Source organism: Acidovorax sp. GW821-FHT10A04 (assembly GCF_059415825.1).
In genome coordinates this window covers 510997-566913 of the sequence record NZ_JBWKNZ010000001.1, presented here as the reverse complement: position 1 = coordinate 566913, position 55917 = coordinate 510997, and the positions used below count along the sequence as shown (strand labels likewise).

51 protein-coding genes (1 of these 51 only partly in view) are annotated in these 55917 nt (G+C 67.3%); 22 read left to right on the top strand and 29 right to left on the bottom strand.

Annotated elements, in window-relative coordinates; all coding sequences use genetic code 11:
• The 4 genes in view from AC07PF_RS02575 to AC07PF_RS02560 are tightly spaced (at most 4 nt apart) and all read right to left on the bottom strand, a layout consistent with a single transcriptional unit that may run on beyond the window.
• Positions 1 to 513, bottom strand: the 5' portion of a protein-coding gene (locus AC07PF_RS02575; RefSeq protein WP_494610788.1) for an ABC transporter ATP-binding protein. 309 nt of this gene lie to the left of the window's left edge; the window shows 513 of its 822 coding nt (coding positions 1-513); the start codon lies at positions 511 to 513; the stop codon falls past the left edge of the window.
• Positions 510 to 1349 carry an ABC transporter ATP-binding protein gene (locus tag AC07PF_RS02570; RefSeq protein ID WP_007862162.1) on the bottom strand — a complete coding sequence of 280 codons (840 nt, stop codon included), beginning with the start codon at positions 1347 to 1349 and terminating at the stop codon, positions 510 to 512. Before AC07PF_RS02570 ends, AC07PF_RS02575 begins: the two co-directional genes overlap by 4 nt.
• The gene (locus tag AC07PF_RS02565; protein WP_494610787.1) at positions 1346 to 2422 is read right to left on the bottom strand and encodes a branched-chain amino acid ABC transporter permease; all 1077 of its coding nucleotides are present in this window, start codon (positions 2420 to 2422) and stop codon (positions 1346 to 1348) included. The genes AC07PF_RS02570 and AC07PF_RS02565 overlap by 4 nt, the downstream gene beginning before the upstream one ends.
• Positions 2423 to 2426: 4 nt before the next feature.
• Entirely contained in the window at positions 2427 to 3302 is an 876-nt protein-coding gene (locus AC07PF_RS02560) for a branched-chain amino acid ABC transporter permease (protein ID WP_108016380.1), read from the bottom strand.
• Positions 3303 to 3485: 183 nt separating this feature from the next.
• Between AC07PF_RS02560 and AC07PF_RS02555 the strand changes: the two genes are divergently transcribed.
• The 3 genes from AC07PF_RS02555 (at position 3486) to AC07PF_RS02545 (ending at position 5610) form a co-directional block, all read left to right on the top strand.
• Complete coding sequence (locus AC07PF_RS02555) at positions 3486 to 4283, top strand: crotonase/enoyl-CoA hydratase family protein (protein WP_494610786.1); 798 nt, start codon at positions 3486 to 3488, stop codon at positions 4281 to 4283.
• Between the two features lie 83 nt (positions 4284 to 4366).
• The gene (locus AC07PF_RS02550; RefSeq protein WP_007857305.1) at positions 4367 to 4852 is read left to right on the top strand and encodes a thioesterase family protein; all 486 of its coding nucleotides are present in this window, start codon (positions 4367 to 4369) and stop codon (positions 4850 to 4852) included.
• A gap of 176 nt (positions 4853 to 5028) precedes the next feature.
• A complete protein-coding gene (locus tag AC07PF_RS02545) occupies positions 5029 to 5610 on the top strand; it encodes a bactofilin family protein (RefSeq protein ID WP_494610785.1) in 582 nt (193 codons plus the stop codon).
• Positions 5611 to 5671: 61 nt separating this feature from the next.
• Here the strand turns inward: AC07PF_RS02545 and AC07PF_RS02540 are convergent, their stop codons facing one another.
• Positions 5672 to 6097: an acyl-CoA thioesterase gene (locus AC07PF_RS02540; RefSeq protein WP_007857307.1), complete on the bottom strand. Its 426-nt coding sequence runs from the start codon at positions 6095 to 6097 to the stop codon at positions 5672 to 5674.
• A 127-nt stretch (positions 6098 to 6224) separates the two neighbouring features.
• On the opposite strand from AC07PF_RS02540, the gene AC07PF_RS02535 reads away from it, so the two are divergent.
• Both AC07PF_RS02535 and AC07PF_RS02530 read left to right on the top strand, forming a co-directional pair.
• Positions 6225 to 8069 carry an ABCB family ABC transporter ATP-binding protein/permease gene (locus tag AC07PF_RS02535; RefSeq protein ID WP_007857308.1) on the top strand — a complete coding sequence of 615 codons (1845 nt, stop codon included), beginning with the start codon at positions 6225 to 6227 and terminating at the stop codon, positions 8067 to 8069.
• Positions 8070 to 8125: 56 nt separating this feature from the next.
• Positions 8126 to 9058, top strand: coding sequence for a 2-hydroxyacid dehydrogenase (locus AC07PF_RS02530; protein ID WP_494608577.1), 933 nt, complete (start codon positions 8126 to 8128; stop codon positions 9056 to 9058).
• A gap of 37 nt (positions 9059 to 9095) precedes the next feature.
• Here AC07PF_RS02530 and AC07PF_RS02525 read toward each other — a convergent pair whose 3' ends face one another.
• The 6 genes from AC07PF_RS02525 to AC07PF_RS02500 form a co-directional block, all read right to left on the bottom strand.
• On the bottom strand, positions 9096 to 10583 hold the full coding sequence (locus AC07PF_RS02525; RefSeq protein WP_494610784.1) for a TolC family protein: 1488 nt from the start codon (positions 10581 to 10583) through the stop codon (positions 9096 to 9098).
• Positions 10584 to 10633: 50 nt separating this feature from the next.
• The gene (locus AC07PF_RS02520; protein WP_494610783.1) at positions 10634 to 13804 is read right to left on the bottom strand and encodes an efflux RND transporter permease subunit; all 3171 of its coding nucleotides are present in this window, start codon (positions 13802 to 13804) and stop codon (positions 10634 to 10636) included.
• 61 nt (positions 13805 to 13865) lie between these two features.
• The gene (locus tag AC07PF_RS02515) at positions 13866 to 15164 is read right to left on the bottom strand and encodes an efflux RND transporter periplasmic adaptor subunit (RefSeq protein ID WP_494610781.1); all 1299 of its coding nucleotides are present in this window, start codon (positions 15162 to 15164) and stop codon (positions 13866 to 13868) included.
• Positions 15165 to 15406: 242 nt separating this feature from the next.
• On the bottom strand, positions 15407 to 16444 hold the full coding sequence (locus tag AC07PF_RS02510) for a DctP family TRAP transporter solute-binding subunit (protein WP_007857313.1): 1038 nt from the start codon (positions 16442 to 16444) through the stop codon (positions 15407 to 15409).
• A gap of 59 nt (positions 16445 to 16503) precedes the next feature.
• Complete coding sequence (locus AC07PF_RS02505) at positions 16504 to 17802, bottom strand: TRAP transporter large permease (RefSeq protein ID WP_007857314.1); 1299 nt, start codon at positions 17800 to 17802, stop codon at positions 16504 to 16506.
• The gene (locus tag AC07PF_RS02500) at positions 17799 to 18362 is read right to left on the bottom strand and encodes a TRAP transporter small permease (RefSeq protein WP_494610780.1); all 564 of its coding nucleotides are present in this window, start codon (positions 18360 to 18362) and stop codon (positions 17799 to 17801) included. Before AC07PF_RS02500 ends, AC07PF_RS02505 begins: the two co-directional genes overlap by 4 nt.
• A gap of 222 nt (positions 18363 to 18584) precedes the next feature.
• On the opposite strand from AC07PF_RS02500, the gene AC07PF_RS02495 reads away from it, so the two are divergent.
• The 9 genes from AC07PF_RS02495 to AC07PF_RS02455 all read left to right on the top strand — a co-directional run bounded on the left by AC07PF_RS02495 (position 18585) and on the right by AC07PF_RS02455 (position 27107).
• A complete protein-coding gene (locus AC07PF_RS02495) occupies positions 18585 to 19511 on the top strand; it encodes a LysR family transcriptional regulator (protein ID WP_007857316.1) in 927 nt (308 codons plus the stop codon).
• Positions 19512 to 19707: 196 nt separating this feature from the next.
• Complete coding sequence (locus AC07PF_RS02490) at positions 19708 to 20601, top strand: amino acid ABC transporter substrate-binding protein (RefSeq protein ID WP_494610779.1); 894 nt, start codon at positions 19708 to 19710, stop codon at positions 20599 to 20601.
• Between the two features lie 110 nt (positions 20602 to 20711).
• A complete protein-coding gene (locus tag AC07PF_RS02485) occupies positions 20712 to 21611 on the top strand; it encodes an amino acid ABC transporter substrate-binding protein (RefSeq protein ID WP_007857318.1) in 900 nt (299 codons plus the stop codon).
• A gap of 109 nt (positions 21612 to 21720) precedes the next feature.
• Positions 21721 to 22479: an amino acid ABC transporter permease gene (locus tag AC07PF_RS02480; RefSeq protein WP_007857319.1), complete on the top strand. Its 759-nt coding sequence runs from the start codon at positions 21721 to 21723 to the stop codon at positions 22477 to 22479.
• Between the two features lie 3 nt (positions 22480 to 22482).
• On the top strand, positions 22483 to 23148 hold the full coding sequence (locus AC07PF_RS02475) for an amino acid ABC transporter permease (RefSeq protein ID WP_007857320.1): 666 nt from the start codon (positions 22483 to 22485) through the stop codon (positions 23146 to 23148).
• Between the two features lie 30 nt (positions 23149 to 23178).
• Positions 23179 to 23916 carry an amino acid ABC transporter ATP-binding protein gene (locus AC07PF_RS02470; protein WP_007857321.1) on the top strand — a complete coding sequence of 246 codons (738 nt, stop codon included), beginning with the start codon at positions 23179 to 23181 and terminating at the stop codon, positions 23914 to 23916.
• A gap of 235 nt (positions 23917 to 24151) precedes the next feature.
• Positions 24152 to 25063: a hypothetical protein gene (locus AC07PF_RS02465; RefSeq protein ID WP_494610778.1), complete on the top strand. Its 912-nt coding sequence runs from the start codon at positions 24152 to 24154 to the stop codon at positions 25061 to 25063.
• Positions 25064 to 25144: 81 nt separating this feature from the next.
• On the top strand, positions 25145 to 26629 hold the full coding sequence (locus AC07PF_RS02460; RefSeq protein ID WP_494610777.1) for a hypothetical protein: 1485 nt from the start codon (positions 25145 to 25147) through the stop codon (positions 26627 to 26629).
• A 94-nt stretch (positions 26630 to 26723) separates the two neighbouring features.
• Positions 26724 to 27107: a hypothetical protein gene (locus AC07PF_RS02455; protein ID WP_494610776.1), complete on the top strand. Its 384-nt coding sequence runs from the start codon at positions 26724 to 26726 to the stop codon at positions 27105 to 27107.
• Positions 27108 to 27126: 19 nt separating this feature from the next.
• Here the strand turns inward: AC07PF_RS02455 and AC07PF_RS02450 are convergent, their stop codons facing one another.
• Positions 27127 to 28047, bottom strand: coding sequence for a MurR/RpiR family transcriptional regulator (locus AC07PF_RS02450; protein ID WP_494610775.1), 921 nt, complete (start codon positions 28045 to 28047; stop codon positions 27127 to 27129).
• Positions 28048 to 28148: 101 nt separating this feature from the next.
• Here AC07PF_RS02450 and AC07PF_RS02445 point away from each other — a divergent pair, with 101 nt between their 5' ends.
• The 5 genes from AC07PF_RS02445 to htpX all read left to right on the top strand — a co-directional run bounded on the left by AC07PF_RS02445 (position 28149) and on the right by htpX (position 33216).
• Positions 28149 to 29318: a M20 family metallopeptidase gene (locus tag AC07PF_RS02445; protein ID WP_494610774.1), complete on the top strand. Its 1170-nt coding sequence runs from the start codon at positions 28149 to 28151 to the stop codon at positions 29316 to 29318.
• A gap of 47 nt (positions 29319 to 29365) precedes the next feature.
• On the top strand, positions 29366 to 30355 hold the full coding sequence (locus AC07PF_RS02440; protein ID WP_035204905.1) for a Bug family tripartite tricarboxylate transporter substrate binding protein: 990 nt from the start codon (positions 29366 to 29368) through the stop codon (positions 30353 to 30355).
• A 47-nt stretch (positions 30356 to 30402) separates the two neighbouring features.
• Positions 30403 to 31449, top strand: a complete 1047-nt coding sequence (pyrC, locus tag AC07PF_RS02435) for a dihydroorotase (RefSeq protein ID WP_145694651.1) — start codon at positions 30403 to 30405, stop codon at positions 31447 to 31449.
• Positions 31434 to 32177, top strand: coding sequence for a DUF3025 domain-containing protein (locus AC07PF_RS02430; RefSeq protein ID WP_494610773.1), 744 nt, complete (start codon positions 31434 to 31436; stop codon positions 32175 to 32177). Before pyrC ends, AC07PF_RS02430 begins: the two co-directional genes overlap by 16 nt.
• Positions 32178 to 32340: 163 nt before the next feature.
• Entirely contained in the window at positions 32341 to 33216 is an 876-nt protein-coding gene (htpX, locus tag AC07PF_RS02425) for a protease HtpX (RefSeq protein WP_007857330.1), read from the top strand.
• A 95-nt stretch (positions 33217 to 33311) separates the two neighbouring features.
• On the opposite strand, the gene AC07PF_RS02420 is transcribed toward htpX, so the two are convergent.
• Together AC07PF_RS02420 and AC07PF_RS02415 are read right to left on the bottom strand one after the other, a co-directional pair.
• A complete protein-coding gene (locus tag AC07PF_RS02420; RefSeq protein ID WP_494610772.1) occupies positions 33312 to 34010 on the bottom strand; it encodes an SDR family oxidoreductase in 699 nt (232 codons plus the stop codon).
• A 52-nt stretch (positions 34011 to 34062) separates the two neighbouring features.
• Positions 34063 to 35196 (bottom strand): thiolase family protein, encoded by a 1134-nt coding sequence (locus tag AC07PF_RS02415; RefSeq protein ID WP_494610771.1) that lies wholly within the window; start codon positions 35194 to 35196, stop codon positions 34063 to 34065.
• Positions 35197 to 35287: 91 nt separating this feature from the next.
• Between AC07PF_RS02415 and AC07PF_RS02410 the strand changes: the two genes are divergently transcribed.
• Positions 35288 to 35869, top strand: a complete 582-nt coding sequence (locus AC07PF_RS02410; RefSeq protein WP_494610770.1) for a TetR/AcrR family transcriptional regulator — start codon at positions 35288 to 35290, stop codon at positions 35867 to 35869.
• Positions 35870 to 36014: 145 nt separating this feature from the next.
• Positions 36015 to 37586, top strand: coding sequence for a methyl-accepting chemotaxis protein (locus AC07PF_RS02405; protein WP_494610769.1), 1572 nt, complete (start codon positions 36015 to 36017; stop codon positions 37584 to 37586).
• Between the two features lie 14 nt (positions 37587 to 37600).
• Here AC07PF_RS02405 and AC07PF_RS02400 read toward each other — a convergent pair whose 3' ends face one another.
• On the bottom strand, positions 37601 to 38653 hold the full coding sequence (locus AC07PF_RS02400; protein ID WP_494610768.1) for a GlxA family transcriptional regulator: 1053 nt from the start codon (positions 38651 to 38653) through the stop codon (positions 37601 to 37603).
• A 107-nt stretch (positions 38654 to 38760) separates the two neighbouring features.
• On the opposite strand from AC07PF_RS02400, the gene AC07PF_RS02395 reads away from it, so the two are divergent.
• Positions 38761 to 40104: an amidohydrolase gene (locus tag AC07PF_RS02395; RefSeq protein ID WP_494610767.1), complete on the top strand. Its 1344-nt coding sequence runs from the start codon at positions 38761 to 38763 to the stop codon at positions 40102 to 40104.
• 9 nt (positions 40105 to 40113) lie between these two features.
• Here AC07PF_RS02395 and AC07PF_RS02390 read toward each other — a convergent pair whose 3' ends face one another.
• The 14 genes from AC07PF_RS02390 to AC07PF_RS02325 all read right to left on the bottom strand — a co-directional run bounded on the left by AC07PF_RS02390 (position 40114) and on the right by AC07PF_RS02325 (position 55200).
• Positions 40114 to 40650, bottom strand: a complete 537-nt coding sequence (locus tag AC07PF_RS02390; protein ID WP_494610766.1) for a VUT family protein — start codon at positions 40648 to 40650, stop codon at positions 40114 to 40116.
• Between the two features lie 11 nt (positions 40651 to 40661).
• Positions 40662 to 42392 carry an NAD(P)/FAD-dependent oxidoreductase gene (locus tag AC07PF_RS02385; RefSeq protein ID WP_494610765.1) on the bottom strand — a complete coding sequence of 577 codons (1731 nt, stop codon included), beginning with the start codon at positions 42390 to 42392 and terminating at the stop codon, positions 40662 to 40664.
• 78 nt (positions 42393 to 42470) lie between these two features.
• Positions 42471 to 43547, bottom strand: coding sequence for a J domain-containing protein (locus AC07PF_RS02380; RefSeq protein WP_494610764.1), 1077 nt, complete (start codon positions 43545 to 43547; stop codon positions 42471 to 42473).
• Between the two features lie 57 nt (positions 43548 to 43604).
• Positions 43605 to 44666, bottom strand: coding sequence for a lysylphosphatidylglycerol synthase transmembrane domain-containing protein (locus AC07PF_RS02375; RefSeq protein WP_494610763.1), 1062 nt, complete (start codon positions 44664 to 44666; stop codon positions 43605 to 43607).
• A gap of 10 nt (positions 44667 to 44676) precedes the next feature.
• Positions 44677 to 45924 (bottom strand): cardiolipin synthase ClsB, encoded by a 1248-nt coding sequence (clsB, locus tag AC07PF_RS02370; protein WP_145694640.1) that lies wholly within the window; start codon positions 45922 to 45924, stop codon positions 44677 to 44679.
• Positions 45921 to 46688 (bottom strand): endonuclease/exonuclease/phosphatase family protein, encoded by a 768-nt coding sequence (locus AC07PF_RS02365; RefSeq protein WP_186457762.1) that lies wholly within the window; start codon positions 46686 to 46688, stop codon positions 45921 to 45923. The genes clsB and AC07PF_RS02365 overlap by 4 nt, the downstream gene beginning before the upstream one ends.
• A gap of 159 nt (positions 46689 to 46847) precedes the next feature.
• On the bottom strand, positions 46848 to 47765 hold the full coding sequence (gene cysK / locus AC07PF_RS02360; RefSeq protein WP_007857343.1) for a cysteine synthase A: 918 nt from the start codon (positions 47763 to 47765) through the stop codon (positions 46848 to 46850).
• A gap of 86 nt (positions 47766 to 47851) precedes the next feature.
• Entirely contained in the window at positions 47852 to 48898 is a 1047-nt protein-coding gene (gene rtcA, locus AC07PF_RS02355; protein ID WP_494610762.1) for an RNA 3'-terminal phosphate cyclase, read from the bottom strand.
• Positions 48892 to 49749: a nucleotidyltransferase domain-containing protein gene (locus tag AC07PF_RS02350; RefSeq protein ID WP_494610761.1), complete on the bottom strand. Its 858-nt coding sequence runs from the start codon at positions 49747 to 49749 to the stop codon at positions 48892 to 48894. Before AC07PF_RS02350 ends, rtcA begins: the two co-directional genes overlap by 7 nt.
• 70 nt (positions 49750 to 49819) lie before the next feature.
• Positions 49820 to 51046: an RtcB family protein gene (locus tag AC07PF_RS02345; protein ID WP_494610760.1), complete on the bottom strand. Its 1227-nt coding sequence runs from the start codon at positions 51044 to 51046 to the stop codon at positions 49820 to 49822.
• Positions 51047 to 51108: 62 nt separating this feature from the next.
• On the bottom strand, positions 51109 to 52122 hold the full coding sequence (locus tag AC07PF_RS02340) for a hypothetical protein (RefSeq protein ID WP_494610759.1): 1014 nt from the start codon (positions 52120 to 52122) through the stop codon (positions 51109 to 51111).
• 59 nt (positions 52123 to 52181) lie between these two features.
• Positions 52182 to 52994, bottom strand: coding sequence for a hypothetical protein (locus AC07PF_RS02335; protein ID WP_494610758.1), 813 nt, complete (start codon positions 52992 to 52994; stop codon positions 52182 to 52184).
• Between the two features lie 34 nt (positions 52995 to 53028).
• Entirely contained in the window at positions 53029 to 53766 is a 738-nt protein-coding gene (locus AC07PF_RS02330) for a hypothetical protein (RefSeq protein WP_494610757.1), read from the bottom strand.
• Positions 53767 to 54060: 294 nt separating this feature from the next.
• Positions 54061 to 55200 (bottom strand): slipin family protein, encoded by a 1140-nt coding sequence (locus tag AC07PF_RS02325; protein ID WP_494610756.1) that lies wholly within the window; start codon positions 55198 to 55200, stop codon positions 54061 to 54063.
• Positions 55201 to 55917: the final 717 nt, after the last annotated feature.

Genomic DNA, 55917 nt, shown 5'->3' with positions numbered 1-55917 from the left:
GGCCATGAGGGCGCGCGAGATCGCCAGCATCTGCTGCTGGCCGCCCGAGAGCAGGCCCGCGTCTTGCGCGGCGCGTTCCTTGAGGATGGGAAAGTAGGCATACACCAGCTCCAGGTCGCGCGCCACCGCGTCGGCGTCGCTGCGCGTGTAGGCCCCCATGAGCAGGTTGTCGCGCACCGACAGCAGAGCGAACACCTCGCGCCCCTCGGGCACGTGCACCAGGCCCCGGCGCACGATGGCGGCCGGGTCGGCGGCCGTGATGTGGGCACCCTGGAACTCGATGGAGCCCCGGCGCGGGTCGATGATGCCCGAGATGGTCTTGAGGATGGTGGTCTTGCCCGCGCCGTTGCTGCCCAGCACGGCCGCGATCTCGCCACGCTGCACCTGCAGGCTCACGCCGCGGATGGCCTTGATGGGACCGTAGGCGCTTTCCACGTTCTGCAGCCGCAACTGCGGCGTGCCCTCTGCGGTGCTGCCGGGGCCGGATGGGCCGGGGAACGGAATGACGGTCATCGTGCCATCCTTGCCGGTGCGCTGCCCGTCGGGCGGCGCAGGTTGCTCACATCGTCGATGGTGCCCAGGTAGGCCTCGATCACGCCGGGGTGCGCCTGCACCTCGCGCGGCGTGCCCATGGCCACCACCTCGCCCTGGTTCATGGCCAGCACCCGGTCCGATACCTTGGACACCAGCGACATGTCGTGCTCCACCATCAGCACGGTGATGCCGAGCTCGTGCTGGATGTCCTGGATCCAGAAGGCCATGTCGTCGGTCTCCTCCACGTTCAGGCCCGAGGAGGGCTCGTCCAGCAGCAGCAGGCGCGGCTCGGTGCACAGCGCCCGGGCCAGCTCCACCACCTTGCGCACGCCATAGGGCAGGCCGGCCACCAGCGTGTCGCGGTAGTGCTGCAGGTCCAGGAAGTCGATGATCTCCTCGGCCTTCTCGCGCGCCCGCACTTCGGCATCGCGCACGCGGCGGGTGAAAAGCAGGTCGGCCCACAGCCCGGTCTCGCGGCGCGTGTGGCGGCCGATCAAGAGGTTGTGCAGCACGCTCGCGTGCTCGAACAGCTCGATGTTCTGGAAGGTGCGCGCAATGCCCAGGCCGGCCACCTTGTGCGGCGGCTGGTCGGTCAGCGGCAGCATGCCGTCCGGGCCTGCATAGTGGATGGTGCCGGCGGTGGGCGTGTAGATGCGGCTGATGAGGTTGAACACCGTGGTCTTGCCCGCGCCATTGGGTCCGATCAGGGTGAACACCTCACCGCGGCGCACTTCGAAGCCCACGTTGTTCACGGCCAGCACGCCGCCGAAACGCACGCTGAGGTTCTGGGCGCTGAGCAGGATGTCGTCGGTCATTTCAGCCTGTCCGATTTTTGGAAGGACTTCTGCCGCTTGAACAGGCCCTTGCGGTAGAACGGGAACAGCTGCAGCCAGGTGCGCACCTTGAGCCAGCGGCCGTACAGGCCCATGGGCTCGAACAGCACGAAGAGGATCAGCACGGCGCCGTAGACCACGGCCTGCAGGCCCGGGGCCTGGCCGATGGCGGCGGGCAGCCAGTCCTTGCCCAGCGAGATCAGCTGCGGCATGGAGATCAAAAAGATGGCGCCCAGGAAGGCACCATGCACCGAGCCCAGCCCGCCGATCACGATCATGAGCAGCAGGTCGATGGACTGCAAGATGTTGAACTGGTCGGGCGAGATGAACTGCAGCTTGTGCGCGTACAGCGCGCCGCCGATGCCGGCCAGCGCCGCCGACAACGAGAACGACAGCGTCTTGTAGCGCGCCAGATGGATGCCCATGCTCTGCGCCGAGATCTCCGAATCGCGGATGGCCACGAAGGCCCGGCCCGTGGGCGAGCGCAGCAGATTCAGGATGGCCAGGGTGCTGACCACGGCGATCACCAGGCACAGGAAGTAAAAGGACTCGGTCGATTCGAACTTGAAGCCCCAGATCTCGGGTGGCACCAGGTGCTTGCCCGAGTTGCCACCCGTGACCGACTCCCAGCGCGCGAATACCTCCTCGACGATGAAGCCAAAGGACAGCGTGGCCATGCCCAGGTAGATGCCCTTCACGCGCAGCGCCGGCAGGCCCACGATCACCCCCACCGCGGCCGACAGCCCCGCAGCGCAGGCCAGCGACAGCGCGAACGGCCAGCCCATGCCTGTGAGCACCGCCTGCGTGTAGGCCCCCACGCCCAGGAAGGCCGCATGCCCGAGCGAGAACAGCCCCGTGAAACCCGCCAGCAGCATCAGCCCCAGGCCGACGATGGCGTAGATGAGCACGAAGGTCAGCTGCGCCAACCAGTACTCGGGCGCCACCCAGGGCGCCGCCACCAGGGTCAGGCACAGCAGCCCGTACCAGAACACATGCCCGCCGTGCTTGGCCAGGCGCAGGTCCTGCTCGTAGGAAGTCTTGAAAAGAAAGCGCATGGGGTCAGACTTTCTTTCTCAGCTTTTCGCCAAACAGTCCGTTGGGCCGCACCATCAGCATGACCAGCACCACGATGTAGGCGGCCGTGTCCTTGAAGCCGTCGGGCAGGTAAAAGCCCGAGAACGACTCCACGATGCCGATCACCAGGCCGCCGACGATGGCACCCGGCAGGCTGCCGAAGCCTCCGACCACGGCGGCCGGAAAGGCCTTGAGCCCGATCAGGCCCATGTTGGCGTGCACGAAGGTGATGGGCGCCAGCAGCAGCCCGGCCACCGCCGCCACGGCGGCGGCCAGGCCCCAGGCCAGGCCGTTGAGGCGCTGCACGGGAATGCCCATGTAGTAGGCCGCCAGCTGGTTTTGCGACGAGGCCTGCATGGCGATGCCGAGCTTGCTGTAGCGAAACAGTGCGAACAACAGCGCACACAGCACGCCGGTGGCGCCGATCACGGCCAGCTGCTCGGCGTTGAGCACCAGCGCGCCAAGCTTGAACGACAGATCCTTGTAGGGCACGGGCAGGGTGTGCGTCTCGGTGCCGATGGCGGGGATCATCGTCACCAGGCCGCGCAGTACGTAGCCGATGCCGATGGTCAGCATGACGATGGAGAAGGCCGGCTGGCCCAGGATGGGGCGGATCACCGCGCGCTCGAGCACGGTGCCGAACAGGCCCATGGCTGCGATGCTGGCCAGCACCGCCACCCAGAAGGGGAAGCCGAGCACCGTCATCAGCGCCAGGCCGCAGAAGGCGCCCAGCATCATGAGCTCGCCCTGGGCGAAGCTCACGGTTTCCGTGGCCTTGTAGATGAGAACGAAGCCGAGCGCGATCAGGCCGTAGATGCACCCCTGGGCGATACCGCTGATCAACAGTTGCACGAATTGCACACTGGCCCTCCGGAATATTTATACAAAGCAATTGCTTTGCATAAATAATGGTGCCTGCGTGCGGCCCCTGCCGCACTCGGGGCTAACCCTGAGTGCAGGCACTGCCAGGGCACCGCGCATGTTGTCCCTTTGCCAGGGGGCGCGCAATAAGGGTTGCGTCCTATGCGGCGCGTGGAGGAGTCCATGTCCATCGAGGTAGAAAAGCAAGGCCGTGTCACGCTGGTGACACTCCACCGGCCCGCGGTGCGCAACGCGGTCGATGCGGCGACGGCCCGTGCGCTGCACGCGGCCTTCCTGGCGTTCGAGCGCGACGACACGGCCGACGTGGCCGTGTTCCATGGCGCGGGTGGCCACTTCTGCGCGGGCTGGGACCTGCAATCGGGCGCGCGGCTGCAGGCCGAGGGCACTTCGCCCGAGGCCCTGGCGCAATCGCTCGACTATGCGGCCGGCGCACCGGACCCCGCCGCTCCCATGGGCCCGAGCCGGCTGCAGCTGTCCAAACCCGTGGTGGCCGCCGTCAGCGGTGCGGCCGTGGCCGGCGGCATGGAGCTGGCCCTGTGGTGCGACCTGCGTGTGATGGAGGAGGGCGCCTATTTCGGCGTGTACTGCCGCCGCTTCGGCGTGCCGCTGATCGACGGCGGAACGGTGCGCCTGCCGCGCCTCATCGGGCTGTCGCAGGCGCTCGATCTGATCCTCACGGGCCGCAAGGTCGAGGCCCCCGAGGCCTTGCGCATGGGCCTGTGCAACCGCGTGGTGCCGCCCGGCCAGGCCCTGGCGGCCGCGCTGGCGCTGGCGCACGAGATCACCGCCTTTCCGCAGGCCACGCTGCGGGCCGACCGCGCCAGTGCCTTCGCACAAGAGGGCCTGCCGCTGGCCGAAGCGCTGCTGCAGGAGTGGCAGGGCGGGCGGGCCTGCCTGGCCGATGCGCTGCAGGGCGCGGAGCGCTTCACCGCGGGCCAGGGGCGGCATGGAAAGTTTTGATTGAAAATGGCCTGAAGTGCTTACTTGGATGGCATGGCCCGCTATCCATTGAAGAGCGCACGGAGACACCGAACAGGAACACCATGAGCAAGACCAGCACCGCACTGCCGCAGGAATTCGAGCCCGAATTCGTGGCCGGCCTGAAATCCATCTTCGAGGAAAAGATCGTCTTCAACCAGGTGCTGGGCCTGAAGATCACCGCCCTGCACCCCGACCGGGTGGAGGGGCGCATCGAGATGAAGCCCGAGCTGGTGGGCCACTATGCGTACAACCGCGTGCACGGCGGCGTGATCAGCGCCGGGCTCGATGCCATGGGCGGCCTGGCCGTGATGGCGGCCATCGGCGGGCGCCACATGGACGAAGCGCCCGAGCAGCGCCTGCACCGCTTTGCCAAACTTGGCACCATCGACCTGCGCATCGATTACCTGCGCCCGGGCATCGGCAGCCACTTCACGCTGCACGCTGAGGTGCTGCGCCTGGGCTCGCGCGTGGCCACCACGCGCATGGAGTTCAAGGGGCCGAACGGGGAGATCATGTCCGCAGGGGCGGCGGCCTACATCGTCTCCTGATGCGGGATCGAAAAAAGCAGGATATCCCGTCGAGGATGTAATGCGCCGGATGTGAGTGCCCGCAAACATTGCAAGCGCATGCTACGGATGAACCGTTTGGTTACCGTTCTTGCGCAATGCACGCATCCGTCGCGTAGGTGCACTCCTACGATGAAATCTCTTTTCAAGGAGTACCGATGGCCGTGCAAAACCCCTTCTTTGGCAAGCGTGAACCCGAGTCGTTTCAGCCCCGCCACAGTCCTTCCAACTCCACCGGCCTGAGCAGCCCGGTGGCCACTTCGTCCGCCAGCGGTGCCGCGCCGGCATCGGCACCGGTCAGCCCGGCCCTGGCCAAGCCCTCGTCGGCCGCGGATTCCACCGGCAGCAAGCTCACGGTGGGCCCCAACATCAAGCTCAAGGGCGTGGAGATCACCGATTGCGACACGCTCGTGGTCGAAGGCACGGTAGAGGCCACCATGGACTCGCGCGTGATCCAGATCTCCGAGCACGGGGCCTTTCGCGGCTCGGCCGAGATCGACATCGCCGAAATCCATGGCGAGTTCAACGGCACGCTCACGGTGCGCCAGAAGCTCGTGATCTACAGCACCGGCAAGGTCAACGGCAAGATCCGCTACGGCAAGCTGGTGGTGGAAGAGGGCGGCCAGCTCGCCGGCGAGATCGAATCCGGCATCGGCTCGGGCAGCGCCTCGTCGGCATTGCGCAGCGCGCTGCCTGCGCAGCAGCCGGTGCGTGCCGAACCGACCGCGCTGGCGGCCTGAACGACCGCCCGCTGACGACCGGTGCCCTGCCGGGGCCCGGTCGGTCTTTCTTGTCTGCTGACTACTCGCCTTCCTTCTTCGGGCGCGGCACGGGGCGCGGACGGCCTTCGTCGTCGATGGCCACGTAGGTCAGGCGCGCTTCCGTCACCTTGACGTAGCGCCCCTGGTCGGCAAAGCGCTCGGCATATACCTCCACCTGCACGGTGACCGAGGTGTTGCCCACGCGCGTGATCGACGAGAAGAACGACAGGATGTCGCCCACGCGCACGGGCTGCTTGAAGATGAACTCGTTGACCGCCACGGTGGCCATGCGGCCCTGCATGTAGCGCGCCGGCAGCACGGAGCCGGCCAGGTCGACCTGTGCCATGACCCAGCCGCCGAATATGTCGCCATTGCCATTGGTGTCCGCCGGCATGGGGATGACCTTGAGCACCAGTTCCTTGTCGGTGGGCAATTGGGCGGCGGGTGGGCTGAAATTCTCGGACATGGGCACAATCTCGGTTGGGGCTGGCACGGATGCTGGGGGACACCACGGGTGGACTCCAGGGCACGCCCCGAGAAAACCACCCAGGCGCCAGCCGGGTCGGTAAAAACAACAACCGGAATTGTCCCCCATGCGCCCTGTCGGCGAACCCCACCCTGCCCAGGCACCGGCTTTGGCCGCTGCAACCCCTCCCTCCGACTGGGCCACCATCGGCCGCTTGCTGCCCTACCTGTGGCAGTACAAGTGGCGTGTGGTCGCGGCCATCGTCTTCATGGTGGGCGCCAAGATGGCCAACGTGGGCGTGCCCGTGCTGCTCAAGACCCTGGTGGATGCCATGGACCTGAAGCTGGGCGAGCCGGCCACCTTGCTGGTGGTGCCGGTGGGGCTGTTGCTGGCCTACGGCGCCCTGCGCCTGTCCACCTCTATCTTCAGCGAGCTGCGCGAACTGGTGTTCGCCAAGGCCACGCAGGGTGCCGCGCGTTCGATTGCGCTGCAGACCTTCGAGCACCTGCATGCCTTGAGCCTGCGCTTTCACCTGGAGCGGCAGACCGGCGGCATGACGCGCGACATCGAGCGCGGCGTGCGCGGCATCGAGTCGCTGATCTCCTTCACCCTGTTCAACGTGGTGGCCACGCTGGTCGAAGTGGCCCTGGTGCTCACCGTGCTGGCCGTCAAGTTCGACGCGTGGTTTGCCTGGATCACGCTGGCGGCCTTGGCGTTCTACATCCTGTTCACCGTGCTGGTGACCGAGTGGCGCACGCAGTTCCGGCGCGAGGCCAACGAGTTCGACTCGGCCGCCCACACCAAGGCGGTGGATTCGCTGCTCAACTACGAAACCGTCAAGTACTTCAACAACGAAGGCTTCGAGGCGCGCCGCTACGACGAAAGCCTGGAGCGGCTGCGCCATGCGCGCCTGAAGAGCCAGACCACGCTGTCCATGCTCAACGCCGGGCAGCAGTTGATCATCGCCATCGGCCTGGTGGCCATGCTGTGGCGCGCGACGCAGGGTGTGGTCGACGGGCGCATGACGCTCGGTGACCTGGTCATGGTCAACGCCTTCATGATCCAGCTGTACATACCGCTGAACTTCCTCGGGGTGATCTACCGCGAGATCAAGCAGAGCCTGACCGACCTGGACAAGATGTTCGTGCTGATGGACAAGGAGCGCGAGGTGGCCGATGCCCCCGGTGCGCTGCCGCTGTCGGGCCTCGACCAGGCCACGGTGCGTTTCGAGGATGTGCATTTCGCCTACGACACGCGCAAGGGCGAGGGCCTGGCCGCCGGCCGGCCCATCCTGCAGGGCGTGAGCTTCGAAATCCCCGCCGGCAAGACGGTGGCCGTGGTCGGGCCCTCGGGCTCGGGCAAGTCCACCCTGGCGCGGCTGCTGTACCGTTTTTATGACATCCAGCAGGGGCGCATCACCATCGCCGGACAGGAGATCCGCGCGGTGACCCAGGCCAGCGTGCGCCAGGCCATCGGCATCGTGCCGCAGGACACGGTGCTCTTCAACGACACCATCGCCTACAACATCGCCTACGGCCGCCCAGGCGCCAGCCAGGCCGAGGTCGAGGCGGCCGCCCGTTCGGCGCGCATCCACGACTTCATCGCCGGCACGCCGGCCGGCTATGGGGCCATGGTGGGCGAGCGCGGGCTCAAGCTCTCGGGCGGTGAAAAGCAGCGCGTGGCCATCGCCCGCACCCTGCTCAAGAACCCGCCCATCCTGATCTTCGACGAGGCCACCTCGGCGCTCGACTCGGCCAACGAGCGCGCCATCCAGTCCGAGCTGCAGAGCGCCGCCCAGAACAAGACCACGCTGCTGATCGCGCACCGGCTGTCCACCGTGGTCGATGCGCACGAGATCCTGGTCATGGACGCCGGCCGCATCATCGAGCGCGGCACCCACGCCGAACTGCTGGCCCAGCGCGGGCGCTACGCCAGCATGTGGGCGCTGCAGCAGAGCGACGCCGCGGCATGAACCTTGCCTCCAGCCACGACAACCATCGCTTTTGATTTCCTTTTGATTCCACTGCCATGAAACCTGTCCTGCTTGCCCTCTCATTCCTTGCCGAGGAACATTGCGCCCAGCTGTCGGAAACCTTCGAGCTGGTTTACGCGCCCGATGCCGCCCAGCATGCGAAGGCCATTGCCGAGCATGGCAGCCGCGTGCGCGTGGTGCTCACCATCGGCTCCATCGGCATCACGCCGGCGCAGATCGATGCGCTGCCGGCCGCCACGCTGATCTGTGCGCTGGGTGCGGGCTACGAGAACATCGCCGTGGCCCATGCCAAGGCGCGCGGCATCGTGCTGGCCAATGGTGCGGGTACCAACGACGATTGCGTGGCAGACCACGCCTTCGGCCTGTTGATCGCCGCCGTGCGCGGCATTCCCCAACTCGACGTCGCCACCCGCCAGGGCGTGTGGCGCACGGCCTTGCCGCTGCCACCCAATGTGTCGCACAAGCGCATCGGCATCGTCGGTCTGGGCACCATCGGCAAGAAGATCGCGCAGCGCGCGCTGGGCTTCGACCTGCAGGTCGGCTACCACAACCGCAGCGAGCGCAGCGATGTGCCTTACCGCTACTTCGGCGACGTGACAGCGCTGGCCGAATGGGCGGATTTCCTGGTCGTGGCCACGCCTGGCGGCCCGGGCACCAAGCACCTGGTCAACGCCTCGGTGCTCGCTGCCCTGGGACCGCGCGGCTATGTGGTCAACATCGCGCGCGGCAGCGTGATCGATACCGCGGCGCTGGCCAGCGCCTTGCGTGACGGCCGCATTGCGGGCGCGGGCCTGGATGTGTACGAGAGCGAGCCCGCGCCACCGGCCGAGCTGCTGGACCTGCCCAGCGTGGTGCTCACCCCCCATGTGGGTGGCTGGTCACCCGAAGCGGTGCAGGCCTCGGTGGATCGCTTTGTCGAGAACGCGCGCCGCCACCTCGCGGGCGAGGCACCGGTATCGCCCATCTGAGTCGGCCCCCGCCAGCAATGGACAGGTCGTCGGGGGCTCAGCCCCCGCCGAGTACCTTGTACAAGGTGATGCGGTTGGTCTGCTCGGCCAGCTGCAGGCTCAGCAAGGTCTGCTGCGCCGCGTACAGCGAGCGCTGGGCGTCGAGCACCGTGAGGTAGTTGTCGGCACCGGCCTTGAAGCGGGCTTCGGACAGGGCGTAGACACGCTCCGTCGCTGCCAGCAGCGAGGTCTGCGCGGTGATTCGGTCCGTCAGGGTGGCGCGCTCGGCGAGTGCGTCCGCCGCTTCGCGGAAGGCGGTCTGGATGACCTTCTCGTACTGCGTGAGGGCGATGCGCTGGTTGGCCTGGGCGACGTCCAGGTTGGCCTGGTTGCGGCCGCCGTCGAAGATCGGCAGGCGGATCTGCGGCACGAAGCTCCACAGCAGGTTGCCGCTGCCGAACAGGCCCGAGAGCTCGGTGCTCGCCGTGCCCACACTGGCCGTGAGCGAGATGCTGGGGAAGAAGGCCGCACGCGCAGCGCCGATGTTGGCATAGGTGGCCTGCAGGCTGCGCTCGGCTGCCATCACGTCGGGGCGCGTGAGCAGCACACTCGAGGGGATCTGCGCGGGTACGGCCAGCAGCTGCAAGGCGCTCTCGCGCAGCATGGGCACGGGTGCGGCCGCCTGCGTCACGCGCGCGCTGCGCCGTTCGTCCGGGACCTGTGCGGCCACGGGCACAGGAGGGGCGGGTTGTACGGCGGGCAGCAACGTGGCCGGAACGGGCGAACCCACCAGCAGCTGCAGCGCATTGCGGTCGCGCGCCACCTGGCTGGTGAAGGCGGCGACGTCGGCGCGCGCACTGTCCACCGTGGTCTGGTTCTGCGCCAGCACCAGGCCCGAGGTACCGCCCAGGCGGTGCGTGCGCTCGGTCAGGGAGTACGACGCCTCGCGCGAACGCAGGGTTTCCTTCGCCAGCTCCAGGCGCGCCTGGTCGGCGGCGAGGTTGAGCCAGGCGCTGGTGACCTCGGCCACCAGGCTCAGCTGCACGCTGCGCTGGTTGTCGGTGACGCGCAGCACCTCCTGCAGGGCGGCCTCGTTGAGGTTGCGCACACGGCCGAAGAAGTCGAGCTCGTAGCTGGTGATGCCCAGTTGCGCGCTGTACTGCTCGCCGATCTGCGAGCGGCCGGCCGTGGTCAGGTCGGCGGCGGTGCGCGTGCGGTTGCCCTGGGCCGTGCCACCCACGCTGGGCAGCCGGTCGGCGCGGCTCACGCCGTACTGGGCCTGGGCGCGCTCGATGGCCAGGGCCGCGGAGCGCAGGTCGCGGTTGTTCTGCAGCGCCAGGGTGATCACGTCGCGCAACTGCCCGGACTGCACCACGGCATCCCAGCCCAGCGGGGCATAGGTGGCCGCGCTGGCGTCCGCGACCGTGGCGGTGTTGTCCAGGGCGGCGGGCACCGGGGCCGCGGGGCGGTCGTAGCCGGGGGCCAGGTTGGTGCAGCCGGCCAGGAGCAGCAGGGCACACAGCGGGGTCAGCAGGGCTTTGTGCATGCCGCAGGAAACAGCTGATCCAGATCGGGCCGCGAGGGTGGTCTGCACGGTCATGCCTGCACCTCCTTCACCTCGGCGGGCAGCTGGGGTGGGACGGGTTTGCGCGAGGCGAACCACGAGCGCACCAGCAGGAAGAACACCGGCACGAAGAACAGCCCCAGGACCGTGGACGCGACCATGCCACCCAGCACGCCGGTGCCGATGGCCTGGCGGCCGCCCGCGCCCGCGCCCGTGCCGATGGCCAGGGGCAGCACGCCGAATCCGAAGGCCAGCGAGGTCATGAGGATGGGGCGCAGGCGCATGCGCACGGCCTCCACCGTGGCGTCGTAGAGGTTCTTGCCCTGGGTTTGCAACTGCACCGCGAACTCCACGATCAGGATGGCGTTCTTGGACGCCAGCCCCACGGTAGTGAGCAGCCCCACCTGGAAGTACACGTCGTTGGTCATGCCGCGCGTGTAGGTGGCCAGCAGGGCGCCGATCACGCCCAGCGGCACGGCCAGCATCACCGAGAACGGCACGCTCCAGCTTTCGTACAGGGCCGCCAGGCACAGGAACACGAAGAGGATGGAGACGGCGTAGAGCAGCGGCGCTTGCGAGCCCGAGCGGCGCTCCTGCAGCGATGCGCCCGTCCACTCCATGCCGATGCCGGGCGGCAGTTTCTTCATGATTTCCTCGATGGCCACCATGGCGTCGCCCGAGCTGGCGCCTGGCGCGGTTTCGGCCTGCAGTTCCAGGGCGGGGCTGCCGTTGTAGCGCATGAGCTGGGGCGGGCCGTTGGTCCACGAGGTGCTGGCAAAGGTCGAGAAGGGCACCATTTCGCCACTGCGGTTGCGCACACTCCAGTGGCCGATGTCCTGCGGCAGCATGCGGTAGGGCGCATCGCCCTGCACATACACGCGCTTGACGCGGCCCTGGTGCACGAAGTCGTTCACATAGGTGCCGCCCATGGCGCTGGAGAGCACGCCGTTGATGTCCGCCGTGGTCAACCCCTGGGCCGCAGCCTTGCGGTCGTCGATGGTGACCTTGAGCTCCGAGGTGTTGTCGAAGTTGGTGGTCCGCACATTGGTGAGGATCGGGTTCTGCCGGGTCAGTTCGATCAACTGGTCCTTGGCAGCGACGAGGGCATCCTGCCCCAGCCCGTTGAGGTCCTTGATCATGAAATTGATGCCCGCGCTCGACCCCAGGCCGCGCACGGCGGGAGGAAGGGTCACGAAGATGCGGGCGTCGCGGATCTTGGCGAGGTCCTTGGTGGCCTGGCTCGCGATGACCTCGGCGGACTGGCTGCGCAGCGGGCGGTCCGCCCAGGGCTTGAGCCGGATGAACATGTTGCCCGAGTTCTGGTTGCCGTTGTTGCCCGCGATCGAGTTCACGCGCAGCACCTCGGGCTTGGCCAGGAAGTAGTCCTTGATCTCATCGAGCACCACACCCAGGCGCTCGTCGGTGGCGCCTGAGGGCAGCGTGATGATCGCCGAGACGAAGCCCTGGTCCTCATTGGGCAGGAAGGAGGTGGGCAGCTTCTTGAACAGGAAGGCCACGGCGAGCAGGATCACCAGGTAGATGACCACCATGCGCAGGCTGCGCTTGAGCAGCCCGCCCACGGCGCGCTGGTAGCGGTTGGCCGTGCTGTCGAAGCTGCGGTTGAACCAGGCGAAGAAGCGGTCGTTCAGGCCCAGCAGGCCGCGCCGCGGCGGGCCGTCGTGCGCTGCGTGGTGGCCTTTCTCGATGGGCTTGAGCAGGGTCGCGCACAGCGCCGGTGTCAGCGTCAGCGCCACGAACACCGACAGCGCCATGGCCGAGACGATGGTGATCGAGAACTGGCGGTAGATCACGCCGGTGGAGCCCGTGAAGAAGGCCATGGGGATGAACACCGCCGACAGCGTGAGGCCGATGCCCACCAGTGCCGGCGTGATCTCCTTCATGGACTTGCGCGTGGCCTCCTTCGGGGGCAGGCCTTCCTCGCTCATCACGCGCTCGACGTTTTCCACCACCACGATGGCATCGTCCACCAGCAGGCCGATGGCCAGCACCATGGCGAACATGGTCAGCATGTTGATCGAGTAGCCCAGCGCAGAGAGCACGCCGAAGGTGCCCAGCAGCACCACGGGCACGGCGATGGCCGGGATCATCGTGGCGCGGAAGTTCTGCAGGAAGATGAACATCACGATCACCACCAGCAGCATGGCCTCGGCCAGCGTCTTGACCACCTCCTCGATGGAGGCGCGCACGAAGGGCGTGGAGTCGGAGCTGACCACGCCGTTGATGCCATCGGGGAAGAAGGGCTCGAGCTCCTTCATCTTGCGCGCCACGGCGTCGGCCACGTCCATAGCGTTGGCGCCGTCGGCCAGCACGATGCCGATACCGGCGCCCGGTTGCCCGTTCAGGCGCGACTTCACGGTGAGGTTGTCCGCCTCCAGCGCCACCCGGGCCACGTCGGCCATGGTGACCACCGAGCCATCGGTGCCGGACTTGAGGACGATGTTCTCGAACTCGGGCACCGTCTGCAGCTTGGTGCGAGCGGTGATGGTGGCGTTGAGCATCTGCCCTGCGGGGGCAGGTTGCTGGCCGAGCTGGCCGGCCGAGACCTGGGCGTTCTGGGCATTGAGCGCATTGATCAGGTCCGACGGCATGAGCGCGAACTTCTCCATCTTGGCCGGGTCGATCCAGATGCGCATGGCATAGGAGGTGCCGAACACGGTCACGTCGCCCACGCCGTCCAGGCGGGCGATCACGTCAACTACGTTGCTGGAGATGTAGTCGCCAATGGCCACCTGGGTCACGGTGGGATCGGGCGAGGTGAACACATAGGTCACCAGGAAGTCCTGGCCGCCCTTGTTCACGAACACGCCGCGGCTCTTGACGGCCTCGGGCAGGCGGTTCATGGCCGCCTGCAGCTTGTTCTGCACCTGCACCTGGGCCACGTCGATGTTGGCGCCGGGGGCGAAGGTCAGGGTGGTGCGCGAGCGGCCTGCGGAGTCGCTGGTCGAGCCCATGTACAGCAGGCTGTCGATGCCCTTGAGCTGCTGCTCGATCACCTGGGTCACCGAGTTGTCGACCGTGCCGGCCGAGGCGCCGGTGTAGGTGGTGTTGATGGTCACGCGCGGTGGTGCGATGTCGGGGTACTGCTCCAGCGGCAGCGTGAAGATGGACATCGCCCCCGCCAGCATGATGACGATGGACAGCACCCAGGCGAAGACCGGGCGGTTGATGAAGAACTGGGCCATGGATCAGCGTCGGGGTGGGGTCGCAGGTCGGTCGGGTGGGGCGGTGCGCGCAGCGCGCGCCTCAGGAACTGGCTGCGGCCGATGAGGCCGTGGCCGCCGCGGGCGCGGCCTTGTCACGTGGCTTGACCACCGTGGGCTTGACCGTCTGGCCCACGCGGGCCTTCTGGAAACCGTCCACCATCACCTTTTCCCCGGCCTTGACGCCCGAGATCACGAGCCAGCGGTTGCCCACGGCCTGGCCGAGTTCCACCGGGCGCTTGGTGAGCTTGTTGTCCTCGCCCACCACCTGCACGCTGGGCTCGCCGGCGGGGTTGCGGATCACGGCCTCCTGGGGCAGCAGCAGCGCCTGCGGTGCCACGCTGGTGGCCAGTTGGGAGCGTACGTACATGCCGGGCATGAGGAGGTGGTCGGGGTTGGGGAAGGTCGCCCGCAGGGTGATCGCGCCGGACGTCGGGTTCACGGCGGTGCCGGTGAACTGCAACGTGCCTTCCTTTTCATAGGTGGACCCGTCTTCCAGAATGAGCTTCACCTTGGCCTGGTTGGAATCCACGCGCGTGAACTTGCCCTCTTGCCACTGTCTGCGCAACTGCAGCAGGTCCGAGCTGGACTGCGTGATGTCCACCTGGATCGGGTCGAGCTGCTGGATGGTGGCCAGGGCATTGGTCTGGTTCGCCGTGACCAGGGCACCGGCCGTCACGGACGATAGCCCGATGCGCCCGGAGATGGGCGCCAGCAGGCGTGTGTAGCGCATGTTGATGCGTGCAGCGTCCAGCGCAGCCTGCGCCACGCCCACGTCGGCCTGCGTCTGTTGCACCGCGGCCTGGCTTTCGTCGAAGACCTGGCGGCTGATGGCATCGATCTCGACCAGCTCCGCATTGCGCTTGGCATTGACCTGGGCCGTGCGCGCCGTGGCCTGCGCCTTGGCCAGGGCCGCCTGGGCACTGGCCTGGGCCGCTTCGTAGGTGGCCGGGTCCACCTGGTACAGCGGCTGGCCGGCCTTGACCAGTGCGCCTTCGGTGAACAGCCGCTTCTGGATGATGCCGTTGATCTGCGGGCGGATATCGGCGTTCTGGAACGCCGCGGTGCGGCCCGGCAGCTCCGTGCTCAGGGTCTGGCTCTCGGTGGCCAACACCACCACGCCCACCGCCGGTTCGCCTGCGGGCTTGTTGCCGGGGCCGGCCTGGGCCGGCTGGTCCTTGCCGGAGCAGGCCACCAGGCCGCCGATGCACAGGGCCGCGATGCAGCTTCGCACCCAGGCCGGGTTCAGCCGGGACATGGGACGGGCGGGGCGGGCAGGGGAGGAAGCCAGCGTCAGCGAGCCCGTGGCAGCCGGGCGGATGGCATTCAGAAGGAACGGCATGGGGGACGGTGAGTCAGAGTTGAAGGCATTGTGGGGGCCATATGTGTACGCACGATAAAGTTGGCAAAGCCAGAGCCTGTCGGCGGGTTTTTTCCCAGGCAGATGCGTTCCCCCGCACTGGGGCGGCACTTGCAAGCATCGGGCCAGCAGGCGGCCGCCCACAAAAAAGCGCTCCCTTGTCACAGGGAGCGCCTTGGATTGTGCGGGCCGCCCTTATCGGCTGCCGGTATGTACTTATGCGCTTATTGCTTGCGCGCGGCAATCGCCTTTTCGGCTTGGGTCACCAGGTCGGCGCCGATCTGGCCCTTCCACTTCTCGAACACGGGGCGCGTGGCCTTCACGAAGGCCTCGCGCTCGGCGGGGGAGAGCTGGGTCACGGTCACGCCGTTGGCGGCAATGTCCTTGAGCAGGGGCTTGTCGGCCTCGACCATGCCCTTGCGGGCGATGGCGATCTCTTCCTTGCCGGCGTCGATCGCGGCCTGCCTGACGATCTCGCGGTCGGCCGGGGTCCAGGAATTCCAGATGTCCTTGTTCACCACGAAGATCAGCGGGTCGTTGATGTAGCCCCACATGGTCACGTGCTTTTGCGCCACGGTGTGCAGCTTGGCCGCCATGTAGACGGCAATCGGGTTCTCCTGGCCGTCCACGGCGCCGCTGGCCATGGCGGGCTGGGCGTCGGCCCAGCTCATCTGCGTGGGGTTGGCGCCCAGGGCGGTGAAGGTGTCCAGGAACAGGGGCGAACCCACCACGCGGATCTTCAGACCCTTGAGGTCCTCGGGGGTCTTGATGGCCTTCTTGGAGTTGGAGATCTCGCGGTAGCCGTTCTCGCCCCAGGCCAGCGGCACCACGCCGGCCTTGTCCAGCGTGGCGAAGATGCTCTTGCCGACTTCGCCCTGGGTGAGCGCGTCCACGGCCGCATAGTCGGGCATCAGGAAGGGCAGCGAGAACAGGTTCAGCTGCTTGACCTGGGGCGACCAGTTGATGGTCGAGCCCACGGCCATGTCGATCACGCCCTGGCGCAGCGCCGAGAACTCGCGCGTCTGGTCGCCCTGGATCAGCGAGACGCCGGGGTACAGCTTGATGTTGATGCGGCCCTGGGTGCGCTCGCGCACCTTGTTGGCCCACAGCTCGCCGCCCTTGCCCCAGGGGAAGGCGGTGCCCAGCACCAGGGACATGCGGTACTCGCTCTTGTAGGCGGTCTGCGCGATGGCGGCAGGTGCGGTGAAGGCCAGGGCGGCTGCAGCCGCGACGGCAGAGGTCAGGAAGGTGCGCAATTTCATGGTTTCAGTCTCCTTGGGATCGTTGTCGGTACTACGGTAGGGGGCAGATTCGGCCGGGCTCAGTAGCCCAGGCGGGCGGGCAGCCACAGGGCCAGGGGCGGGAAGGCGATCACCAGCACCATCACGAGGAACATGGCGAACAGCATCCAGCCGACCCAGCGCACGGTCGATTCCATGCGCACGCCCGCGATGCGGCACGAGACCATCAGGTTCACGGCCAGTGGCGGGGTGAACTGGCCCAGTGCCACCTTGAGGGTCAGGATCACGCCGAACCAGACCGGGTCCCACTGGTAGTGCTGCATGATGGGCAGCAGCAGCGGCACGAAGATCAGGAAGATGGAGATGCCGTCGAGGAACATGCCCACGGTGATGAGCAGCACGATCAGCAGCGCCAGCACGCCGTACTCGCCCAGGCCCGAGTTCACGATGGCCTTGGCCACTGGGTCGATCACGCCCAGCGTGGACAGGGAGTAGGCAAAAATGCCCGCCAGCGAGACCACGATGAGGATCACCGCCGACAGCTCGCCCGATTCGCGCAGGATGGGGAACAGATCGCGCACCTTGATCGTGCGGTGGATCACCATGCCCACGAAGAGGCCGTAGAACACCGCGACCACGGCGGCTTCGGTCGGGGTGAACCAGCCTGCGCGCATGCCGCCCAGGATCAGCACCGGCGCAGCCAGGCCCCACAGGGCTTCGCGCAGGCTCTTCCAGAACGGCGGGCGGGGCATGGTGGATTCGAGCGCGCCCATCTTGTGCTTGCGCGCCATCCACACGGCGGGCACGATCAGCGCGATGCCGGCCAGGATGCCGGGAATCATGCCGGCGGCAAACAGGGCGGGAACCGACGCGCCGGGCACCAGTACCGAGTAGATGATGAACGCCACCGAGGGCGGGATCAGGATGTCGGTGGCGGCCGCGGCCCCCACCACGCTGGCCGAGAACGAGGGCGGGTAGCCCGCGCGCGACATGGCGGCGATCATCACGCCGCCCACGGCGGCGGCATTGGCCGGGCCCGAGCCCGAGATGCCGCCCAGGAACATGGCCACGGCAATCGCCACCAGCGGCAGCATGCCCGGGCCGCGCCCGACGATGGCCACGGCGAAGTTCACGAGGCGCAAGGCCACGCCCGAACGGTCGAAGATGGAGCCCACCAGCACGAACATCGGGATTGCCAGCAGCGGGTACTTGCCCAGGCCGGCATAGAAGTTCTGCGGCACGGCCAGCAGGCCGAACCACTGGCTGTCGGCATTGGCCAGGGCGATGGCGGCAGCACCGGCCAGGCCCAGGGCGGCGCCGATGGGCACGCCCACGAACATCAGGCCCAGGAAGGCCACGAACAGCAGCGTGGCGATCATGGCTGAGCGTCCCGGGCGGGGTCGTCGGACGCCGGTGTTTCGCGGCTGCGGCGCACGAGCAGGCCCACGGCCCGCGCAGCGATCAGCGCCGAGATGACGGGGAGCCAGATGGAATACCACCACTGCGGCACGCCAATGCCCGGCGAGGTCTCGCCAAAGCGGTAGTCGTCCCAGACCACGCGCACGCTGAGCACGGCGATCAGCCCGAACAGCAGGGCCACGGCCACGGCGCCCAGCTGCGCCAGGCGCTTGCGGCGGGCGGCCGAGCCGCCTTCGGCAAAGTATTCGATGCGGATGTGCTGGTCGCGCGCCACGGCGGCGGAGCCCGCCACCAGGGCCAGCACGATCATCAGGAAGACGGAGATCTCCTCCGTCCAGGCAAAGGAAGAGCTGGTGAAGTAGCGCACCAGCACGTTGGCAAAGGTGATCAGCGCGAGCGCGGCCATCACGATGACGGTGAGCCAGTCCTCGATGCGCAGGGAGCGGGGTTCGTCGGAGTCAGGGGCGGCGACGGGCACGGAGGCGTCGGTCACCGGCCCTTGGGGAGGGGTGGAGGACATCGGAGCGGCGGTACAGGAGAACAAACAGGACGGGGCCGGTCGCTCTGCCCGCCGGTGTTGTGCACCTGGGGCCGTGACGCGGGAGCGCGCTTTGGACGCAACTTTCCCTATTATGCGGTGCGTTGCTATGTGTGCACACCAATGGTGCGCTATGGATAAACCCTTGTACAGGCTTTCCATGACAGCCCGGCACGCTGCGGGGCCGCCACCGATAATGCACCGATGGAAACCAAGTGGCTTGAAGATTTCGTCAGTCTTGCAGAAACGCGCAGCTTCAGCCGGTCTGCCCAGTTGCGGCACGTGACGCAGCCCGCTTTCTCGCGCCGCATCCAGGCCCTGGAGGCCTGGGCCGGCACCGATCTGGTGGACCGCAGCTCCTACCCCACGCGCCTGACCCCGGCCGGCAAGACCCTGTACGACCAGGCGCTGGAGATGCTGCAGGCGCTGCAGAACACCCGGGCCATGCTGCGCGCGCACACCAGTGCGGGCAAGGACATGATCGAGTTCGCCGTGCCGCACACGCTGGCGTTCACCTTCTTCCCGGCCTGGGTGTCGAGCCTGCACGACAAGTTCGGCCCGTTCAAGAGCCGGCTCATCGCGCTGAACGTGCACGACGCCGTGATGCGCCTGGTGGAAGGCGGCTGCGACCTGCTGATCGCCTACCACCATCCCTCGCAGCCGTTCCAGCTCGACTCCGATCGCTATGAGATGGTGAGCCTGGGCCAGGAGGTGCTGTCCCCGTATTCCAAGGCCGATGCCGACGGCCAGCCCCTGTTCCGGCTGCCGGGCCGCGTGGGCCAGCCACTGCCCTACCTGGGCTATGCGCCTGGCGCCTACCTGGGCCGGGTGACGGAGCTGATCCTCAAGGAGTCGGGCACCCCGATCCACCTGGACAGGGTCTACGAAACCGACATGGCCGAAGGCCTCAAGGCCATGGCGCTCGAAGGCCACGGCGTGGCCTTCCTGCCCCACAGCGCGGTCAAGAAGGAGCTGCGCACGCGCAAGCTGGTCAGTGCCGCCCCGGCGGACACGGAAGGCCTGCAGATGACGATGGACGTGCGTGCCTACCGCGAAAAGCCCTCGGGCAAGGAGGCGCCCAAGGGCACGGCCCAGGCGCTGTGGACCTATCTGCAGGCGCAGGTCGGCTGAGCAGGGTCATGCCTAGGGTAAATACGGATATAAACAGTTTGCATAGTTGTCCGCGCAAACGGCATTGGAGTTTCATGGTAACGACACGTACAGTCGTCCCCATTGCTGGATCAGCGATGGCGATGTAGTCTCTTTGGAGCCAGGGTGGCACGAAGATTGCAGATCTGATTCCACTTCCTACTTACCGAGACACCGCATGAAAGTTCAGCATTGGGGATTGGCGTGGGGCCTTGCGGCCCTGTGCTGCGCATCCGCGGCGTCTGCCCAGGGGGTGCTCGAGCGCGTCAGCGGCGGTGGCAAGCTGGTGATTGCGCACCGGGAGTCTTCGGTGCCGTTTTCCTACATCGACAGCAAGACCGGCAAGCCGGTCGGCTATGCCGTGGACCTGTGCCTGCGCCTGGCCGAGGTGGTGAGGAAGAAGACCGGCAAGAAGGACATGCAGGTCGAGTTCCTGGCCGTCACGCCGGCCAACCGCATTGCCGTGATCGAGCAGGGCAAGGCCGACCTGGAGTGTGGCTCCACCACCAACAATGCCGAACGGCGCCAGAAGGTGGCCTTCACCGTGCCGCATTTCATCACCGGTGCCCGCCTGCTGGTGAAATCGGGCAGTACCATTGACAAGGTGGAAGACCTCAACGGCAAGAAGCTGGTGTCCACCAAGGGCACGACGCCGCTAAAGGCGGCCGACCAGGCCAACCGCGAGCGCCTGATGGGCATCACCATCCTAGAGGCGCCCGACCACGCCAAGGCCGTGGAGATGGTGGAGAAGGGCGAGGCCGATGCCTTCGTCATGGACGACGTGCTGCTCTACGGCCTGGCCGCCGGCCGGCCGAACCCGGGCGCCCTGAAGGTGGTGGGTCGCTTCATGACCACCGAGCCGCTGGCCATCATGCTGCCCAAGAACGATCCCGAATTCAAGAAGCTGGTGGACGAGGAGATGCGTCGCCTCATCAACAGCCGGGATATCTACCCCATATATGAGAAGTGGTTTGCCAAACCGATTCCCCCCAACAGCACCACGCTGAACCTTCCGGTCAGCTATCTGTTGCGGGACTTCTGGAAATACCCTACCGACCAGGTCCCGTTCTGACTAATATCGCTGGTCGCGTGGTTCCCTTTTTGGTTTTTTGCCCACCGGCCCTTGCGGGCCGGGTAAATCTCTAAAATCCCCCCCTTTTCGTTTCACACAAGGAGATCCCAATGAAGAAGCATTTGCTCGCGGTTGCCGTGACCGCCCTGGCTGCAGGCAGCGCATTCGCCCAAGCCACCGACACCCTGGCCAAAATCAAGGCCTCGGGCAGCGTGACGCTGGGTGTGCGCGAGTCTTCGGGTCTTTCCTACACCCTGGGCAATGGCAAGTACGTGGGTTTCCACACCGAAATGGGTGAAATCATCCTGGCCGACATCCAGAAGCAACTGGGTCTGGCCAAGCTGGAAACCAAGTACCAGCCCGTGACCTCGCAAAACCGCATTCCCCTGGTGACCAATGGCACCGTGGACCTGGAGTGCGGCTCCACCACGAACAATGCCGCGCGCCAGAAGGACGTGGCCTTTGCCGTGACCACCTACGTGGAAGAAGTCCGCACGGTCGTGAAGGCCAACTCCAACATCACCTCCATCAAGGACCTGAACGGCAAGACCGTGGCCACGACCACGGGCACCACCTCGGTGCAGACCCTGCGCAAGCACGAGCGCGCTGGCGGCATCGACTTCAAGGAAGTCTTCGGCAAGGACCACGCCGACAGCTTCCTGATGCTGGAAACCGGCCGTGCCGACGCCTTCGTGATGGACGGCTCGATCCTGGCCGCCAACGTCTCCAAGTCCAAGAACCCTGCCGACTACAAGATCGTCGGCGAAGTGCTGTCGGTGGAGCCTATCGCCTGCATGCTGCGCAAGGATGACGCCGGCTTCAAGAAGGCCGTGGACGACAGCATCAAGCGCCAGATCGCCGACGGCTCGCTGGCCAAGCTGTACGACAAGTGGTTCATGCAACCCGTGCCTCCGACCAACACCAAGATCGGCCTGCCCATGTCCGACGCCACCAAGGCGGCTTGGGCCAGCCCGAACGACAAGCCCATGGAAGACTACGCCAAGAAGTAATCTTCGGGATGCTTGCGCCCCTTCGGCCGCCATGGTTTGAAGGGGCTTTTTTGTTGGGTCCGCAAAGGATTGCGCCCAATTCAATACCAAACAATAAAGGGGTGATCCTATGAGTTGGGATTGGCAGGTGTTCTGCCAGGACACCATGGACAGGGAAGTCGTGCAAAGCTGCTTTGGCAAGGGCGGCGACATCACTTACCTGGACTGGATGCTGTCGGCCTGGGGCTGGACGGTGTCTGTTTCGTTGCTGGCCCTGGTGCTGGCGCTCGTGTTGGGCTCCGTGATCGGCACCCTGCGTACCTTGCAGGACCGGCCGATGATCGTGCGCCTGGGCAATGCCTGGGTCGAGCTGTTTCGCAATATTCCGCTGCTGGTACAGATTTTCCTGTGGTACCACGTCATCCCCAGCCTCTTTCCAGTCATGAAGGGCGTTCCCGGCTTCACGCTGGTGGTGCTGGCGCTGGGCTTCTTCACGTCGGCGCGGATTGCCGAGCAGGTGCGCTCGGGTATCAATACCCTGCCCCGTGGCCAGCGCTATGCAGGGATGGCCGTGGGCTTCACCACCTTCCAGACCTACCGCTACGTGCTGCTGCCGATGGCGTTTCGCATCATCATCCCGCCGCTGACCAGCGAGACGATGAACATCTTCAAGAACTCCTCCGTGGCGTTTGCCGTGTCGGTGGCTGAGCTCACGATGTTCGCCATGCAGGCGCAGGAAGAAACTTCGCGCGGCATCGAGGTCTATCTGGCCGTGACGGCGCTCTACGTCATCTCCGCGTTTGCGATCAACCGCATCATGGCGTTCATCGAGAAGCGTGCACGCATCCCCGGGGTGGTTGTGCCCAGCGGCGCAGGTGGAGGGCACTGACAAATGAATCTCGACTTTGGCTTTTACAACTGGGACCTGATCTCCAACTTCGTGCTCAAGGGGCTGTATTTCAGCCTGATCCTCACGTTCGTGGCCACCATCGGTGGCGTGATCTTCGGGACCGTGCTCGCGCTCATGCGGCTGTCGGGCAAGAAGTGGCTGGACGTGCCAGCCACCATCTACGTCAACGGCATGCGCAGCATTCCGCTGGTGATGGTGATCCTGTGGTTCTTCCTGCTGGTGCCGGCCATCATCGGGCGGCCCATCGGCGCGGAAGTCTCGGCGGTGGTGACCTTCATCGCCTTCGAGGCCGCCTACTTCAGCGAGATCATGCGCGCCGGCATCCAGTCCATCGCGCGTGGGCAGGTCCATGCGGGCCAGGCCCTGGGCATGACCTATGGCCAGAACATGAAGCTGGTGGTGCTGCCCCAGGCGTTCCGCAACATGCTGCCGGTGCTGCTCACGCAGACCATCATCCTGTTCCAGGACACCTCGCTGGTCTACGCCATCGGCGCCTACGACATGCTCAAGGGCTTTGAAGTGGCGGGCAAGAACTTTGGCCGCCCCATCGAGGCCTACCTGGCCGCAGCGGTTCTGTACTTTGTGATGTGCTATGCGCTGTCCTGGATGGTCAAACGCCTGCACCAGAAGATCGCGATCATTCGCTGATGCAAAAGAGATTGGATTGAGGAACAAGAAATGATCGAACTCAAGAACGTATCCAAGTGGTATGGCCCCGTGCAGGTGCTCAACGAGTGCTCGGCCGTCATCAACAAGGGTGAAGTGGTGGTGGTGTGCGGGCCCTCGGGCTCGGGCAAGTCCACGCTGATCAAGACCATCAACGCGCTCGAGCCCTTCCAGAAGGGTGAGATCACGGTGGACGGCGTGAAGCTGCACGACCCCAAGACCGACCTGCCCAAGCTGCGCAGCCGCGTGGGCATGGTGTTCCAGCACTTCGAGCTGTTTCCCCACCTGTCGGTGACGGAGAACCTGACGATTGCCCAGATCAAGGTGCTGGGCCGCACCCCGGACGATGCCAAGAAGCGCGGCTTGAAGATGCTCGAGCGCGTGGGCCTGATCGCCCACAAGGACAAGTTCCCGGGCCAGCTCTCGGGCGGCCAGCAGCAGCGCGTGGCGATTGCCCGTGCCCTGAGCATGGACCCCATCGTGATGCTGTTCGATGAACCCACCTCGGCGCTCGACCCCGAAATGGTCGGCGAAGTGCTGGACGTGATGGTGGGCCTGGCCAACGAAGGCATGACCATGATGTGCGTGACCCACGAAATGGGCTTCGCCCGCAAGGTGAGCAACCGCGTGATCTTCATGGACGTGGGCGGCAAGATCCTGGAGGACTGCTCCAAGGACGACTTCTTCAACCACCCCGAAGCCCGCCAGCCGCGCACCAAAGACTTCCTCAACAAGATCCTGCAGCACTGAGCTGCACACACTGTGCTCTGCCCGGGCGCAGTGTGCAGGAAGTCACACAAGGCGCCTTCGGGCGCCTTTTTTGTTCGTGTGGGCCATCGGCGTGGAAGGTGTGCCGTGCTACGTTCGCTGCTTGTCCATTTTCGGTGCATTCGCCATGCGTCCCACGCACCCCTCTTCCCCCTGCCTTCCTGTGCCGACCCGCCGCGGGGGGCGCTGCATTGCAGGGAGTGCTTGGCTGCTCCTGGTGCTGGCACCGGTTGTCGCCATGGCGCAGGACAAGGCCGCACCACCACCGGGGTGCGCGCGGCTGGCCCAGGTGGCCCAGGCCCTCCACCTGGCGGGGCCTGGCACAGCCGGCCGCTACCAGTGCGATCTGCAGCAGCGCACGCCTGCGGGCCAGGTGCTTGCCCTGCGCTACCAGGGCCCCGAAGTGCGCGATGGCAGCAGCAACCTGGTGGGCTACTACGAGGTGGACCGCCGCACCCAAGCCGTGCACCCCTGGGACCTGGCCACCGGCAAGCGTGCAGCCGAGCCACTGCCCGCCGATGCCATGCCCCCGCCCACCGTGATGGCCTGCGGCCTGGCTTTCGAACTGCCCGTGCACTACCGCGTCACCAAGCCGCGCCGCACGGAGGGGGTGGACGGTATGCGCCTGTGCGCTTTCGATGTGGTGCCCGCGAAAATGCCGCCCAGAGAACTGGAATGCAAGGACCAGGACGAGGGCGGTTCGCCGCCCTACAAGGTGTGCGACTGGGCCATTGACGGTGCCAAGGCCTGGCCTACCGTGCAGGTGGCGCGCACCCGGATCGACATCGACCACAAGCAGGTGGATCCCTTTCAGTTCGAGAACGGAGCCTGGCGCTTGCCCAATGCCCAGGCCGATGCGGAGGCTGCGGAGCGCTTTCGTTTCTTTGGCAAGCGGGCCTATCGAGGTGAGACGGTGACCCGCATGTCCTGGTACCGGACCCGCATCAAATCCTCCGAGTCGATCTATGCCGGCACAGGCACCACGCAGGCCGTGCTGATGCAGCTCACGCCCCAACTGGCCGTGGTGCTGGTGGATCCCCCCGCGGACGATTCCGCTGGCGGTGTGACGGAATGCCGGATTTTCTGCAAAAGTTTGCGCGCCGCCGGGCGTTCCGGCGACGAGCCCTGATACAACGCCGGATGACTTGCCTGCGCCGGGGTATCGCGGTGATGCATGCGGGGCGGTGGACTGAGAGGAGAGCGCACGGCCATGAGCAGCAACCCAGAGAGCGACGAATTCGAGTTTCCGGCGGGCCTGCCGGTACCGCAACCCCTGCGTGACCTGCTGCGCGCCTTCCCGCAGTTGCGCCAGCCGTCCGCGCCGGTGAGCGGCTCCTTTGCCTTCCATGCCCAGCCGCCCGGTGCGGTGGCGCGCTATTTCGGCGAGGCAGGCCATGCCGGTGGGCAGGCAGCTGCGCAGCACCTGGGCGTGTTCGGTGTGGAGCCCGATGGCTCGGCCATTGCCATCTGGCGTGCACCGCAGGGCGGCCTGCCGGTGGTCTATCTCGGCTCTGAAGGAGGTGGGCGGGTGCTGGCCAGCGATGCGCTGCAGTTCCTGCGTCTGCTGGGCGTGGGCTATGGCGAATTCGCGCTGTATGGCAACCTGGACGAGCCGCCCGAGGAAGACGGCGAGGTGGCCCCCGAGCTGCTGGCGTGGCTTGCGGCGCAAGGGCTGTCGGTGCCCGCAACGGGGGAAGACATCCTGGCCGAGGCTGAGCAGCGCTGGCCCGATTTCGATGGCTGGGTGGAGGATGCGATCGCCGGGCGGGTGGTGACGCCGGTGCCTGCGGGGCCATCCCCGGCCGCGGCGCCTGTGGCCGCAGCCGCCGGGGGCAATCTCTGGGACCAGATGCTGGCCTGCATCGGCCGGCGCATCGACGATCCGCTGGTGCTGCAGTGGCTGGCTGCCGTGGGGGCCAAGCCCCTCAAGCCCGCCACGCCGCACAACGACAGCACCTACGTCAGCGTGCGCGCCACGGGCATCGAGGTCAGTGCCGAGATGGCACCCAAGCACCGCGGCTTCTGGCCGCCGCGCAAGGACCGGCGCATCTGGCGCACCTATGTCACGCGCATCATCGTGCCGGTGAAGGCGGCGGGGCTCATCCCCTTGCCCGATGGCCTGTCCTGGGCGCATTTTCCCGGCACCGTGGATGGCCATGGCTTCATGGACCAGGCGGTCAGCGACACGCTGGAGCTGGCCTTCCTGCGCGCGGACAAGGGCGGCGGTATCGCCCGCATCGACGCCCGGCTGCCCACGGAGCGCGACTTCATGGAGGCCAGTGCCGACTACGAGCAGACCAAGCCCCTGGTCTATGTCGAGGACGCATTCTTCGTGACCTGGTGCGCGCTGCAGGGACTGCTCGATCCGGTGCGCTACCCGGCCGACCTGCTCGCGCCCTGGCGCGCACGCAGCGCCACGCCGCTGCAGCTGCTGCACGGCCCCTGCGGGCGCATCGTCTGGACCGACGACCTGGCGCCGGGCGCCTCGGATTTCTGGGACCGCTACTACCGGGGCTTCGGCACACCCGATGCCGAGCGCTGGGTGAGCGACGTCAAGACCGTGTTCGGATCGTCCAACCACTTCCGCGAGCCGGACGAGGCCATGACGCCCGACAGCTGGGAGGCCTTCGACCGGATTGCGCCCAAGATTGCCCGGCGTTTCGAGGCCTGGCGCCCCAAGGCGCAGCAAGGTTGACGGCATGCTGCAGCGCCGCTCCTTTCTGGCATGGGGCTTCGTGTGCGCATGCGCGGGCATGGCGGCCTTTTCTACCCCCACCCAGGCTGCTCCCATGGAAAAGACCCTGCTGTTCGAAAGCGCCGTGCACCCCTGGAAGGTCTACTACGTGCGCGAAAAGCCCACCTGGCAGACGCGCGAGCACTACTACCAGGTCACGCACCAGGGGCAGCCTTTCGTGCTGCCCAAGGAGCTGTTTCGCGGCGTGCGCGACGTGGACCGTTTCATCGCCGCCTCGGGCTTCGAGACACAGGAGACGCACGCCGACTCGGTGCTGCTGGTGTTCGAGAACCGCACGCTCAAACCCGACGGCTTCGAGGAGCGTGCCATGGTCTCCGTGATGGCGCAGTCGGTGCGCGCGGGCAAGGGCTACCAGGTGCGCATTGCCAACCTGCAGGGCCAGGTGCTGGCGGTGGTCGAGCGGGAGCCGGCACGCTGAGTGGCCGGCAGCGGCTGGCTCATTTCCGGGCAGGTTTGCGCCCCGGCATGCCCTCCACGATGAGCTGCTGGTCCTCCACATCCTTCCACAGCGTGTCGCGGCGCTTGAGCGCCTCCGACACCGCTGCGTGGCGCAGTTGCGCCACGGCCGACACCAGCGCATTGCACAGGAAGAAGGCCGCCGTGTAGGAGTCGAACGGCGAGGCGTTGGAGGTGCGCACCAGGATGCGCTCGTGCGCCAGCGCGGCCAGGGGCGCCGAGGCGCTGTCGGTGAGGGCCAGCACCTGGCCACCGGCCTCGCGAAAGCGCTGCGCCACCTTCACCGGCCCGCTCGCGTAGCGGCGGATGCTGAAGGCCAGCAGCACGTCGTCGGGCTGCACCCAGAGCAACTGGTCGGTGGCGGCCACGGCACCCGCGCCCAGTTCGTGCACGCCGGGGCGGCACATGTTCAGGTGCAATGCCAGCCAGGCGGCCACGGGCGCGCTGTTGATCTGCGCCAGCACGAAGACCCGGCCCTTCTCCCGGGCCAGCCGGTTGGCGATGGCCTCGAAGGCCGCCATGTCCAGGCCGTCGCGCGTGGCGCTGATGTTGTGCTGGTCGTGCAGCAAGGCGTCGTCCACGCACTGCTGCAGGCTGCGCCGGGTGCCGATGGTCACCGGCGCGCGCTGGCCGGCGGTCTGCAGCAGCGCCGTGACCTCGGCGCGGGCCTCGCGCTGGGCCTCGGCGTAGCTGCCGTAGCCGAGCTTGGCGAACAGCCGCACCACGGTGGAGGCGCTGGTGCCCGTGCGGGTGGCCAGCGAGGTGGCCGATTCGAGCAGCGCATGCGGATAGTCGCGCTCCAGTGCTTCGGCCAGCGCGCGTTCGCTGGCGGTCAGGCCCGCGCCCTGGCGGGCCAGGCGCTCAGGCAACAGGCCGTCGGCTGATTGCAATGTTGATTTCATTGATGTCCATTTTATGAAAAATGTATTGCAAACAGCGGCGGTGCGTGCAACACTTTCGTCCCATCACCCTGCCGTTTTCGGGCATGGGCGCAAAGGACAACATGCAGGATACCCTTGAAGAGAGCCGCGCACAGGTGCGCGAACGCATCCTGGCCTGGCTGGCGGACCAGCAGCAGGCGATGCAAGACCTGTTGCAGAAAGTGGTCGACATCGACAGCGGCAGCCGCGACGAGGCCGGCGTGACGGCGGTGGCCAGTGTGCTGCGCGAGCGGCTCGTGGCCGCCGGGGTGGCGGTGGAACTCGTGCCCGTGCCTGGCTATGGCGTGCTGCTGCAGGCCCAGGTGCCCGGGCCCACCGAGGGCGCGCCCATTCTGCTCATGGGCCACATGGACACCGTCTACCCCGCGGGCACCGTGGCCCGCCGCCCCTTCCGCGTGGCGGATGGCCGGGCCTACGGCCCCGGCGTGGCCGACATGAAGTCGGGCCTGGTGATGAACGCCTTCGTGGCCGAGGCCTTTGCGCGCTGCGGCGGGCTCACGGCGCCGCTGCGGCTGTTCTTCTCGTGCGACGAGGAGATCGGTTCGCCCGCCACGCGCGAACAGATCATGGACGCCGCCCGCGGTGCGCGGGCCGTGCTCAATGCCGAGCCCGGCCGCGTGAGCGGCAACCTGGTCACCAGCCGCAAGGGCTCCATGGCCGTGGAGTTCGAGGTGGACGGCGTGGCCGCGCATGCGGGCATCAACCCCGCAGCCGGCGCCAGCGCCATCGGCGCCCTGGCGCACAAGATCCTGGCCCTGCACGCGCTGACCGATCCGGACGTCGGCACTACCACCAACGTGGGCGTGGTACTGGGCGGCATCGTGCCCAACATGGTGGCGCCGCTGGCCAAGGCCGAGCTCGATGTGCGCTACACCGCCGAGACCGATCCCGACGAACTCTTCGAGCGCGTGCGCGCCATCGTCGAATCCGAGAGCCTGCCGCGCACCATGGGCCGCATCACCGGCATGCGCCGCACCTTGCCCATGAAGCCCACGCCCGGCGAGTTGCTCGCGCTGTACCAGCGGGGTGCCGAATCCCTGGGCTTTTCGGTGCAGGGCGAATTCACCGGCGGTGCGGCCGACAGCGGCCTCACGGCCTCGGTGGGCGCCCCCACGCTGTGCGGCACCGGCCCCGTGGGCGGCCACCCGCACACCGAGCGCGAGTACTGCGAGCTGTCCACCCTGGTGCCGCGCGCCCAGGCCGTGGCGCTGGCCATCCTCGACCATCCCTGATGTCCGTTTCCTGCAAGACCTTGAGAGAAGACCCCGTGAACTCCTTCATGCAACCCAATCGCCGCCACATCCTCAACGCCGGCCTCGGGCTGGGCCTGGCGGGCCTTGCGCCGCTGGCGGCCCGCGCCGACGACAAGTTTCCATCGCGCCCCATCACGCTGGTCGTGCCCTTCCCGCCCGGCGGCTCGGTGGACATCATGGCGCGCCAGTATTCGGAGCCGCTGTCGCGCATCCTGGGTGTGCCCATCGTGGTCGAAAACCGCGCCGGTGCGGGCGGATCGGTCGCCTCGCTGGCCGTGGCACGCGCCAAGCCCGATGGCTACACCCTGGTCGTGTCCTCGCAGAGCAGCCACCTGGCCAACCCGCTGACACAGCCCAAGGTGGGCTACGACCCGATCAAGGATTTCGAGAACATCGCCATCCTGGGCCGCCAGCCCAATGCGCTGGTGGTGCATTCCAGCCTGCCCATCAAGTCCGTCAAGGAGTTCGTCGACTACGCCAAGAAGAACCCGGGCAAGCTCAACTACGGCAGCGGCGGCATCGGCAGCATGGGCCAGCTCAACGTGGAGATGTTCAAGGCCGTCACGGGCGTCTTCACCACGCACATCCCCTACCGCGGCGGCACGCCGCTGATCACCGCCGTGCTGGCCAACGAGGTGCAGTTCATCCTGGACAACCTGGTCATCATGCTGCCGCACGTGCAGTCGGGCAAGGTGCGCGCCCTGGCAGTGGCCTCCGACCAGCGCCTGCCGCAACTGCCCGATGTGCCCACGATGGCCGAGGCCGGCTACCCCGAGCTCAACCTCACCTCCTGGACGGGTCTGGCCGCGCCGGGCGGTACGCCCGACGCCATCGTGCAGACCCTGTACAAGGCGGTGCGCCAGGCGGCCACGGCGCCGGCCATGGTGGCCAATCTCAAGGAGCGCGGCGTGATCGTGCCCGAGGAGATGGGCCCCGCGGCCTTCGAGAAGATGATGGCCGAGCGCATGGTGAAGTTCGGCGACGTGGTGCGCAAGGCCGGCATCACCGCCGAGTGACCTGTGCGGGGCAGGGGGCGGTGGCCGGGAATGGGACAATAGCGCCCATGACCGCAGCAGCCCCCACCAACACCCTCACCATCACCCGCCCCGACGACTGGCACCTGCACGTGCGCGACGGCGAGCCCCTGCGCACCGTGGTGCCGCACACGGCCGCCCAGTTCGGCCGCGCCATCATCATGCCCAACCTGCGCCCGCCCGTGACCACGGCCGAGCAGGCCCTGGCCTACAAGCAGCGCATCCTGGCCGCCGTGCCCGCGGGCGTGCAGTTCGAGCCGCTGATGACGCTGTACCTCACCGACAACCTGCCGCCCGAGGAAATCGTGCGCGCACGCGAAGCCGGTGTGGTCGCGGCCAAGCTCTACCCGGCCGGCGCCACCACCAACAGCGATGCCGGCGTGACCGACCTGCGCAAGACCTACAAGACCCTCGAAGCCATGCAGAAGAGCGGCATGCTGCTCTTGGTGCACGGCGAGGTGACCAGCAGCGACATCGACCTGTTCGACCGCGAAGCGGTGTTCATCGAGCAGCAACTGATCCCGCTGCGCCGCGATTTCCCTGAGCTGAAGATCGTCTTCGAGCACATCACCACCAAGGATGCGGCCGACTACGTCAATGCCTCCGACCGCTTCACGGCCGCCACCATCACGGCGCACCACCTGCTGTACAACCGCAACGCCATCTTCATCGGCGGCGTGCGCCCGCACTACTACTGCCTGCCCGTGCTCAAGCGCGAAACGCACCGCGTGGCCCTGGTGCAGGCCGCCGCCAGCGGCAGCGCCAAGTTCTTCCTGGGCACCGACAGCGCCCCGCACCCCGCGCACCTCAAGGAGCATGCCAGCGGTTGTGCCGGCTGCTACACCGCCCATGCAGCGATGGAGATGTACGCCGAGGCCTTCGACAACGCGGGTGCCCTGGACAAGCTGGAGGCTTTCGCCAGCTTCAACGGCGCCGACTTCTACGGCCTGCCGCGCAACACCGGCACCATCACGCTGCGCCGCGAATCCTGGACGCCACCGGACAGCTTCGCTTTCGGCGAGGCCGAGCTCAAGCCTTTGCGCGCGGGTGAAGCGCTGCCGTGGCGGCTGGTCTAGAAGGCATCGACTGGGCAGCCGCCTGGCTGGCCCCGTACCGCGCCACTGGAGAGGCAGTGGCGCAGCAGGTGCTGTCACAAGGTGCGCCCGTGCACCAGGCACTGCAATGCACTGCGGCGCCCGTGCAGTTCGTTCCCCAGGATGACCTGCCCGAGGGCGCGGCCTACGAGCAGCACATCTTCGACACCCGCCGCGTGCCCACGCGCGAGAACCTGCACGACTTCTTCAACGGCCTGGTGTGGCTGCATTTCCCGCAGGCCAAGCGGCGGCTGACCGAGTTGCAGGCCGGCGCCATCGCCGCGCACGGGATTGGTGCGGTGCGCGGCCCGCTGCGCGACGCGCTCACCGTGTTCGACGAGAACGGTGCCTTGCTCGATGCGCCCGCGCCGATCTGGCAGGCGCTGCAGGCGCGCGAGTGGACACGCTTGTTCGTGGACCTGCGCCCACTGTGGCGCGAGACCCGGTTGCTGTTGTTCGGCCATGCGCTGCTGGAAAAGCTGGCGGCGCCCCGCAAACCCATCGTGGCCCATGTCTACCGATCCCAGTGCGCTATGGATTCGACAACTGATGCCGACGCCTGGCTGGCGCAGCAGATGGAGCCGGGGCACTGGGCCGGCAAACCCTTCACCCCGCTGCCGGTGCTGGGTGTACCGGGTTGGTGGCCGGCGAATGAAGATCCGCAGTTCTACGCGGACCCGCAGGTGTTCCGCCCCCGTCGCAGCGCTTAATTCCCGTCGGCGACTGTGTGATAAGGGCCTTTTCTCGATTCGCCCTACCATACCGCGACGGGAAACTGCGGCGTGCGGTCCCTGGGAGGCTGGCGCTTGAATCGCGCCGGCCCACCCCCCATCTAGACCGCAGTTCCTTGTCTACCCACGGAGAGAACAGAACATGAAGCGGATTATTTTGTTTGTACTGACCAACCTGGCCGTCGTCGTCGTGCTGGGGGTGGTGGCGAGCCTGCTGGGCGTGAACCGCTACCTCACGGCCAACGGGCTGAACCTGGGCGCGCTGCTCGGCTTTGCGCTCATCATGGGCTTTGGCGGCGCGATCATCTCGCTGCTGATCAGCAAGCCCATGGCCAAGTGGACCTCGGGCGTGCGCGTGATCGACGGCTCCGGTTCGGCCGATGAGCGCTGGATCGTCGAGACCGTGCGCAAGTTCGCCGACCAGGCGAAGATCGGCATGCCCGAAGTCGGCATCTTCGAGGGCGACCCGAACGCCTTCGCCACGGGGGCCTTCAAGAACTCGGCGCTGGTGGCGGTGTCCACCGGCCTGCTGCAGGGCATGACGCGCGAAGAGGTCGAGGCCGTGATCGGCCACGAGGTGGCCCACATCGCCAACGGCGACATGGTCACCATGACGCTGATCCAGGGCGTGATGAACACCTTCGTGGTGTTTCTGTCGCGTGTCATCGGCTACGCGGTCGACAGCTTCCTGCGCAAGAACGACGAGAACAGCTCGGGCCCAGGCATTGGCTACTACGTGACCACCATCGTGCTCGACATCGTGCTGGGCTTTGCCGCAGCCATCATCGTGGCCTGGTTCAGCCGCCAGCGCGAGTTCCGTGCTGACGCAGGCGCCGCCCAGCTGATGGGCCGCCGCCAGCCCATGATCAACGCCCTGGCCCGCCTGGGCGGCATGCACCCGGGCGAGCTGCCCAAGAGCGTGGCCGCCATGGGCATCGCCGGCGGTATCGGCAAGCTGTTCAGCACCCACCCGCCCATCGAGGAGCGCATCGCGGCGCTGCAGAACAAGCAGGGTTGATGCAACGCACGGCCCGCGCCGTGCTGCTTGGCCGGAACCGAAAAAAGCCGCCGGGTGCAAGCCCGGCGGCTTTTTCTTTTTCGGATCGGCGGGCTTCAGCCTGCGTAGGCGGGCGTGGCGCTGGACAGTGATTGCTTCACATGGCGCGTGGTGTCGTCCGCCAGCACTTCGGCGAGGCCTGCTTCCACGCCCTGCAACGCCAGGCGCGCGACGTCGAGCGGTGCGGCCTTGGGGGCATCCAGGCCGCGCGCCATGTCGGTGTCCATGTAGGCCACATGCAGGCTGGTCACCTGCGTGCCCTGGCCGCGCAGTTCACTGCGCAGGCCGTTGCTCAGCGACCAGGCGGCCGCCTTGGACGCGCTGTAGGTGGCTGCGCCGGGAATTGTGAGCCAGCTCAGCACCGACAGCACGTTGAGCACCGCGCCGCCGCCGTTGGCCTGGAGCACCGGCGCAAAGGCCTGCGCCACGGCCCAGGGGCCGAAGAAGTTGGTCTCGAACTCGGCGCGGGCCGCCGCCATGGCATCGGGCGTGCCCAGGAAGCTCGATCCGCGCGAGATGCCGCTGTTGTTCACCAGCAGCGTCACATCGGGACAGGTGGCCACGGCTGCGGCGATCTGGGCGGGGTTGGTGACATCGAGCTGCACGGGGATGACGCCGGGCAAGGTCACGTTGGCAGGGTCACGTGCGGCCGCATAGACCTTGCGGGCACCCGCGGCGAGGGCCGCCTGGGCAAAGGCCAGGCCCAGGCCGCGGTTGGCACCGGTGATGAAGACGACGGAGTTCTGGAGTTTCATGGAAGCAGTCCTTGGGGGAAAAGGGAGGTGGGGAAAAAAGGGGACGTGGCGGTCACAGTGCCTGCAGCACCGTGGCAATGCCCTGGCCGCCGCCGATGCACTGCGTGGCCAGCGCGTAGCGCCCGCCCTGGCGCTGCAGCAGGGCAGCGGCCTTGCCGGTGATGCGCGCGCCCGTGGCGCCCAGCGGGTGGCCGATGGCCATGCCGCCGCCATCGAGGTTGATGGTCTCGGGCCGAAGGCCCAGTTCGCGGATGCAGGCCAGGGCCTGGGAGGCAAAGGCCTCGTTGATCTCCACCACGTCCATGTCGGCCGCGGTGAGGCCGGCGCGTGCCAGCGCCTTGCGCGACGCGGGAATGGGCCCCAGGCCCATGAAGGCCGGGTCCACGCCCGCCGTGGCCATGGCCACGATGCGCGCCAGCGGGGCGAGGCCGTGGCGCGCGGCATAGGCCTCGCTGGTCACCAGCACGGCGGCCGCGCCATCGGTCAGCGGCGACGAGGTGCCGGCCGTCACCGAGCCGGTTTCACGGAAGGCGGGTTTGAGTCCGGCCAGGGCTTCGAGCGAAGTGCCGGGGCGGATGCAGCCGTCCTCGGCCACCACCTGGCCGTCGGGCAGTGCGATGGGCACGATCTCGCTGCGCAGCAGGCCGGCCTCGCGCGCGGCGGCGGCCTTGCGGTGTGACTCGAAGGCCAGTTGTTCCTGGTCGGTGCGCGACACCGCATGGCGCTCGGCCACGTTCTCGGCCGTCTCGCCCATGGAGATATAGGCATCGGTCTCTTCGTACAGCACCGGGTGGGGCGAGAAGCTCAGGCCGCCCTGCGGCACCATGGTCATCGACTCGATGCCCAGGCACAGGTAGGCATCGCCGAGGCCGGCCTCGATCTGCGCAGCGGCGATGTGCACCGCCGACATGGACGAGCCGCAAAAGCGGTTCACCGTCATGCCGCCGACCTCGTGCGGCAGCCCGGCCAGCAGCGATGCGATGCGCGCGATGTTGTTGCCCTGCGCGCCCTCGGGGTAGGCGCAGCCGGCGATCACGTCGTCCAGCGTGGCCGGGTCGATGCCGGTGCGCTGCACCAGCTCCTTGATGAGTTCGGCGGCCAGGGTGTCGGGCCGCACCGGGGCCAATGCGCCCTTGCGGGCGAAGTGGAAGGGGGTGCGGGCGTACGCGGAGATCAAGGCTTTCATGGGCAAGTCCCGGTTGGTTAAATGTCAATCGACATGAATAAATATAAATGTCAATCAACATGTAAAATAAGTCAAGCACCAGGAGGCAACCATGAAAGTGACAAGGGCGCAGGCCGAGGCCAACCGCGAACGCATCGTCGATGTGGCAGGCGAGTTGTTCCGCGAAAAAGGTTTCGATGGCATCGGCCTCAACGAGTTGATGCAGGCCGCCGGGCTGACGCGGGGCGGCTTCTATGGGCATTTCGAGTCCAAGGACGAACTGGCCAGCCTGGCATGTGAGCGCGCACTCTCGGCCAACAACCATTACTGGGAGCAGCTGTCTGCCAAGCCGCCGGCCGAGGCGTTGCAGGCGCTGGTGGGCTTCTACCTTTCGGACCTGCACTGCCAGCGCCTGGCCAATGGCTGTGCGATGGCCGCGCTGGCCGGCGATGTGGCCCGTGCCGGTCCTTCGCTGCAGGGCCCCTTCGAGGCGGGTGTCGAGAATTTTCTGCGGGTGCTGGAGCCGCTGATGCAGGCCGATGGCCCGGAAGAGCGCAGGGAGCAGGCCCTGTCCACCTTGTCGCAGCTGGTCGGATCCCTGGTGCTGGCGCGGGCTGTCCGCAGCCCGGAACTGTCGAGGGACCTGCGTGCCGCGGCGGGTGCTGCGGTGATGAGGGAGCACGCGGCTGGATGATTTTGGGGCTTTTTGCCAGGCACAGGGATGGTCGGGAGCAGATGGGGCTCAAGTCGGTGCCATGGATTGACGATATAAGGGAAAACCCGGGTCATTGGCTGTGCGCTGCCCCGGACCTCTTTGATTGAACGAACAGATTCCCACCATGTCCCTCTCCCAGACGCGTGTCGCGTTCCGCCTGGCCCTGGCCTTTGGCGTCGTCTGCCTTGTCATGTCCCTGTCGGCCGCCGTGGGCATCTGGCGCTTGGCGGAGCTGCAGGACATCGCCGATGACCTGGGCGGCAACTCCTCCGAGCGTGCCCTGCTGGCGCGCGAGCTGCATGCCATCGTGGTGCTCAGCTCGGTGCGCGCCGAGACGCTGCTGGAGATCGACAACCCGGCCTATGCGGCACGCATCGATGCCGACCGCAAAGTCACCTCCGCCCGTTCCAGCGAGGTGCGCAAGCGGCTCGACGAACTGGCCGAAGACCCGCAGTCCCAGCGCCTCTTCGATGCCATCGACAAGGCGGGCAACCAGTTCCGCAGCGTGCGCGACGACCTGGTCAAGCGCCGCAAGGCGGGCGAGGCCCTGCCCGCCGACGCCATAGCCAGCAGCCTGCGCCCCGCCGCCGACGCCTATGCGAAGGCCGTGAACGAACTGGCCGAGTACCAGCGCCAGCGCGTGGCCGATGCGCGCGAGGCTGCCCTGCGCAGCGAGCGCCAGGGCAAGCTGCTGCTGGCCGCGGGCTCGGCGGTGGGTCTGCTGCTGAGCCTGGTGTGTGCCTGGCTGCTGTCGCGTTCCATCCTGCGGCCGCTGGCCCTGGCGTCGGGGGTGACCGACCGCATCGCCGAGGGCGACCTGACCTCGCACATCCCTGCCGTGGATGCCGGCAACCGCGATGAGCTGCAGGCCCTGATGGCCCGCCTGGGGGGCATGCAGGCGCGCCTGGCGACACTGGTCGTGGGCATGCGCGGGGCCAGCAGCTCGGTGGCTGATGCCAGCGGCGAGATTGCGGCGGGCAACAGCGACCTGTCGGCGCGCACCGAGCAGACGGCCTCCAACCTCGAGGAGATCGCCGCCAGCATGGAAGAGCTGCTGGCCACCGTGCGCCACAGCGCCGATGCTGCCGCACAGGCCAGCAGCCTGGCGACGGGCGCGAGCGGCGTGGCCCAGCGCGGGCGCGAAGCGGTGGACCGTGTGGTGGGCACCATGGACGGCATCGCCCAGTCCTCGCGCCGCATTGCCGACATCACCAGCGTGATCGACGGCATTGCCTTCCAGACCAACATCCTGGCGCTCAATGCCGCCGTGGAGGCGGCCCGCGCCGGCGAGCAGGGCCGCGGCTTTGCCGTGGTGGCCAGCGAGGTGCGCAGCCTGGCCCAGCGCTCGGCCACGGCCGCCAAGGAGATCGGTGGCCTGATCAGCGACAGCGTGCGCCAGGTGGACGAGGGCTCGGCCCTGGTGCACGCGGCCGGCGGCACCATGGGCGAGATCGTCGACTCGGTGAAGCAGGTGGCGACCATCATTGGCGAGATCAGCACGGCGGCGCGCGAGCAGACCACGGGCCTGAGCCAGGTGGGCGAGGCCGTCTCGCAACTGGACCAGATGACGCAGCAGAACGCAGCGCTGGTGGAGGAATCGTCCGCCGCCGCCCAGGGCCTGCGCATGCAGGCACAGCAACTGGCCGAGCTGGTGGAAGCCTTCCGCCTGCCGGCCAGCACCATCGCGCTGCGCTGAGCCGGATTGCTCCCTTAGCCGCCCGCCACGTCCACCCGCCAGCGCCGGCGCGGCGCGCGCAAGGCGTGGCGCTTGCGGTACTCGGCCGGCGGCGTGCCGACATGGCGCACGAAGATGCGCCGAAAGGCGGCAGGGTCTGCGTAGCCGCAGGCCACGGCGATGCTGCTCACGCTCTCCAGCGTCACCTCGAGCATCACCTTCGCACGGGCGCAGCGCAGGGCATGCAGGTAGTCGAGCGGCGACTGTGCCAGCTCGGCCTGGAAATGCCGCAGCAGGGTGCGCGTGCTCACCGAAGCGGCCTGCGCCAGACGTTCCAGCGAATAGGGTTCCTCCAGATGGGCTTCCATCCAGGCGATCGCGCGGGCCAGGGTGCTGTCGCGCGTGGCGGGGATGTGCTGCTGGGCATTGGCCTGCAGCGCCGCCTGCGCGCGCTGGTGGTCGGGTGCCATCACGGTGGCGAAGGCCCGGGCCAGTTCCTCGCCGAAGGCATGGCGCACCAGCGCGATGGCCAGGTCCACCAGGTTGTGGGGCAGGGCGCCGCTTAGCCAGGGGCCATCGTCGGTCCAGTCCCGGCCCGGCACCAGCGCGATGCCGGGAAAGTCGCGCGCAAAGCCGGCCATGTAGAACCAGGGCAGGCTGGCCGTGCGCCCCTGCAGGCGACCGCTGGCCGCAGCCAGCCAAGCCCCGTCGCCCATGGTCAGCAGCTTCTGCCCGGCATCCACCGCAATGCCGACCTGGCGCACCAGCGCAGGGTGGCGCGCCACCACCTGGCGGATGGCCGGGATGTCGGCCGCGAGGAACGAAGGGATGAACAGGGCCTGTGCCGGGCCCGCGGTCCCCTCGGCGGGCGGCGCGGCGGCGGTGTACGGGGCCCAGGGCCCGGGCAGGGTGGGCAGGGGTCGGCCATCGGCGTCGAGGAGCCGCCAGTCCATGCGCGGTGCCTGGTGGCCCGAGCGCAGGCGTGCCAGCAGGTTGGCGCTGCGCAGCAGGTCGATGAAGTGCAGGGCATTGCCCAGGGCGGACTCGGGTACCAGCGGAATGTCGATGCGGAAGGGCGTGGCGGGCATGGCGGTATTGGCTTTGCAGATGGCGATTTTCGCTTGTCATGAAACATCTGGCCACCCGTAGCATGAACGCTCGTTCTTTTTTAATCTCACTGCACGGACCCCGCCTCATGCACAAAACCCTCTCGTCGATCGCCATCGCTGCCGGCCTCGTGGCCGGTAGCCTGACCCTGGTTTCTTCCGCCCATGCCCAGGCCCTGGATGCCGCCGGCCTGCAGGCCATCGATGCCGCCGTGAACGGCGTGGCGGGCAAGATGGTCAGCTGGCGCCGCGACATCCATGCCCACCCGGAGCTGTCGGGCCAGGAAGTGCGCACCGCCAAGCTCGTGGCCGAGCACCTCAAGCGCCTGGGCATGGAAGTGCAGACCGGCGTGGGCGGCACCGGCGTGGTGGGCACACTGCGCGGCGGCCTGCCAGGCAAGGTGGTGGCCCTGCGCGCCGACATGGATGCGCTGCCCGTGCCCGAGAACACCAAGCTGCCGTTTGCCTCCAAGGTCAAGGCCAACTACCTGGGCAAGGAGGTGCCCGTGATGCACGCCTGCGGGCACGATGCCCACGTGGCCATGCTCATGGGCGCGGCCGAGGCGCTGGCCGGCATGCGGGCCACGCTGCCGGGCACCATCAAGTTCATCTTCCAGCCGGCCGAAGAAGGCGCGCCTGTGGAACCCGATGCCAATGGCAAGGTGCCCAGTTTCGGCGCCAAGGCCATGGTGGAAGAGGGCGCATTGAAGGACGTGCAGGCGATCTACGGCCTGCACGTCACGGCCAACCTGCCGGCCGGTGTGGTGGGCTACCGCAGCGGCCCGCTGATGGCAGGGTCGGACAACATCAGCATCCAGGTCGAAGGGCGCGGCGGCCATGGCTCGTCGCCCTGGAACGCGGTAGACCCGGTGGTGGCTGCCAGCCAGGTCGTGCTGGGCCTGCAGACGGTGGTGAGCCGCCAGCTCAACATCAGCCAGGAGCCGGCCGTGATCACCATCGGCTCCATCCATGGCGGCACGCGCTACAACATCATTCCGGACAACGTGGAGCTGCTGGGTACCTTGCGTACCTTCGACGAAGGCATGCGCCAGGAGGCGATCAAGCGCATCACCACCACGGCCGAGTCCATTGCGGCGTCGAGCGGTGCCAAGGCCAAGGTGCGTTTCGGCCCCGTGGCCTATCCCGTGACGTCCAACCCCGCGGCGCTGACCGAGGCTTCGCTGCCCGCGCTCAAGCTGGCCACGGGTGGCAAGACCATGATCATTCCCAAGGTCAGCGGTTCGGAAGACTTCTCGGAGTTCCAGAAGGTGGCGCCGGGCTTCTTCTACTTCCTGGGCGCGCCACCGAAGGGGGCGGACTTCACCAAGGCCCCGTCCAACCATTCGCCGCTGTTCGACATCGATGAAGACCAACTGCCCGTGGGCGCACGCACCCTGGCGGCGCTGGCGGTCGACTTCCTGCAGCGCAAGTAGGTAGGCGCGTCAGCGCAGCGCTGCTGCCCGGTTGCCGATGAACAGGCGAAACGGCAGCAGCAGCGCCACGCCCATAGTGAGCTTCACAGCCAGGTCGCCCAGGGCCCAGGTGATCCACGGGTCGCTGGTGCCCGCGAATGCGATGCTCCAGAAAACGGCCGTGTCCAGCACGGCCGCCAGCAGTGTGGCGACCAGCGGCGCGCGCCACCAGCTGCCGTGGCGCAGGCGGTCGAAGACGCCGATATCGAGCCACTGCGACAGCAGGAAGGCGGTGCCCGAGGCCACGGCAATGCGCGCTGGCGCCAGCACCAGCGAGGCCGCCACGGCCACCGCAAACCCCACCCAGGCCACACGCCGCGCCTGCTGCGGGCCATGGCGGCGGTTCACCAGCTCGCTGACCAGGAAAGCCACCGGGTAGGTGATGGCGCCCCAGGTGAGCCAGTCGTTGATCGGAAACTGAACCAGGATGTTGGAGGCCAGCACCACGCCGGCCATGGCCAGCGCGGCGATAGTGAACTGCGCGCGCGTGGGGGCGGTGAACGGCATGGCCACCCGCCTCAGGCAATGCCCAGCATGGCGCGGGCCACGGCCTCGCCGACCTTGATGCCGTCGACCCCTGCGGACAGGATGCCGCCCGCGTAGCTCGCGCCTTCCCCGGCCGGATAGAGCCCGCCGGTGTTCAGGCTCTGCAGGTTCTCGCCACGCCCGATCTTGAGCGGCGACGAGGTGCGCGTCTCCACGCCTGTGAGCACCGCATCGTGCATGTCAAAGCCCTTGATCTTGCGGCCGAAGGCCGGCAGGGCCTCGCGCAGCGCCTCGATGGCATAGCCGGGCAGGGCCGCGTGCAGGTCGCCCAGTGCCACGCCGGGCTTGTAGGACGGTTCCACGTCGCCCAGCTGTTTCGAGTCGCGCCCGGCGATGAAGTCACCCACCAGTTGCCCGGGTGCGCTGTAGTCGCGCCCACCCAGCACATAGGCATCGGATTCGAGCTGGCGCTGCAGCACGATGCCCGCCAGCGGGTGGTGCTGGCCGGCCGGCTGCGCTTCGGCTCCGTAGGTGCCGCCCAGGTGCAGCGCGAAGGCTTCGGCGTCGGTGGGGTAGTCCGTGGGGTCGATGCCCACCACCATGCCGGCGTTGGCATTGCGCTCGTTGCGCGAGTACTGGCTCATGCCGTTGGTCACCACCCGGCCGGGCTCGCTGGTGGCGGCCACCACCGTGCCGCCCGGGCACATGCAGAAGCTGTAGACCGCCCGCCCGTTGGCTGCGTGGTGCACCAGCTTGTAGTCGGCCGCGCCCAGCAGCGGGTGGCCGGCATGGCGGCCCCAGCGCGCGCGGTCGATCACGCCCTGTGGGTGTTCCACCCGGAAGCCGATGGAGAACGGTTTGGCCTCCATGGCCACGCCGCGCTGGTACAGCATGGCGAAGGTGTCGCGCGAGCTGTGGCCCAGCGCCATCACCACGTGGTCGGCACGCAGCTCGGTGGTCTCGCCCGTGGCCTGGTTCAGCACCTGCAGGCCGCGCAGGTGGCGGCGCTCGCCCGTGCCCTCGACGATCACGTCGGTCACGCGCTGCTCGAAGCGGATCTCACCGCCCAGGGCGATGATCTGCTCGCGCAGGTTCTCCACCACTTTCACGAGCTTGAAGGTGCCGATGTGCGGGTGCGCCACGTAGAGGATCTCCTCGGGCGCGCCGGCCTTGACGAATTCGCCCATGACCTTGCGGCCCAGGTGGCGCGGGTCCTTGATCTGGCTGTAGAGCTTGCCGTCGCTGAAGGTACCGGCGCCGCCTTCGCCGAACTGCACATTGCTCTCGGCATGCAGTTCACGCTTGCGCCACAGGCCCCAGGTGTCCCGGGTGCGCTCGCGCACCGGCTTGCCGCGTTCCAGCACGATGGGCTTGAAGCCCATCTGCGCCAGCACCAGCGCGGCGAAGATGCCGCAGGGCCCGAAGCCCACCACCACCGGGCGCAGCGGCAGGTCGGCGGGCGCCTGGCCCACCGGCTGCCAGGCCATGTCGGGTGTGGGCTGGATGTGCGGGCGACCGGCATGCCGGGCCAGCAGTGCGCCCTCGCCCGAAGGATCGGCCAGAGTCAGGTCGATGATGTAGACCGCCAACAGGTCGGCCTTGCGCGCATCGAAGCTGCGCTTGTGCACCTGCACGGCGGCGATGTCGATCGGGGCGATGCCCAGGATCTGGACGGCCTGGGCGCCCAGTGCGTCCAGCGGGTGCTCGGCGGCGTCGGCCGGCACGGCTGCCAGCGGCAGCTTGAGTTCGGAAAGGCGGATCATGGTCTTGCAGGCCCGTGTCGATCGGGCGGTGGCAATGTCGTGGGGCTGGTATTTTAAAGGAGGCGGTCCTGCCAGGTCCTAGTCGCCGCTCAGCAGGTCTTCTCGCTGCGCCCTGAGCCATTGCTTGAGGTAATCGTTGTCCCCCACCGCCTGCACCTCCCGCAGCAGCAGCGGGATGTCGTGCTCCAGTGCCTGGATCTGGCTGCGCAGCTGGGCCATGAGCTGGCCGGGCTGCAGCTTGCGCCGCGAGGTGCTGCCCAGTTGCTCGCGCATGCTGGCCTCCAGCGTGGCCACCTCCTGCTGCAGCTCGGCCAACTGGTCGGTGAGCACCTGGTTGTAGCGCTGCAGGTGTGTGTCACCCACGGTGGCCATGTGCTGTGCGTCGATCTGCTCCACCTCGAGCTGCAATTGCAGCAGGTCGAGCAGGCTGCCTGCGGCGTAGGCCAGGTTCACGCGCTGCATGAGCGCGGTCTTGCGCAGGCGCTCGGCCTCGTCGGGCTCGCGGTCGGGGTGCAGGGCGCTGGCCAGTTTGCGGTACACCGAGCGCACCGACTGGCTGGCCTCCTGCGCAGCTTCCTGCTGCTGGCGCTGCTGCGCGCTGGGTTTGCGGGCCCGGCTGGCATGGTGGCGCTCGCGCTCCTGCTGCGCGCGCGCCTGGCGCGCCTGCATTTCCTCCTCCACGCGGCGCACGATGTCCTCGGGCGATTCCGGCCCGCCGGGCGGCGCAATCTGCAATGCGTCCGGGGTGTCGGGCACATCCGCAAGCTGCTCCTGCGCATACTGGGCGTGCAGCGCCTGCATCGCAGCGCGGGTGGCCGGGTCGCGCACGTTGTCGGCCAGGTCCCGGGCCAGCCGGGCGATCACGGCATGCAGGTCGCGCAGCAGCGTGCGGCCCAGGCCCTTGCGCGCCGAGGCTTCGACCAGGGCGTTGACCAGGGCGGCGTGCGCGGCGTAGTACCTCTCGAGCAGGGGCGCCACGTCCTTGGCGTAGCGCTGGTGGTAGGCGTCGATGGCCTGGTTCCAGGCGGCGAGGATGGCGCGCTGGTCGGCGATCTGGGCCAGCAGCGCATTGAACGACTGCTGCGCGGGGGTGAGGGAAGGGTCTCCAGGGTGGCGAGCGATGCGCAGCGGCGTGGCGGCGGGAGAAGGGGGCATTGGAGGTGCAAAGGGGAGGCGAAGGCCCCCCGATTTTGCCTGCACGGCCCAGGCGGGTCAGACCGCGCGGCTGCCGCCCTGGTGGCGCCAGCGCAACTCCACCAGGCCAAAAGCCAGGGCGGCCAGGACCAGCGGCGCAAAGAAGTACAGGCTGCGGTAGGCCAGGATGGCGGCCAGTGCCTGTGGCGCTGGAATGTAGGCCGACAGCACGGCCGTGCCCACGGCTTCCAGCACACCGAGGCCTGCGGGAATGCGCGAGATCAAGCCCGCAACGGCTCCGAGCAGCACGGTGGCCAGGGCCGCCGCATAGGGCACCTGCTGCTGCGTGAGCAGCCAGATGGCGCCCGCCATGACCATCCAGTTCACTGCCGACAGCACCACCTGCAGCAGCCCGACGGACCAGTGCGGCATGGGAAAGGCATGCCCGCGCAGCGTGATCGGTGCCCCCCGGCGCAGCACGCAGGCCACGAGGTACAACCCGGTCACCGCGGCCATGGCGCTGCCGATCCAGCGCAGCTGGTGGCCGGCCATGTCCCAGCCTTCGGGCAGCTGGGGCGTCCAGAGCCAGAACACGGCGCCCGCAAGCACGAAGTAGCCGAGCCAGTTGGTGATGATGCTGATGGCCACCACCTGGCCGATGTCGCCCACCGACAGGCCCTGGCGCGAGTACAGGCGGTAGCGCACCGTGACACCGCCGATGAGCGAGCCCAGATTGAGGGTGAACGGGTAGGCGATCAGCGTGGTGCCCACCGTGCGCGCCACCGGCAGACCGTGCCGGGTGTAGTAGCGCCCGAACAGATCGAAGGTGCTGTAGATGCCATGGCTGGCGAAGGCCAGCGCGGCGCCGCCCAGCAGCGCGGCGATGGGCAGCTCGACCAGCGCATTCCATACGGCGCTCCAGTCCACGGTGCGTGCCTGCCGGAACAGCAGGCCGCCGATCAGCAGCACGAATGCGCCCGTGACCAGCGTGATGGCCCAGGGCCACCAGCGGCTGTTGCGCAGGGTGTTCCAGCGGCTGGGGGATGCCGGGGCTTCCTTGCGCGCGCCCGGCCTGTGGGCCGGGGCCGTGGGCGCTGGCGTGGCGGTCCCGCGCAGTGGATGGGTGGCGGGCGCGCTCATGGCCGGTATCCTAGGTGGCCGACGCCGCCTGGGGGTTGTCCGTGCGCAAGGCCTCGGCCTGCTCCTGGGCTTTGACCAGCGAGATGGTGGGCTCGTGGCGCGGCAGCCAGCCGGCCCATGCCGGAAACCAGCGCATCAGGTGGAACACGCAGTAGCTGCGCACCAGGCGCAGCCCTTCCCACGGCCCCTTGGGCGAGGGCTCGACCTGCTTGCAGCAGTTGTCCATGAGGTGGGCCATGCGGCTGTACAGCGTGGCGTTGAACGCGCGGTCGCGGATGATCACGTTGGCTTCCAGGTTCAGCGACAGGCTCAGTGGATCGAGGTTGCTCGACCCCACGGTGGACCATTCGTCGTCCACCAGCGCCACCTTGCCGTGCAGCGGGCGGTCGCAGTATTCATAGATGCGCACGCCGGCGCGCAGCAGATGGTCGTAGAGCAGGCCGGCGGCCGTCTTCACGATGGGCATGTCGGGCTGGCCCTGCAGGATCAGGCGCACGTCCACACCCCGCCGCGCGGCCCGCCGCATCTCGCGGATGAAGCGGTAGCCCGGGAAGAAGTAGGCATTGGCAATCACCACGCGCTTGCGCGCCGAGCGCAGGGCAATGCGGTAGTGGCGCTCGATGTCGTTGGTGTGGTCGTGGTTGTCGCGGGTGACGAAAATGGCGTGCGCGGTGCCCGCATACGGCTGGCCGCGCGCCGGCAGCGCCTTGGCACGGCTGCGGCGACGCTCTGCGGGGCTGAGAACGGCCTCGTGCGTGTACTGGTGCATCTGCGCGACGATGGGGCCGCGCACTTCCACGGCATAGTCCTGCTTGGCTTCCGGGCCGAAGTCGGCCACATGGTCGGCCGAGTAGTTGATGCCACCGATGAAGCCATGCTCGCCATCGACCACCACGATCTTGCGGTGCATGCGGCGAAGCATGTTCAGGCGCTGGCCCAACACCCGCTTGCCGGGATCGAAGATGCGAAAGTGCACGCCGGCTTGCACCAGCGCATCCAGGTATTGGTCCGGCAGGTCGGGCGAGCCGAAACCGTCCACCAGCACATGCACCTGCACGCCACGTTGCGCCGCAGCGAGCAGCACGGCATGCAGCTCCTGGCCGATCTTGTCGTCGAACAGGATGAAGGTTTCGAGCATGACCTCGCGGCGTGCCTTGGCTATGGCCTCGAACACCCGGGGGAAGAAGTCCTCCCCGTTTTCGAGCAGCTCGAACTGGTTGCCCGGTACCCAGCGCGATGACTGCGAGGCCCGGCTCATAGCGAAATCTCCGCGGCCAGGGGGGCGTGGTCCGAGAGCTTGTCCCAGGGCTTCTTGGGCAGGTGCAGCGGCGCATGCACAGCGGCATTGCGCACATAGATGCGGTCCAGCGCCAGCAGGGGCATGGAGGCCGGAAAGGTGCGCACCGCGCGCCCTGTGGATTGCACGAACACCTCGTGCAGGCCGGCGCGGTCGCGCAGGATCTCGTGCGCGCGGCCACGCCAGTCGTTGAAGTCGCCGGCCACGACCACGGGCTCCTCGGGATCGAAGGTGTTCACCAGATCGCACACGCTGCGCAACTGGCGCTGGCGGTGCGCCTCCTGAAGACCCAGGTGCACGCAGATCGCATGCACGGGGCTGTGGTGGTTGGGCGGCTGCAGGATGCAATGCAGCATGCCGCGCCGCTCCGGCCCGCTCACCGAGATGTCATGGTTCTCGTAGTGGGTGATGGGAAACTTGGACAAAAGGGCATTGCCGTGGTGGCCGTTGTCGTACACCGCATTGCGGCCATAGGCGAATTGGGTCCAGATGGTGTCCGCCAGGAACTCGTAGTGGGGCTCCTGCGGAAAGTTCTCGACCCGGCCTGCATGGCGGTGGTGCGTGCCGAGCACTTCCTGCAGAAACACGAGGTCCGCAGACACGTGGCGCACGGCATCGCGCAACTCGTGCAGCATGAAGCGCCGGTTGAAGGTGGTGAAGCCCTTGTGCACATTCACGGTCAATACCTTGAAGGCAATGGGCTGGGATGCGGAGGTGTGCGCCATGGAAACAATCTGAAAAGGGTGCCGCACCGTGGCGGTTCGTGCCCCCTCGGGCATGCGCCGTCAGGGGTTGTGCCTTGATTGTTCCGGCCCGTGGCCGGGGCTTCTGTAGGACGGCTTGCCGTCAGCGCGTGCAGCGGCGGCCCAAAGCGCGGGCCCAGGTCAGGCGGGCAGGAAGCCTTCGACCGACAGGTAGCGCTCGCCCGTGTCGTAGTTGAAGCCCAGCACGCGGGCGCCCACGGGCAGCTCGGGCAGCTTCTGGGCAATGGCGGCCAGCGTGGCACCCGAGGAGATGCCCACGAGCATGCCTTCCTCGCGTGCGCAGCGGCGCGCGTATTCGCGTGCGGGCTCGGCATCGACCTGGATCACGCCGTCGAGCAAGGTGGTATCGAGGTTCTTGGGCACGAAGCCCGCGCCGATGCCCTGGATGGGGTGGGGTGAGGGCGCGCCGCCCGAGATCACCGGCGAGGCCGAGGGCTCCACCGCGAACACCTTGAGCTGTGGAAATTTCGCCTTGAGCACGCGCGCCACGCCGGTGATGTGGCCACCCGTGCCCACGCCGGTGATGAGGGCGTCCAGGCCATCGGGGAAGTCCTGGAGGATCTCCTGCGCTGTGGTGCGCTCGTGCACGTCGATGTTGGCGGGGTTCTCGAACTGCTGGGGGATCCAGGCGCCCGGCGTCTGGGCCAGCAGTTCCTGGGCGCGGGCGATCGCGCCCTTCATGCCCTTCTCGCGCGGGGTCAGGTCGAATGTGGCGCCGTAGGCCAGCATCAGGCGGCGGCGCTCGATGCTCATGCTGTCGGGCATCACCAGCACCAGCTTGTAGCCCTTGACGGCGGCCACCAGCGCCAGGCCGATGCCGGTGTTGCCCGAGGTAGGCTCGATGATGGTGCCGCCGGGCTGCAGCGCGCCCGAGCGCTCGGCGTCTTCCACCATGGACAGGGCAATGCGGTCCTTGATCGAGCCGCCGGGGTTGCCGCGCTCGGCCTTGACCCAGACATTGGCCGCGCTGCCGAACAGGCGGTTGATGCGCACGTGCGGCGTGTTGCCGATGGTCTGCAGAATGTTGTCGACTTTCATGGCGTCTCCTGGTCAAGAAAAGGGTGGGTGACAGTGCAAGGCGGCATTGTGGCCCAGTCCGGCCTTCTCCCGCACGGCCGCACCTGCTACGCCGGGCTCACCCGCACCAGAACGCTGCCGCCTGCACCCGGCTCTGTCGCCACCCGCACCGGCAGGCAGGCATTGATCACCGCCGCATTCGTGCGCGTGTGGTCCGTGAGCTCGCTCGCCGTGTAGCGGGCCTCCTGCCCCGTGCGCCACACGGCCAGGGCCAGCGGCAGCATCCACTGGTCGGCCAGGTGGGGGCCGGTGGCTGCGGTGCTGCGCTCGTAGGCCTGCACCTCCTCGGCCAGCTTGCGCGCCACGGTCTCGGCCGACAGGCCGCGTTCGCCGAACTGGCAGAACACCTCGGTCACCTGCGCGTACTCCAGCGTGGCCATCAGCACATTGCCCGGCCCTTCGTGCTGGCGCACGCCGGGCGCGCGCAGCTGGCCGGCCTCCAGCGTCCAGCCCAGGCGCCGACCCAGTTCCTCCAGCTCGCGTGTGGCCACGCTGCGCGCCAGGCCGGGTGCCAGGGCCTCGGCCCAGGCGGCCACGGGCGCCCCGCGTTCCACCAGATCGAACGGAGTGAGGGCCTGCGTTGCCGGCGTGATCTGCGCGTGCAGCAGCCCGCCACCGGCCGGGTAGAAGCCGCGCCGCTCCAGCGCCAGTTCCAGTCCCACGCCCAGCCGCGCAAGCAGCGGCGCATACGCGCGCTGCAGAAAGTCGAACGGCGGCGCCATCGGGTTGTGCGTGCCGCCCGCCAGCTGGATGCGGCTGGGTCCGTCGGCCAGCATCAGCGCGGGCAGCACGGTCTGCAGCACCAGCAGGCAACTGCCTGCGCCGGCGATGCGGAAGGTGTAGTCCCGCGCGCGCACCGCACCGGGCGTGAACTGCAGCGACTGCGAGCCCAGCTCCGCCCCTTGGGCCTGCCCGCCGCTGACCAGCACTGCGGCCTGCACGCCGGCCAGGTGCTGGCGCATCAGCCCGGGCTTGGCACGCCCGGCGCGGATGCGCTCGATGTGCAGCGGCCGGCCCGTCACCATGGACAGCGCCAGGCCGGTGCGCAGGATCTGGCCGCCGCCTTCGCCCTGGGAGCCGTCGAGCTTCAGCATGGTGCCTCCTGCGATGGGGGCGCGTTGAAGCGCAGCACGGTGTCGTGCAGCAGGGTGTCGAGCGCGCCATGGCCCGGCACGGGCAGGGGCTGCACCGGCTCGGCGGCGTTGCGCGCCAGTTCGGCTTCGATGAAGGCGTGGATGCCGGGCCAGCGCGGGCTGGTCGCGGACTCTACCGCACGCGTCTTCACCTCCAGCAAGGCGTTGATCTCGGCGATCAGCGCGGCGTCGGCCACCGGGTCCAGCGTGTGCTGGGCCAGTTCGGCAAAGCGCATGGGCGGCACGCCAGGGCGCGCACGTATCCAGCGCGCAGCCAGCAGCGGGCGCAGCACGTAAAGGTACTTCTTGTAGCGCACCTCGTCGGCCTGCAGGTGCTCGCGGAAGTTCTTCTTGGCCATGGAGGCGTAGTGGTGCCAGCCTTTGGCGTTGGAGAACACGGTCTCGGCCAGCGCACGAAAACGCTCCATGGTGCCGGCGTCCTCGCGGTAGACCACGGGCGAACGCAGCCATTCGAGCAGCGTGGGGTTGGACTCGCGCATCAGACCCAGCGCCTTGTGCAGGTCCCAGCCGTTGATGTCCAGGTCGCCACTGATCGGCACCTCGATCACGTCGCGCCCCGGGGCCACGGTGAGGTACCAGGGCAGGCGGTTCACGTAGATGAAGCGCACGTCGTAGTCGCTGTCGGGCGAGGCAAAGCCCCAGCCCCGGCTGCCCGACTCGCAGGCGAAGAGGATGGTGACCTGGTGCTGTGCTTCGATGGCGCAAAGGTTGTCCATGATCTGCACGCGCATGGCGGGATCGATGGGGTGGGCCGATTGCAGGAATTCTTCCAGTTGCTGTTCTTTGTGCATGTGCTGATGCCGGCGCTGGTCTGGCCAGCGCCGGCTCCGTTCAATGGTTGCCGTCGAGGTGCAAAGGGGTCTATCCCTTCACGCACACCACCTGCTTGAGCGTGTAGACCACCTCCACCAGGTCCTGCTGGGCGGCCATCACGGCGTCGATGTCCTTGTAGGCCATCGGGATCTCGTCGATCACGTCGGCGTCCTTGCGGCATTCCACGCCCTCGGTGGCGGCGATCTGGTCGGCGATGGTGTACATCTTCTTGGCCTTGGTACGGCTCATCTTGCGGCCCGCACCGTGGCTGCAGCTCATGAAGCTCTCGGGGTTGCCCTTGCCGCGCACGATGAAGCTCTTGGCGCCCATGCTGCCCGGGATGATGCCCAGCTCGCCGGCCTTGGCGCTCACGGCACCCTTGCGGGTGACGAGCACGTCCTCGCCGAAGTGGGTCTCGCGGCTCACGTAGTTGTGGTGGCAGTTCACCGCCTCCACATGCGCCTCGAACGGCTTGGTGATCACCTTGCGGGCGGCCGCGATCACGCGCTGCATCATCACCTCGCGGTTGGCGCGCGCGAACTTCTGCGCCCAGCCCACCGCACGCACGTAGTCGCCGAAGTACTTGGCGCCTTCCTCGAAGTAGGCCAGGTCCTGGTCGGGCAGGTTGCGCTGGTGCTGCTCGGCATCCTTCTTGGCCAGCTCGATGAAGTGCGTGCCGATGGCATTGCCCACGCCGCGCGAACCCGAGTGCAGCATGAACCACACGCTGCCGTGCTCGTCCAGGCAGACTTCGATGAAGTGGTTGCCGGTACCGAGCGTGCCCAGGTGCTTGTGGTTGTTGGTGTTGCGAAAGCGCGGGTAGTCCTCGCAGATCGCGTCGAACTCGCCCTTTAGCGCGGACCAGGCCACATCGGTCTCGTCGGGCGGCGTTTCCCACGCACCCTTGTCGCGGCCCATGCGGCGCGGGTTGCTGCCGTGCGGCACGGCCTTCTCGATCGCCGAGCGCAGCGGGCCCAGGTTGTCGGGCAGGTCGTTGGCGTGCAGCGTGGTCTTGCAGGCCATCATGCCGCAGCCGATGTCCACGCCCACCGCGGCCGGGATGATGGCCTTGAAGGTCGGGATCACCGAGCCCACCGTGGCGCCGATGCCGTAGTGCACGTCGGGCATGGCTGCCACGTGCTTGAACACGATGGGCAGGCGTGCCGCGTTCTCCAGTTGCCTCTGGGCCTCGTCTTCGACGGGGACGCCCTGGGTCCACATCTTGATGGGGACGCCGTTTTCCACGGGCTTGTAAATGTAGTTGTTCTTTTGCATGTTGCTTTCCTTGTCTTTCTCTTCTGTCTTTACCGGGTGGCCAGTTCGGCCAGATTTGCCCTTCAGGCCACGTGCAGTGCGGTCTTGCGGATCTTGCTGCCGTGGCGGTCGATCCGACGCCAGCTGCTGTTGTCGTTCATCGTGATCCATCGGCGCTCCTCGGCGCGGTAGAACCAGTCCTTGTCCTGTTGGTAGAAAACCTGTGCGCCTTGTGTTTCCCAGATGTTGACGATTTCGTTGCCATGGGCGCGGAACTCGTCGAAGTCCGTCGTGGCCTTCTGGCCCATCTCGCTGTAGCAGCCATTGAGCTGCAGCAACAGGCGATTGACGTCGTCGGGCAGACGCTCTGCCTTGAGACCGATCTTCACGGCCTCATCCATGAGGATGGGGTAGCTGTGGGAGGGGTACTTGGAATTGAGCGTTGTGGCAATCAGTTCCGCCGTTTCTTCCTTTTCGATGTGGTAGCTGAGCAGTTCGCGGCACAGCATGATGGACAGCGACTCCGCGCGATCCACCGCACCGATGACCAGCGGGTGTACGTACTGGAACAGCGACTTGTAGGCGTTGTCCATGGTCTCGCCCTGTTGTTCGCGCCACAGACGAATGACGCGCTGCAGTTCGTTCAGGCTCACGCTCACGCGGTCATTGTCCCTGTCCAGCGGCGACAGCGCGTGGCTGAGTGAGGTGTCGACCGCCGTGAGATAGGCCGTCGGGCCCATCAGGATGCGGTCAGCGCCCAGCGCGATCATCGTGGCGGCGGAGGCGCACTCCAGCGGAACCAACGCCACCAGGCGTCGGCAGTGCTGGCGCAGCAGGTTCACCAGGCGCAACGACACCTGGCCGCTGCCACCATCGGATTTCAGGAACAGGTAGATCGTCTCGTGCTGGCCCAACTTTCCAAGGATGTCGTAGAGGGCCACCACGTCGGAGTGGCAGACCGAGCCCCGGGGGCTGTTCCAGTAGCTGATGACAGGGCCGCCAAGCAGCACCGTGAGTTGGCCGATCACCGCTTGTGTCTTGCTGAAGAGCACGGGAGGCTGCTTGATCTTGATGTCTTTCTTGGCTTGGGTTTCCATGGTGTCCGTTTCCATTCGTTGTTCTTGGGGTGGGGCTTCAGGGCGCCGCACAGTCTTCTTCATCCACAGACCAGATCGAACACCGCTTCTAGGATCTGCCGCGGACCCATGCAGTTGCCGCAGGTGCAGTGCGCGGGCGGACCCATGGCGCTCGTGTCCATCGCCAGGATCTGCTGTGCGAATCGCTGGCGGTTGCCTTCATCGAGCAGCCAGGCCTTCATGGTTTCGCGAAAATCCGGCTGGTCTTCGGCAAAAGCGTTCTGGATCTCGTGTTGGCCCCAGAAATCCCAGTAGCTGGCATTCGCATAGTGCTGCACGGCGCTTTCCCGCTCGTCCGCCAGCCAGTGGGCCAGCAGCGGGGCGATGGACACGCCGCCCTTGTGGAACATCAGCAGGATATCGAACGCATTCGCGCCGTCGAACGGGCTGGCCTCGCGCCCGGTAGAGCCCAGGCCCTCGCGGAAGAAGGCCAGTGCGAAGGCGTCCACGGCGGCACGTTCCTTGGGCGACAGTGCATCTGCGGGGCATTTGCCCAGCCGGTCCAGGTACAGCTCGGTCGAATGGTGCAACTCCTTGCCCTGGGCCAGCAGCTCCAGCATGCGGGGCAGGAAGTACAGCAGCTCATCCGCAGGTTGCTCGCTGCTCTTGGCCGAGCCGTTGTACTCGTAAAAATGCCGGTTGGTGACCTGGCGCAGCGGCAGGCGGCGCATCTCGCGCTCCATGGCCTCGTCCATGCAGCAGGCGATGCACACATCCAGCATCTGCGTCGGCGCGCGGTGGTGCTGGAAGGCGGCATACGCGGCATCCACCGCCTCGCGCAGGGCGGGTGGCAGGGCTGCAGTTGCTGCTTCAGTGGTTGGATGGGCTTTCATCGTCGACCTCTCCGTGGCGTTCCATTCGTCGCATCTACTGCACCATTCCCTGGGCCGCAGCGTGTGCATAGTTCTTCAGTTCCTCGTCGTGCGCTGGCACGCTGCGGATGAATTGCGCCACCCGCTCCTGCAGCTCCCGGGGGCGCAGCAGGGCGCGGCCTTCGTGGCCGATGCCATGCAGGGCCGAGACCTGCACGTCGCGGCAGGGCACCTCCAGCATCTGGCAGAACAGCTGCCACATGGCATCCCGCCATTCGGGTAGGTGCCGGGCGTTCCAGAAGGTCGGCCACACGTCGAACCACATGTAGCAGACAAAACCCAGGCGGCCGCTGCTGGTGCCGATGGTCTCGTGCACATGGGCCCTGCGCGGGCCGATGCAGTCGCTCCACAACCGCGGGAAGGCCTGCAGCATGCGCACCGCATCCGCCAGCGGTACCGAGGGGTCGAGCACCTGCAGGGGGATGGCGCCGGCATTGGTGCTCATCACGCAGTTCAGGCCCATGCCCACCTGCTCGTCGCTGTAGGGCGCCAGGTCGGTGCCCGCGTTGGCGAACAGCACGGTCTGGATATGCGTCCACTGCAGCGGTGTGGCTTCGAAGTAGGGCCCATCCAGGTCCCAGAACCACTCACGCTCCTTCTTGCCCGGCACGGGCCGGTCGAAGAGGTAGCGGACGGCGTCGGCATACAGCGTGGCATCGAGTTCCAGGGACCCGGGCGTCACTGGCAACGGAGCCTGCCTTGCCAGGCGCTTTGCGCGTGCGGTCTGTTTCATGGTGTTCCTCTTTTTTCTTCTTTCTTCTTTTCTATCTGTCTGGTGGACGCGGCGGGATTCGAACCCGCATCTTTGCAGCGACCACGGTTCTTGAGTCCTGTGGCCCAGTGAACGGTTGGAAACGCGCGCCAGTGGCAGACCCGTCATCGGAGCCAGCACCTGCATCCTCAACCTTGCCCGTCCACCGACTCTCCCGCTGCACTCGGTGTTACCCGACCTGCCGGCAATAACAACATTTTTGGCAGTGGCGCTCCCTTCTGTGCCAGCGCGCCCGTATTCCTCTTGGCTCTTTGCTCAGCGCAGCTTCACCAGGCCGTTGAGCACCTGGTCCAGGCCGCCGAACACCGAGATCTTGTCGATGCGCTCGGCCACGCGCTCCAGCGTTTCCAGCTCCTTCATGCGCAGGGCGACGGGGTTGTCCTCCATCACCTTGGCGGTGTTGAGGAGCGAGCGCGTGGCGGCCGTTTCCTCGCGGCGGCGGATCACGTTGGCCTGGGCCTGCTTCTCCGCCTGCACCACCTGGGTCAGGATGGCCTTCATGTCGCCAGGCAGCACGATGTCCTTCACGCCGGCGCTCTCCAGCGCAATGCCGTAGGGCGCGAGCTTGGCGGCCATGTGGGCACCCACCACCTCGTCGATCACCGTCTTGTTCTCCAGCAGCTCATCGAGCGTGCGGGTGCCCACGGCGGCGCGCAGCGCGAACTGCAGCTCGCGGTACAGGTGCTCCGCAGGCTTTTGCAACTGGCTCCAGGCGCGCAGCACGTCGGTGTAGCGAAAAGTGGCGCTCAGGTTGATGCGCAGGCCCACCTTGTCGCGGGTCATGATGTCCTGGCCCGAGACTTCCACCGACTGCAGGCGCAGGTCCACCTGCTCCACCGCCACCGTGCGGCCGTACTTCCAGAAGGCGTACGCACCTGCGGCGAGCAGGCGCTCCACCTTGCCGTCCACCGTCAGCAGCGCGCAGGACGACTCGGGCACCTGCACCTGCAGCAAACCGGCCAGGCCGGTCACCGTGCGGTGGCGCAAATGGGGTTGCGTCAGGCGTGCCACCAGGGCGGCAGGCAGCTCGGGGCCGGCGTTCAGGTCGATCACCTGCACGGACACCTCCACCTGCCCCTTCCAGTACAGGCGGCGGGTGCCGGGGGGCAGGATCTCGACCAGCACGCCGTTCTCGCAGCGCAGGCCCACTTCGTTCTCGGCCAGTTCTACGCGCACGAACTCGGCGGCCACCACCTCGGGCTCACGGGCCATCAGGTAGTCGGCCAGGGCGTGGGTGAAGGCGGGTTGCTCCAGTGCGAAGGTTTCCACGCGCAGCTGGTCCAGGCTGGTAAACAGCCAGTGCGTGCCGCTGTGCAGGACACGGTCGAAATCGCCATTGCGCAGCAGCAGGGCGCGTTCGTTCTTCTTGACGGTGGTGCGTTGGATCTTCAGCATGTGTCTACCCTCGTTCTTTCTTTTTTCAATGTCGTTGGTCGCCGCATCAAACTTCTTGCAAAGGGGCCGTTACAGCGGGGCAGTGGTCCCAGGGGGCGCGGCTCGGGCCCTGCAGTGCGCCGTGGCGGCGGCCTCGAGGGGCCTTCGCTTGGGCTGGCTGCGGGCGCGGGCCGTGCCGGGTGCTGGCACAAACCGCCACCGCTGACGGGGCAATGGCTTCCAGGCTGCGGCGCAACCCTTGGTCCTTCACCCCGCGTCCGGCGGGTGGTCTTTCGACCGTCTTCGATAGCCGGCCCGAAGGCCGGAAGAATGGGCAGGAGTCGAACCTGCGACAGTCCCTTTTCAGGGGTGCTCTACCAGACTGAGCTACCAGTGGTGCAGGCCGGGAGTCGAACCCGACAGCCCCTTTCGGGGCTGGCTTCCACAGCCCTGCCGTCACCCGGCGCTCGCAGCGTGCGGCATGCGGGGAATCCAAAAAGCCTGAAGCCCCGGACTCCCGGCACCGGCAGGGCGGGCCTGTGCCCCAACCCTGGCCTGTGAGCGTTCGCTGTCTGCGCCGAGTACTTTTCTATTTGCGAATTGCATGCCAGGCAGCGGCCGAAGCGCAAAATTTTCTACAAGCTGTTGATTGGAAATGGATTTTTCCGTTTGCTGAGAAAACTGGCTTTGCTACTGGATATTGATTAACTAGAATGGAGACTAGTTTTATAGAAATTC

What these genes read in the sequence shown, in the direction of transcription:
- AC07PF_RS02570 (WP_007862162.1), bottom strand. Translation starts at nt 1,349, where the DNA reads ATGACCGACGACATCCTGCTCAGCGCCCAGAACCTCAGCGTGCGTTTC.
- AC07PF_RS02565 (WP_494610787.1), bottom strand. Translation starts at nt 2,422, where the DNA reads ATGCGCTTTCTTTTCAAGACTTCCTACGAGCAGGACCTGCGCCTGGCC.
- AC07PF_RS02555 (WP_494610786.1), top strand. Translation starts at nt 3,486, where the DNA reads ATGTCCATCGAGGTAGAAAAGCAAGGCCGTGTCACGCTGGTGACACTC.
- AC07PF_RS02550 (WP_007857305.1), top strand. Translation starts at nt 4,367, where the DNA reads ATGAGCAAGACCAGCACCGCACTGCCGCAGGAATTCGAGCCCGAATTC.
- AC07PF_RS02545 (WP_494610785.1), top strand. Translation starts at nt 5,029, where the DNA reads ATGGCCGTGCAAAACCCCTTCTTTGGCAAGCGTGAACCCGAGTCGTTT.
- AC07PF_RS02540 (WP_007857307.1), bottom strand. Translation starts at nt 6,097, where the DNA reads ATGTCCGAGAATTTCAGCCCACCCGCCGCCCAATTGCCCACCGACAAG.
- AC07PF_RS02535 (WP_007857308.1), top strand. Translation starts at nt 6,225, where the DNA reads ATGCGCCCTGTCGGCGAACCCCACCCTGCCCAGGCACCGGCTTTGGCC.
- AC07PF_RS02530 (WP_494608577.1), top strand. Translation starts at nt 8,126, where the DNA reads ATGAAACCTGTCCTGCTTGCCCTCTCATTCCTTGCCGAGGAACATTGC.
- AC07PF_RS02525 (WP_494610784.1), bottom strand. Translation starts at nt 10,583, where the DNA reads ATGCACAAAGCCCTGCTGACCCCGCTGTGTGCCCTGCTGCTCCTGGCC.
- AC07PF_RS02520 (WP_494610783.1), bottom strand. Translation starts at nt 13,804, where the DNA reads ATGGCCCAGTTCTTCATCAACCGCCCGGTCTTCGCCTGGGTGCTGTCC.
- AC07PF_RS02515 (WP_494610781.1), bottom strand. Translation starts at nt 15,164, where the DNA reads ATGCCGTTCCTTCTGAATGCCATCCGCCCGGCTGCCACGGGCTCGCTG.
- AC07PF_RS02510 (WP_007857313.1), bottom strand. Translation starts at nt 16,444, where the DNA reads ATGAAATTGCGCACCTTCCTGACCTCTGCCGTCGCGGCTGCAGCCGCC.
- AC07PF_RS02505 (WP_007857314.1), bottom strand. Translation starts at nt 17,802, where the DNA reads ATGATCGCCACGCTGCTGTTCGTGGCCTTCCTGGGCCTGATGTTCGTG.
- AC07PF_RS02500 (WP_494610780.1), bottom strand. Translation starts at nt 18,362, where the DNA reads ATGTCCTCCACCCCTCCCCAAGGGCCGGTGACCGACGCCTCCGTGCCC.
- AC07PF_RS02495 (WP_007857316.1), top strand. Translation starts at nt 18,585, where the DNA reads ATGGAAACCAAGTGGCTTGAAGATTTCGTCAGTCTTGCAGAAACGCGC.
- AC07PF_RS02490 (WP_494610779.1), top strand. Translation starts at nt 19,708, where the DNA reads ATGAAAGTTCAGCATTGGGGATTGGCGTGGGGCCTTGCGGCCCTGTGC.
- AC07PF_RS02485 (WP_007857318.1), top strand. Translation starts at nt 20,712, where the DNA reads ATGAAGAAGCATTTGCTCGCGGTTGCCGTGACCGCCCTGGCTGCAGGC.
- AC07PF_RS02480 (WP_007857319.1), top strand. Translation starts at nt 21,721, where the DNA reads ATGAGTTGGGATTGGCAGGTGTTCTGCCAGGACACCATGGACAGGGAA.
- AC07PF_RS02475 (WP_007857320.1), top strand. Translation starts at nt 22,483, where the DNA reads ATGAATCTCGACTTTGGCTTTTACAACTGGGACCTGATCTCCAACTTC.
- AC07PF_RS02470 (WP_007857321.1), top strand. Translation starts at nt 23,179, where the DNA reads ATGATCGAACTCAAGAACGTATCCAAGTGGTATGGCCCCGTGCAGGTG.
- AC07PF_RS02460 (WP_494610777.1), top strand. Translation starts at nt 25,145, where the DNA reads ATGAGCAGCAACCCAGAGAGCGACGAATTCGAGTTTCCGGCGGGCCTG.
- AC07PF_RS02455 (WP_494610776.1), top strand. Translation starts at nt 26,724, where the DNA reads ATGGAAAAGACCCTGCTGTTCGAAAGCGCCGTGCACCCCTGGAAGGTC.
- AC07PF_RS02450 (WP_494610775.1), bottom strand. Translation starts at nt 28,047, where the DNA reads ATGAAATCAACATTGCAATCAGCCGACGGCCTGTTGCCTGAGCGCCTG.
- AC07PF_RS02445 (WP_494610774.1), top strand. Translation starts at nt 28,149, where the DNA reads ATGCAGGATACCCTTGAAGAGAGCCGCGCACAGGTGCGCGAACGCATC.
- AC07PF_RS02440 (WP_035204905.1), top strand. Translation starts at nt 29,366, where the DNA reads ATGCAACCCAATCGCCGCCACATCCTCAACGCCGGCCTCGGGCTGGGC.
- pyrC (WP_145694651.1), top strand. Translation starts at nt 30,403, where the DNA reads ATGACCGCAGCAGCCCCCACCAACACCCTCACCATCACCCGCCCCGAC.
- htpX (WP_007857330.1), top strand. Translation starts at nt 32,341, where the DNA reads ATGAAGCGGATTATTTTGTTTGTACTGACCAACCTGGCCGTCGTCGTC.
- AC07PF_RS02420 (WP_494610772.1), bottom strand. Translation starts at nt 34,010, where the DNA reads ATGAAACTCCAGAACTCCGTCGTCTTCATCACCGGTGCCAACCGCGGC.
- AC07PF_RS02415 (WP_494610771.1), bottom strand. Translation starts at nt 35,196, where the DNA reads ATGAAAGCCTTGATCTCCGCGTACGCCCGCACCCCCTTCCACTTCGCC.
- AC07PF_RS02410 (WP_494610770.1), top strand. Translation starts at nt 35,288, where the DNA reads ATGAAAGTGACAAGGGCGCAGGCCGAGGCCAACCGCGAACGCATCGTC.
- AC07PF_RS02405 (WP_494610769.1), top strand. Translation starts at nt 36,015, where the DNA reads ATGTCCCTCTCCCAGACGCGTGTCGCGTTCCGCCTGGCCCTGGCCTTT.
- AC07PF_RS02400 (WP_494610768.1), bottom strand. Translation starts at nt 38,653, where the DNA reads ATGCCCGCCACGCCCTTCCGCATCGACATTCCGCTGGTACCCGAGTCC.
- AC07PF_RS02395 (WP_494610767.1), top strand. Translation starts at nt 38,761, where the DNA reads ATGCACAAAACCCTCTCGTCGATCGCCATCGCTGCCGGCCTCGTGGCC.
- AC07PF_RS02390 (WP_494610766.1), bottom strand. Translation starts at nt 40,650, where the DNA reads ATGCCGTTCACCGCCCCCACGCGCGCGCAGTTCACTATCGCCGCGCTG.
- AC07PF_RS02385 (WP_494610765.1), bottom strand. Translation starts at nt 42,392, where the DNA reads ATGATCCGCCTTTCCGAACTCAAGCTGCCGCTGGCAGCCGTGCCGGCC.
- AC07PF_RS02380 (WP_494610764.1), bottom strand. Translation starts at nt 43,547, where the DNA reads ATGCCCCCTTCTCCCGCCGCCACGCCGCTGCGCATCGCTCGCCACCCT.
- AC07PF_RS02375 (WP_494610763.1), bottom strand. Translation starts at nt 44,666, where the DNA reads ATGAGCGCGCCCGCCACCCATCCACTGCGCGGGACCGCCACGCCAGCG.
- clsB (WP_145694640.1), bottom strand. Translation starts at nt 45,924, where the DNA reads ATGAGCCGGGCCTCGCAGTCATCGCGCTGGGTACCGGGCAACCAGTTC.
- AC07PF_RS02365 (WP_186457762.1), bottom strand. Translation starts at nt 46,688, where the DNA reads ATGGCGCACACCTCCGCATCCCAGCCCATTGCCTTCAAGGTATTGACC.
- cysK (WP_007857343.1), bottom strand. Translation starts at nt 47,765, where the DNA reads ATGAAAGTCGACAACATTCTGCAGACCATCGGCAACACGCCGCACGTG.
- rtcA (WP_494610762.1), bottom strand. Translation starts at nt 48,898, where the DNA reads ATGCTGAAGCTCGACGGCTCCCAGGGCGAAGGCGGCGGCCAGATCCTG.
- AC07PF_RS02350 (WP_494610761.1), bottom strand. Translation starts at nt 49,749, where the DNA reads ATGCACAAAGAACAGCAACTGGAAGAATTCCTGCAATCGGCCCACCCC.
- AC07PF_RS02345 (WP_494610760.1), bottom strand. Translation starts at nt 51,046, where the DNA reads ATGCAAAAGAACAACTACATTTACAAGCCCGTGGAAAACGGCGTCCCC.
- AC07PF_RS02340 (WP_494610759.1), bottom strand. Translation starts at nt 52,122, where the DNA reads ATGGAAACCCAAGCCAAGAAAGACATCAAGATCAAGCAGCCTCCCGTG.
- AC07PF_RS02335 (WP_494610758.1), bottom strand. Translation starts at nt 52,994, where the DNA reads ATGAAAGCCCATCCAACCACTGAAGCAGCAACTGCAGCCCTGCCACCC.
- AC07PF_RS02330 (WP_494610757.1), bottom strand. Translation starts at nt 53,766, where the DNA reads ATGAAACAGACCGCACGCGCAAAGCGCCTGGCAAGGCAGGCTCCGTTG.
- AC07PF_RS02325 (WP_494610756.1), bottom strand. Translation starts at nt 55,200, where the DNA reads ATGCTGAAGATCCAACGCACCACCGTCAAGAAGAACGAACGCGCCCTG.